At 66.6% G+C, this 54512-nt stretch carries 54 protein-coding genes and 1 pseudogene (1 of these 55 running past the window's edge); 39 read left to right on the plus strand and 16 right to left on the minus strand.

The window, feature by feature from the left end; all coding sequences use genetic code 11:
• Nucleotides 1-112, plus strand: a pseudogene (locus CDO44_RS04340) (IS5/IS1182 family transposase); the annotation flags it as partial.
• Between the two features lie 12 nt (nucleotides 113-124).
• Here the strand turns inward: CDO44_RS04340 and CDO44_RS04345 are convergent.
• The 5 genes from CDO44_RS04345 to CDO44_RS04365 form a co-directional block, all read right to left on the minus strand.
• Nucleotides 125-928, minus strand: coding sequence for an alpha/beta fold hydrolase (locus CDO44_RS04345; RefSeq protein ID WP_087779223.1), 804 nt, complete (start codon nucleotides 926-928; stop codon nucleotides 125-127).
• Between the two features lie 26 nt (nucleotides 929-954).
• Nucleotides 955-1917: a tripartite tricarboxylate transporter substrate binding protein gene (locus CDO44_RS04350; RefSeq protein ID WP_087779224.1), complete on the minus strand. Its 963-nt coding sequence runs from the start codon at nucleotides 1915-1917 to the stop codon at nucleotides 955-957.
• 20 nt (nucleotides 1918-1937) lie between these two features.
• On the minus strand, nucleotides 1938-3398 hold the full coding sequence (locus tag CDO44_RS04355) for a UbiD family decarboxylase (protein ID WP_087779225.1): 1461 nt from the start codon (nucleotides 3396-3398) through the stop codon (nucleotides 1938-1940).
• A 39-nt stretch (nucleotides 3399-3437) separates the two neighbouring features.
• Nucleotides 3438-4400 carry a tripartite tricarboxylate transporter substrate binding protein gene (locus CDO44_RS04360; RefSeq protein ID WP_158213201.1) on the minus strand — a complete coding sequence of 321 codons (963 nt, stop codon included), beginning with the start codon at nucleotides 4398-4400 and terminating at the stop codon, nucleotides 3438-3440.
• Nucleotides 4401-4576: 176 nt separating this feature from the next.
• A complete protein-coding gene (locus CDO44_RS04365; protein WP_087779227.1) occupies nucleotides 4577-4828 on the minus strand; it encodes a hypothetical protein in 252 nt (83 codons plus the stop codon).
• Nucleotides 4829-4923: 95 nt separating this feature from the next.
• On the opposite strand from CDO44_RS04365, the gene CDO44_RS04370 reads away from it, so the two are divergent.
• Both CDO44_RS04370 and CDO44_RS04375 read left to right on the plus strand, forming a co-directional pair.
• Complete coding sequence (locus CDO44_RS04370; protein ID WP_087779228.1) at nucleotides 4924-5703, plus strand: helix-turn-helix transcriptional regulator; 780 nt, start codon at nucleotides 4924-4926, stop codon at nucleotides 5701-5703.
• 86 nt (nucleotides 5704-5789) lie between these two features.
• Nucleotides 5790-6428, plus strand: a complete 639-nt coding sequence (locus tag CDO44_RS04375; protein ID WP_087779229.1) for a UdgX family uracil-DNA binding protein — start codon at nucleotides 5790-5792, stop codon at nucleotides 6426-6428.
• Nucleotides 6429-6436: 8 nt separating this feature from the next.
• Here CDO44_RS04375 and CDO44_RS04380 read toward each other — a convergent pair whose 3' ends face one another.
• Nucleotides 6437-6961: a ferritin-like domain-containing protein gene (locus CDO44_RS04380; RefSeq protein WP_233146041.1), complete on the minus strand. Its 525-nt coding sequence runs from the start codon at nucleotides 6959-6961 to the stop codon at nucleotides 6437-6439.
• A gap of 148 nt (nucleotides 6962-7109) precedes the next feature.
• Between CDO44_RS04380 and CDO44_RS04385 the strand changes: the two genes are divergently transcribed.
• Complete coding sequence (locus CDO44_RS04385) at nucleotides 7110-7319, plus strand: hypothetical protein (protein WP_087779230.1); 210 nt, start codon at nucleotides 7110-7112, stop codon at nucleotides 7317-7319.
• Between the two features lie 27 nt (nucleotides 7320-7346).
• Here CDO44_RS04385 and CDO44_RS04390 read toward each other — a convergent pair whose 3' ends face one another.
• Nucleotides 7347-8354 (minus strand): SDR family oxidoreductase, encoded by a 1008-nt coding sequence (locus CDO44_RS04390; RefSeq protein WP_087779231.1) that lies wholly within the window; start codon nucleotides 8352-8354, stop codon nucleotides 7347-7349.
• Nucleotides 8355-8500: 146 nt separating this feature from the next.
• Between CDO44_RS04390 and CDO44_RS04395 the strand changes: the two genes are divergently transcribed.
• The 18 genes from CDO44_RS04395 (at nucleotide 8501) to CDO44_RS04480 (ending at nucleotide 27251) form a co-directional block, all read left to right on the plus strand.
• Nucleotides 8501-9388, plus strand: a complete 888-nt coding sequence (locus CDO44_RS04395) for an NAD(P)-dependent oxidoreductase (protein ID WP_158213202.1) — start codon at nucleotides 8501-8503, stop codon at nucleotides 9386-9388.
• Nucleotides 9389-9546: 158 nt separating this feature from the next.
• Nucleotides 9547-11211 carry a methyl-accepting chemotaxis protein gene (locus CDO44_RS28290; protein ID WP_087779233.1) on the plus strand — a complete coding sequence of 555 codons (1665 nt, stop codon included), beginning with the start codon at nucleotides 9547-9549 and terminating at the stop codon, nucleotides 11209-11211.
• A gap of 367 nt (nucleotides 11212-11578) precedes the next feature.
• Nucleotides 11579-11938 (plus strand): NADH-quinone oxidoreductase subunit A, encoded by a 360-nt coding sequence (gene ndhC, locus CDO44_RS04405; protein WP_087779234.1) that lies wholly within the window; start codon nucleotides 11579-11581, stop codon nucleotides 11936-11938.
• A gap of 35 nt (nucleotides 11939-11973) precedes the next feature.
• The gene (locus CDO44_RS04410; protein WP_087779235.1) at nucleotides 11974-12450 is read left to right on the plus strand and encodes an NADH-quinone oxidoreductase subunit B family protein; all 477 of its coding nucleotides are present in this window, start codon (nucleotides 11974-11976) and stop codon (nucleotides 12448-12450) included.
• Nucleotides 12451-12540: 90 nt separating this feature from the next.
• On the plus strand, nucleotides 12541-13134 hold the full coding sequence (locus tag CDO44_RS04415; protein ID WP_087779236.1) for an NADH-quinone oxidoreductase subunit C: 594 nt from the start codon (nucleotides 12541-12543) through the stop codon (nucleotides 13132-13134).
• A 2-nt stretch (nucleotides 13135-13136) separates the two neighbouring features.
• Nucleotides 13137-14390 (plus strand): NADH-quinone oxidoreductase subunit D, encoded by a 1254-nt coding sequence (locus tag CDO44_RS04420; protein ID WP_087779237.1) that lies wholly within the window; start codon nucleotides 13137-13139, stop codon nucleotides 14388-14390.
• A 31-nt stretch (nucleotides 14391-14421) separates the two neighbouring features.
• Nucleotides 14422-14925 (plus strand): NADH-quinone oxidoreductase subunit NuoE, encoded by a 504-nt coding sequence (gene nuoE / locus CDO44_RS04425; RefSeq protein ID WP_087779275.1) that lies wholly within the window; start codon nucleotides 14422-14424, stop codon nucleotides 14923-14925.
• Complete coding sequence (nuoF, locus tag CDO44_RS04430; protein WP_087779238.1) at nucleotides 14922-16241, plus strand: NADH-quinone oxidoreductase subunit NuoF; 1320 nt, start codon at nucleotides 14922-14924, stop codon at nucleotides 16239-16241. The genes nuoE and nuoF overlap by 4 nt, the downstream gene beginning before the upstream one ends.
• A gap of 79 nt (nucleotides 16242-16320) precedes the next feature.
• Nucleotides 16321-18648: an NADH-quinone oxidoreductase subunit NuoG gene (gene nuoG, locus CDO44_RS04435; protein ID WP_087779239.1), complete on the plus strand. Its 2328-nt coding sequence runs from the start codon at nucleotides 16321-16323 to the stop codon at nucleotides 18646-18648.
• Nucleotides 18648-19721, plus strand: coding sequence for an NADH-quinone oxidoreductase subunit NuoH (nuoH, locus tag CDO44_RS04440; RefSeq protein WP_087779240.1), 1074 nt, complete (start codon nucleotides 18648-18650; stop codon nucleotides 19719-19721). The genes nuoG and nuoH overlap by 1 nt, the downstream gene beginning before the upstream one ends.
• Nucleotides 19722-19763: 42 nt before the next feature.
• Nucleotides 19764-20252, plus strand: a complete 489-nt coding sequence (nuoI, locus tag CDO44_RS04445; protein ID WP_087779241.1) for an NADH-quinone oxidoreductase subunit NuoI — start codon at nucleotides 19764-19766, stop codon at nucleotides 20250-20252.
• A 9-nt stretch (nucleotides 20253-20261) separates the two neighbouring features.
• Nucleotides 20262-20909: an NADH-quinone oxidoreductase subunit J gene (locus CDO44_RS04450; RefSeq protein WP_087779242.1), complete on the plus strand. Its 648-nt coding sequence runs from the start codon at nucleotides 20262-20264 to the stop codon at nucleotides 20907-20909.
• The gene (gene nuoK, locus CDO44_RS04455; protein ID WP_087779243.1) at nucleotides 20906-21214 is read left to right on the plus strand and encodes an NADH-quinone oxidoreductase subunit NuoK; all 309 of its coding nucleotides are present in this window, start codon (nucleotides 20906-20908) and stop codon (nucleotides 21212-21214) included. The genes CDO44_RS04450 and nuoK overlap by 4 nt, the downstream gene beginning before the upstream one ends.
• A gap of 27 nt (nucleotides 21215-21241) precedes the next feature.
• Nucleotides 21242-23278 (plus strand): NADH-quinone oxidoreductase subunit L, encoded by a 2037-nt coding sequence (nuoL, locus tag CDO44_RS04460; RefSeq protein ID WP_087779244.1) that lies wholly within the window; start codon nucleotides 21242-21244, stop codon nucleotides 23276-23278.
• Between the two features lie 11 nt (nucleotides 23279-23289).
• Entirely contained in the window at nucleotides 23290-24777 is a 1488-nt protein-coding gene (locus tag CDO44_RS04465) for an NADH-quinone oxidoreductase subunit M (RefSeq protein WP_198951299.1), read from the plus strand.
• An 18-nt stretch (nucleotides 24778-24795) separates the two neighbouring features.
• Nucleotides 24796-26277, plus strand: a complete 1482-nt coding sequence (gene nuoN / locus CDO44_RS04470) for an NADH-quinone oxidoreductase subunit NuoN (protein ID WP_087779246.1) — start codon at nucleotides 24796-24798, stop codon at nucleotides 26275-26277.
• A 75-nt stretch (nucleotides 26278-26352) separates the two neighbouring features.
• Nucleotides 26353-26673 carry a DUF2818 family protein gene (locus tag CDO44_RS04475; RefSeq protein ID WP_087779247.1) on the plus strand — a complete coding sequence of 107 codons (321 nt, stop codon included), beginning with the start codon at nucleotides 26353-26355 and terminating at the stop codon, nucleotides 26671-26673.
• A complete protein-coding gene (locus tag CDO44_RS04480; RefSeq protein WP_087779248.1) occupies nucleotides 26670-27251 on the plus strand; it encodes an NUDIX domain-containing protein in 582 nt (193 codons plus the stop codon). Before CDO44_RS04475 ends, CDO44_RS04480 begins: the two co-directional genes overlap by 4 nt.
• A 24-nt stretch (nucleotides 27252-27275) precedes the next feature.
• Here the strand turns inward: CDO44_RS04480 and CDO44_RS04485 are convergent, their stop codons facing one another.
• Entirely contained in the window at nucleotides 27276-28250 is a 975-nt protein-coding gene (locus tag CDO44_RS04485; protein ID WP_087779249.1) for a 2-dehydropantoate 2-reductase, read from the minus strand.
• Nucleotides 28251-28333: 83 nt separating this feature from the next.
• Nucleotides 28334-29359, minus strand: a complete 1026-nt coding sequence (locus CDO44_RS04490; RefSeq protein ID WP_087779250.1) for a tripartite tricarboxylate transporter substrate binding protein — start codon at nucleotides 29357-29359, stop codon at nucleotides 28334-28336.
• A gap of 124 nt (nucleotides 29360-29483) precedes the next feature.
• Here CDO44_RS04490 and CDO44_RS04495 point away from each other — a divergent pair, with 124 nt between their 5' ends.
• Nucleotides 29484-30125 (plus strand): peroxiredoxin-like family protein, encoded by a 642-nt coding sequence (locus CDO44_RS04495; protein ID WP_087779276.1) that lies wholly within the window; start codon nucleotides 29484-29486, stop codon nucleotides 30123-30125.
• 284 nt (nucleotides 30126-30409) lie between these two features.
• Here the strand turns inward: CDO44_RS04495 and CDO44_RS04500 are convergent, their stop codons facing one another.
• Nucleotides 30410-32587 carry a malate synthase G gene (locus CDO44_RS04500; protein ID WP_087779251.1) on the minus strand — a complete coding sequence of 726 codons (2178 nt, stop codon included), beginning with the start codon at nucleotides 32585-32587 and terminating at the stop codon, nucleotides 30410-30412.
• Between the two features lie 237 nt (nucleotides 32588-32824).
• Here CDO44_RS04500 and CDO44_RS04505 point away from each other — a divergent pair, with 237 nt between their 5' ends.
• The 4 genes from CDO44_RS04505 to CDO44_RS04520 are packed head-to-tail and all read left to right on the plus strand — an operon-like array spanning nucleotide 32825 to nucleotide 36274.
• On the plus strand, nucleotides 32825-33439 hold the full coding sequence (locus CDO44_RS04505; RefSeq protein WP_087779252.1) for a biliverdin-producing heme oxygenase: 615 nt from the start codon (nucleotides 32825-32827) through the stop codon (nucleotides 33437-33439).
• Nucleotides 33440-33447: 8 nt separating this feature from the next.
• The gene (locus CDO44_RS04510) at nucleotides 33448-34350 is read left to right on the plus strand and encodes a hemin ABC transporter substrate-binding protein (protein WP_158213203.1); all 903 of its coding nucleotides are present in this window, start codon (nucleotides 33448-33450) and stop codon (nucleotides 34348-34350) included.
• Nucleotides 34347-35453, plus strand: coding sequence for an iron ABC transporter permease (locus CDO44_RS04515; RefSeq protein ID WP_087779254.1), 1107 nt, complete (start codon nucleotides 34347-34349; stop codon nucleotides 35451-35453). Before CDO44_RS04510 ends, CDO44_RS04515 begins: the two co-directional genes overlap by 4 nt.
• A gap of 5 nt (nucleotides 35454-35458) precedes the next feature.
• The gene (locus tag CDO44_RS04520; protein ID WP_087779277.1) at nucleotides 35459-36274 is read left to right on the plus strand and encodes a heme ABC transporter ATP-binding protein; all 816 of its coding nucleotides are present in this window, start codon (nucleotides 35459-35461) and stop codon (nucleotides 36272-36274) included.
• An 89-nt stretch (nucleotides 36275-36363) separates the two neighbouring features.
• Here the strand turns inward: CDO44_RS04520 and CDO44_RS04525 are convergent, their stop codons facing one another.
• Nucleotides 36364-37992, minus strand: coding sequence for an electron transfer flavoprotein-ubiquinone oxidoreductase (locus CDO44_RS04525; RefSeq protein ID WP_087779278.1), 1629 nt, complete (start codon nucleotides 37990-37992; stop codon nucleotides 36364-36366).
• A gap of 162 nt (nucleotides 37993-38154) precedes the next feature.
• On the opposite strand from CDO44_RS04525, the gene CDO44_RS04530 reads away from it, so the two are divergent.
• The 7 genes from CDO44_RS04530 (at nucleotide 38155) to ftsB (ending at nucleotide 45020) form a co-directional block, all read left to right on the plus strand.
• Nucleotides 38155-38847, plus strand: a complete 693-nt coding sequence (locus CDO44_RS04530; protein ID WP_087779255.1) for a CoA transferase subunit A — start codon at nucleotides 38155-38157, stop codon at nucleotides 38845-38847.
• A 142-nt stretch (nucleotides 38848-38989) separates the two neighbouring features.
• Nucleotides 38990-39652, plus strand: a complete 663-nt coding sequence (locus tag CDO44_RS04535; RefSeq protein ID WP_087779256.1) for a CoA transferase subunit B — start codon at nucleotides 38990-38992, stop codon at nucleotides 39650-39652.
• Nucleotides 39636-40310, plus strand: a complete 675-nt coding sequence (locus tag CDO44_RS04540; protein WP_144389473.1) for a hypothetical protein — start codon at nucleotides 39636-39638, stop codon at nucleotides 40308-40310. The genes CDO44_RS04535 and CDO44_RS04540 overlap by 17 nt, the downstream gene beginning before the upstream one ends.
• A 435-nt stretch (nucleotides 40311-40745) precedes the next feature.
• Nucleotides 40746-42404: a CTP synthase gene (locus tag CDO44_RS04545; protein ID WP_087779258.1), complete on the plus strand. Its 1659-nt coding sequence runs from the start codon at nucleotides 40746-40748 to the stop codon at nucleotides 42402-42404.
• 15 nt (nucleotides 42405-42419) lie between these two features.
• Nucleotides 42420-43307: a 3-deoxy-8-phosphooctulonate synthase gene (gene kdsA, locus CDO44_RS04550; protein ID WP_087779259.1), complete on the plus strand. Its 888-nt coding sequence runs from the start codon at nucleotides 42420-42422 to the stop codon at nucleotides 43305-43307.
• Between the two features lie 20 nt (nucleotides 43308-43327).
• Nucleotides 43328-44611, plus strand: coding sequence for a phosphopyruvate hydratase (gene eno / locus CDO44_RS04555; protein ID WP_087779260.1), 1284 nt, complete (start codon nucleotides 43328-43330; stop codon nucleotides 44609-44611).
• A 61-nt stretch (nucleotides 44612-44672) separates the two neighbouring features.
• Nucleotides 44673-45020 carry a cell division protein FtsB gene (gene ftsB, locus CDO44_RS04560; RefSeq protein WP_087779261.1) on the plus strand — a complete coding sequence of 116 codons (348 nt, stop codon included), beginning with the start codon at nucleotides 44673-44675 and terminating at the stop codon, nucleotides 45018-45020.
• A 20-nt stretch (nucleotides 45021-45040) separates the two neighbouring features.
• Here ftsB and CDO44_RS04565 read toward each other — a convergent pair whose 3' ends face one another.
• Entirely contained in the window at nucleotides 45041-45934 is an 894-nt protein-coding gene (locus CDO44_RS04565; protein WP_087779262.1) for an SDR family oxidoreductase, read from the minus strand.
• A gap of 99 nt (nucleotides 45935-46033) precedes the next feature.
• Between CDO44_RS04565 and CDO44_RS04570 the strand changes: the two genes are divergently transcribed.
• Complete coding sequence (locus CDO44_RS04570) at nucleotides 46034-46888, plus strand: helix-turn-helix transcriptional regulator (protein ID WP_198951300.1); 855 nt, start codon at nucleotides 46034-46036, stop codon at nucleotides 46886-46888.
• 13 nt (nucleotides 46889-46901) lie between these two features.
• Here CDO44_RS04570 and CDO44_RS04575 read toward each other — a convergent pair whose 3' ends face one another.
• The gene (locus CDO44_RS04575) at nucleotides 46902-47579 is read right to left on the minus strand and encodes a TadE/TadG family type IV pilus assembly protein (RefSeq protein WP_158213204.1); all 678 of its coding nucleotides are present in this window, start codon (nucleotides 47577-47579) and stop codon (nucleotides 46902-46904) included.
• Between the two features lie 490 nt (nucleotides 47580-48069).
• Nucleotides 48070-48999 (minus strand): Hsp33 family molecular chaperone HslO, encoded by a 930-nt coding sequence (gene hslO, locus CDO44_RS04580; RefSeq protein ID WP_087779265.1) that lies wholly within the window; start codon nucleotides 48997-48999, stop codon nucleotides 48070-48072.
• Nucleotides 49000-49049: 50 nt separating this feature from the next.
• On the opposite strand from hslO, the gene CDO44_RS04585 reads away from it, so the two are divergent.
• Nucleotides 49050-49877, plus strand: a complete 828-nt coding sequence (locus CDO44_RS04585) for a ferritin-like domain-containing protein (protein ID WP_087779266.1) — start codon at nucleotides 49050-49052, stop codon at nucleotides 49875-49877.
• Here the strand turns inward: CDO44_RS04585 and CDO44_RS04590 are convergent.
• Nucleotides 49807-51564: an acyl-CoA synthetase gene (locus CDO44_RS04590; RefSeq protein ID WP_087779267.1), complete on the minus strand. Its 1758-nt coding sequence runs from the start codon at nucleotides 51562-51564 to the stop codon at nucleotides 49807-49809. The two genes, CDO44_RS04585 and CDO44_RS04590, sit on opposite strands and share 71 nt — an antisense overlap.
• A 194-nt stretch (nucleotides 51565-51758) precedes the next feature.
• Between CDO44_RS04590 and CDO44_RS04595 the strand changes: the two genes are divergently transcribed.
• The 3 genes from CDO44_RS04595 to greB are packed head-to-tail and all read left to right on the plus strand — an operon-like array spanning nucleotide 51759 to nucleotide 54088.
• Nucleotides 51759-52667 (plus strand): alpha/beta fold hydrolase, encoded by a 909-nt coding sequence (locus CDO44_RS04595; protein ID WP_087779268.1) that lies wholly within the window; start codon nucleotides 51759-51761, stop codon nucleotides 52665-52667.
• 2 nt (nucleotides 52668-52669) lie between these two features.
• Nucleotides 52670-53512: a 3',5'-nucleoside bisphosphate phosphatase gene (locus CDO44_RS04600; RefSeq protein WP_087779269.1), complete on the plus strand. Its 843-nt coding sequence runs from the start codon at nucleotides 52670-52672 to the stop codon at nucleotides 53510-53512.
• 12 nt (nucleotides 53513-53524) lie between these two features.
• Nucleotides 53525-54088, plus strand: a complete 564-nt coding sequence (gene greB, locus CDO44_RS04605) for a transcription elongation factor GreB (RefSeq protein ID WP_087779270.1) — start codon at nucleotides 53525-53527, stop codon at nucleotides 54086-54088.
• Between the two features lie 51 nt (nucleotides 54089-54139).
• Here the strand turns inward: greB and CDO44_RS04610 are convergent, their stop codons facing one another.
• Nucleotides 54140-54512 carry the final stretch of a bifunctional (p)ppGpp synthetase/guanosine-3',5'-bis(diphosphate) 3'-pyrophosphohydrolase gene (locus CDO44_RS04610; RefSeq protein WP_087779271.1) on the minus strand. It continues 1892 nt past the right edge of the window, so only the last 373 of its 2265 coding nucleotides appear in the window; the start codon falls outside the window, past its right edge; it ends in the stop codon at nucleotides 54140-54142.

Raw genomic sequence — 54512 nt, forward strand, 5'->3', positions numbered from 1 at the left:
ACTGTTCCGGCGCCTCAAAGGCTTCCGGCGCATATTCTCGCGATTCGACAAGCTGGATGTGATGTTCATTGCCTTCATCAATTTCGCGCTCATCGTTGATGGGCTTAGATAGTGTGAACACGCCCTAGGCCAGGGCCAGCAGGCTGTCGGCCACTTCGCGTGGATATTCGAGCGGAGACAGGTGCCGCGCGCGAGGCAGGATGCACAGCGTCGAGCCGGAAATGGCGTCGGCAAGCGCCTGCGCCATGGCCACGGGAGTGGCGTAGTCTTCTTCGCCGACCAGGATGCGGGTGGGGGCTTCGATGCGGGAGAGGTCCGCACGCTGGTCCATGTTGCCCAGCATGCGGCAGGTTTCCAGGTAGGCGGGCATGTCGTTGGCAAGGAATATCCGCTTGCAGTGTTCGACCACGTCGGGATGGTCGCGGCGGAAGTCGTCGGTGAACCAGCGCGTTTCCTGGAATGCGATCAGGCTCGCGAGTCCGTCCTGTACAGCTTTCCGGCCGCGTCCTTCCCAGTCGGCAGGCGCGGTGGCGCCATACCATGCGGTCGTGTCGAACAGCCCAAGGCCTGCGGTTCGGCGTGGATGGCGGATGCCGAAGGCCAGGGCGACGCTGCCGCCCATCGAGGCTCCGCCGACCACGGCGCGCTCCCACCCCAGTGCGTCGAGCACGCTGGCGACGTCATCGGCGAAGGTCTCGATGCGGTAGGGACCTGCCGGTTTGTCCGAGCGGCCGTGTCCGCGCGCGTCCAACGCCGCGACCGCCGCGTCGGGCCCAAGTTCGGCCGCGACCGTGTCCCAGAAGCTGTGGTCCATGGCCAGGGAGTGGACCAGGGCGAAGCGGCGCTTCGCGCCGGCTTGGCCATGCAGGGCATAGGCGATGCGGGTGCCGTCCGCGGAAGAGGCGTAGTGCAATGGCGTTTCGGGCATCTCGATCTCTGCTCTTTCTGCTCGGATTAGTCGACCTTGCCGATGCGTTGCACGGCCTGGATTTGTCCTTCCGCGTCTTCCTTCCAGAATTTGGCGAAGTCCGCGGTGTTCAGATATTTGATGGGCAGGCCGGCGCCTTCCTCGATGACTTTTTGCACGCGGGCGTCTTCAACGGCGAATTTGACCGCTTCGCCCAGCTTTTCGAGCACCGGGGACGGGGTGCCGGCGGGGGCGAACAGGCCGCTCCACTGATAGAACTCGACGTTGTAGCCCAGCGATTTCAGGCTGGGTAGCTTGGGGAAGGCTTCGACGGGTTCGCTGCCCCAATGGGCCAGCAGCCGTACCGCGCCGCTGTCCACGTGCTGCTTGACCGATCCGGGCGAGACGGCCAGAGCCTGGATCTGCTTGCCCATCAGGGCCATCATGGCCGGGCCGGCCCCGCCGTAGGGAACGTGCAGGGTCTTCATGCCGGCCGCGTTGGCCAGCGACGCCATGTACATGTGCAGCGTGCCGTAGACGCCCGACGATCCATAGGTGATCTGTTCTTTGCGGGCATGGTCGATGAACTCCTGCGCCGTTTTCCACGGGCTGTCGCTGCGGACCGCGAGCACGGCAGGATCCGCCGTGATGCGGGCGATCGGGGCGAACTGGTCGACCTGGTACATCGGCTGGCGGCCGATCAGCTTGTCGGCCGTCGGCATGCTCGAGATTGCCGGCAGCGACATCAGGATGGTGTAGCCGTCCGGCTTGGCACGTGCGGTATGGGCGATTCCCACTGCGCCTCCCGAGCCCACCTTGTTTTCCACGATCACGGGTTGGCCCAGCTTGCGCGCCATGGCCTCGGCCACCGGACGCGCCACCGCGTCGGTCACGCCCCCGGGGGCAAAGGGCACGATCATGGTGATGGGGCGGGCGGGCCACTCCTGGGCCTGGGCGGTGCCTGCCGCGAGGGTGGCGGCGATCGCCGCGGCGACGACGTACTGGTTCATGTCTGCTCCTTGGTTCTTGGTCATTCGTCGAGAACGTGGCTCCATTTCTGGCGGGTTGCGGCCTGCAGCGACTTGCTGGCCTCGGCTACGCCGGGAAACCGGGCCAGGTAGTCGTACGGCCGGCACGCGTCGATGACGGCCTTGGAGTTGAACGGCGTGTCGGTGCCGAAAGTGACGAACAGCGGATCGTTCTTCGATCCCATGCCGCGCCGGACGATGTCGATGTCGCGCTCGGGGTCGGAGCGCGTGGCCACCGCCCACATCACCTCCTGCAGATTGGCCGGGTCGATGTCTTCGTCCACCACCACCGCCCAGCGCGACATGTAGGCCCCCACGCCGCAGTTGAGCAGCAGGTGGCCGGCCTGCCTCGCATGGCCCGGATAACGCTGCTTGATCGATACCACGTTGAACATGCGAGCGCCGCCGATCTCGTGCGCCCATACCGCCTGGACGTCGGGTACGCCCGCGGCCTGCAGGGCGTCCATCAGCAGCGCCGAACGCATCACGGCCTTCGAGTACGAATAGTCGTTGGGCGGCTTGGCGGGCGGGCTGCCCAGCAGAATGGGCCGTGAGCGATGGTAGATGTGTTCGATCGTGACTACGGGCGATACGCCTTGCTTGCCGGGGTAGTAGCCATGGAACTCGCCGAACGGGCCTTCCTCTTTCATGTCGCCGGGGTGGGCCCAGCCTTCGATCACGATCTCGGCGGCGGACGGGAAGGGCAGGCCGGTGGCCTGGCCGCGCACGACCTCCACCGGCTGCCCGAGGATGGCGCCGATGTAGTTGTACTCGCACATGCCGTAGGGCACTTCGATGCCCGAGATGGTGTAGCCCAGCGGGTCGCAGCCCAGCACGATGGCCACGGGAAAGGGCTTGCCGGCGGCCACGTGCTTGTCGTACTGGATGGCGCCGTGCTTGCCGGGGATCATGTCCAGGCCGACGTGGTTGCGGTCATGGATCATGACGCGGTAGGTGCCGACGTTGACCCAGTCCGAGTCGAGGTCCTTCGTGACCACCATGCAGCCGGTGCCGATGTAGCGGCCGCCATCCTTTTCGTGCCAGAGCGGCGCGGGGAAGGCGGACACGTCCACGTCCCTGCCCGAGACCACATGTTCGAACACGGCGCCGTTTCCAACTTGCACAGGGTCGTATTCCGCGGCGCGGCTCTTCCAGGCATTGGGCCGGCCGCGCAGCTTGCCGACCAGATCCTGGTGGCCCGAGACATCGCCCAGCCGCAGGATACTGGCCAGGCGCACCGCATTCGAGGTGGTGCAGGTGAGTACGCGGTGGCCGGATGGGTAGCCGGGAATGTCGTCGAACAGCAGTGCCTTGGGGTCGGCCTTCTTGACGTTCAGCTCGGCGATCGCGCCCAGTTCCAGGTTCCAGTCCGCGCCCGAGACGCGCTTGAGCTGCTTGTCGGCGTCGATGTCGGCAAGCCACTGCCGCAAGTCCAATCCGTGTGCCTTGGTGTGTGTCGTCATTCAGGATCCGTGGTGGTCGTGCCGCGCCGCTTGCGGCGTTCAGGGTTCGATCCTGGCGCGCTCGATCACGCCGCGGACGTTCTTCAGGTCGAACTCGATGCGTTGCTTGAATTCGGCCGGCGGCATGCCGCCCACGGTGGCGCCGTTCTCGGCGAAGCGCTGGATCACGTCGGGAGCCGCGAGGGTCTTGGCCACTTCGCGGTGCAGGATCTCGATAATGGTGTCGGGCGTGCCCTTGGGCGCGAACATCCCCACCCAGTTCGAGGCGTCCACACGCGGCACGCCCGCGCCCTGGGCGGTCTTCCATTCGGGGTGGTCGGCCATGCCGCGGCGGGTCAGCAGGCCCACCACATGCACGCGCCCGCTCTTCACGTGGGGCAGCACGGCCGGCACGGCCACCACGCCCAGCGGCACTTCACCGCCGGCAACCGCCGCCATGGCCGGCGCGCCGCCCTTGTAGGGAACGTGCATGAGTCTGATGCCGGACTCCAGCGCGAACCATTCGCCGCCCAGGTGGTTGTAGCTGCCCGCGCCGGGGGACGAGAACGCGAGCGAATCAGGCTTGGCCTTGGCCGCCTTGATTACGTCGTCGAAGGTCTTGTAGGGCGTGGCGGCATTGGCCACCAGCAGCAGCGGCGTGTCGCTGACCAGGGTGATGGGCTTGAAGTCGCGATCGAGATCGTAGGGAACGTGCTTGAAAAGCGCCGGGTTCACCGAGAATTCGCCGGTATGCGCCATCAGCAGCGTGTAGCCGTCGGCGGGCGCCTGGGCCACGTTGCTCACCGCGATAAAGCCATTGCCACCGGGCTTGTTCTCGACGATGACATTCCAACCCAGGCGCTCGGTCAACTTCTGGGCCAGCAAGCGGGCCGTGACGTCGACCACGCCGCCCGCGGCAAAAGGCACGACCATGCGGATCGGCCGGCTGGGATAGTCCTGGGCGTGGGCTGCGCCCACGGCTGCGAGCATGAGCGCCGCAAGCAATGTCTTCGATGTTCTCACTGGTGTCTCCGCCTGGGGGGGCCGGATCGGTGTCCGGCTTGTCATCGGTCCGGCGAATTGTGCCGACGCCGGCGGAGTGCGCCAAATGAAATGTCCTAATGACAGGCATGAGCCGTTTTATTGACCGCGCGGAGGGCTTCTCGCGCGATCGCGGTCGTCGGGTCGAACCATGGCGTTCAGTGTGCCTCGACCAGGTCTCGCAGCGCCGCGTCGCGGATGGCCAGCACTTCGAACAGACCGAGGGCCCGCAGCGCCGGCAAGGCATCGAGGATGTCGCGCTCGGCGCGCATGCGGGCGCCGGGATCCGAGGCCGGGTCGCACCATGTCCGGGCGTTGGCCAGGAAGGCGCCGACGCTGCCTTTGCGGATGACCACGCCGTTGCGTTCGACGGTGTCGAGATGGTCGGGAAGAATGTCCTGGGCTTGCATATCGTTTCCTCATGGCTGGGCGGAATCCAGGATAGGACAGGCGGGATGGCCTGGATACGCTATAAAGGACATTCGATAGCTTGTTCAGGCCAATCATGCCAATATCCTGGATTTCCTCCGTGGACGCCTCGGCGGACGATGGGCCACCGGTCCTGGCCGTGTCGCGGCGGACGGGGGCCGTGCGCCTGACCCGCCGCCACCGGCATGGGCGGGGCCAGTTGCTCGGCGCCATGCAAGGCCTGCTGTCGGTCGAAGCCGGCGGCAGCCGGTGGGTGGTGCCGGCCACCCACGCGGTATGGATACCGCCCGGCGTGCCGCACGGCGCGCGCTCGCATGGTCCGTTCGCGGGGTGGAGCGTCTATGTCGTTCCATCGGCGTGCCGGGATCTGCCGCGCCAGCCTTGTCTGCTGGCCGTATCCGGCTTGTTGCGCGAGGCGGCGGCACGCGCATCCTCGTGGACGGCCGGCGCACCGCTGGATGCGGCGCAATTGCGCGTGGCGGGCGTGATCCTCGACGAAATCCGCAGTTCGCCCCACGAGACCTTGGGGCTGCCCATGCCGCGGGACGAACGTCTGTTGAAAATCGCCAGGGCGCTGTCCGACCGTCCGGACGACGATCGCCGCCTGGAGGAATGGGCGGCATGGGCGGCTGTCGCGCCACGCACGCTTACGCGGCGTTTTCGCGTCGAGACCGGATTCAGTTTCACCGCATGGCGCCAGCGCGTGCGGCTCTTGCGCGCGATGGAGATGCTGGCCGCGGGGAAGGCGGTGACCACCGTGGCGCTGGATCTCGGCTACGACAACGTGAGCGCGTTCATTGCGCTGTTCCGCCGGACGTTCGGCGTGACGCCGGGGCGCTATCTCGCCTCGGGTTGAGTCCGGCTCGCTTGCCGACGCGAAGGCCCGCATGCGGCAGGCATGAACCTTGCCGGCTGGCCGAGGCTTACCGCCTGGAGCTATCGATGAGCATGCATATCGAAACCGCGCCGCCCGACGTGGTCGTGGTGCCGGATCAGGAGCCCGCTTCGCTGGACACGTGCCGGCGTTGCCGGCTGTGGCACGACGCCACGCAGGGGGTGGCGGGCGAAGGGCCGAAGCGCGCGCCGATCATGATGGTGGGAGAGCAGCCCGGCGACAAGGAAGACCTGGCCGGCAGGCCTTTCGTGGGGCCGGCCGGCGCATTGCTGGACTCGGCGCTGGCCGATGCCGGCGTGGACCGCGACGAGGTCTTCGTCACCAACGCGGTCAAGCATTTCAAATGGTCGCTGCGCGGCAAGCGCCGCATGCACAAGACCCCGGGCCAGCGCGAGATCGAGGCCTGCCGGTACTGGCTGGAAAAAGAGTATGCCGCGGTCGATCCCCTCATCGTGGTGGCGCTGGGAGCGACGGCGCTGAAGTCGGTCCTGCACGACTACCGCGCCGGCTTGCGCGACAAGCTGGGCGAGGTGCTGCCTTGCGGCGGGCGGCTCGTCGTGCCGACCTATCATCCGTCCTACGCCCTACGCGCGCCGGATGCGGCCGCGCGCCAGGAAGCCTACGACACCATCGTCGCGGCCTTGAAGCGCGCCGGCGAGCTCGCGCACGAGCGCGCCGGCAGGTGAGCCACGCGTCAGCGCTTGGCTTGCGCATGCGGTATGCGCGCCAGTTCCAGGTATCGCGAGGCAATGTCGTCCTGGTGGTCCTCCAGCCACTTGGCCATGGCTTCTTCCTCGGCAAGAATGCGTTCGCACACCTGCTGCGTCTGGGTGTCTCCCACGGTTCGGGCGGCACCGATGAGGTTGCGGTACGCCGCGATCTCCAGATGCTCGAAGGCATAGCTGAACATGGCGCCCTTGACGACTTCGTCGGTGGCGAACATGCCGGAAATGCCCTGGGCCATCGCCATGGCCTTGCCAGCCAGATCCTTCAAGGTAGAGTTGTCGCCGCCACGCCGCTCTATGCAGGTGACCAGCAATTGAGCCTGGTTCCTGGTTTCTTCCAGATGCTGCTCGATACGTTGCTTCAGGTCCGGGTAGTTTTCCAGGCGGCCGGCCATCGAATTCAGCATGGTTTCCGCCTGTTTCTCCATGGCATGGGCATCACGCAGCCAATCCATGAAGTGGTGGGCGGCGACGTCATCCGTACGTTGGTCCATGTTCGCTCTCCATTGAGTGTCGAAAGGGCGCAAGCCATGCGCGATGGCCCGCCGCTTCCGGCTCCGCAGATTTCGTACCCGGCGGGGCGTTCAAGACGCGAGCGGGGCACGGCGCTTGCTGCGGTTTCCTTCGTGCATGGAGGACGACATGATGAAACCACAGAACACCGGCGCGCCGGACCGCGAACCCCATCCCGAGGCCGATCCGCAGGTCGTGCGCACGCCTCGCCGCAGCGCGCAGGCGCCGGCCGAAGGGCCTGACGACTGGGGGAGGGACGGCGCCGTCGGCCGAGATGACGGCGCCGTCGGCAAGACTCAGCCTGCGCCGTCGGGCCGGGACCCCGGCGCCGCGTCCTGAAGCGGCGCCCTTCCTGTACTAGGCGTACTAGGGACGGCGGGCGGCATGGGCCGCGCCTAGCGCCGCGCCCACCAGCAGGACCGCGCACGCCGCCGCCAGCAGCGGTCCGCGGCCGCGTGTCGCCATGTGCGTATAGGCGCTGTGGCGATGGACCCGCCCCTGGCTTACCGGGGCTTCGCCGTCGCCCGGGGTCTCTAGTCCATCGTGGCGTTCGCGCGCGGGAATGCCGGTGCGCTGGTGCTTGACGAGCCAGTTCGCCATTCTGTCGGCCAGCCGCGGCATGCGCTGGCCGAAGTGACCGATGGCCTTCGCCGCGCCGCCCACGTAGATGTCGCGGCGAGGATGCTCGGCGGCATACAGGATGGCCCGGGCCGCGACCTCGGGCGCATAGACGGGCGGCGGCAGGCGCGGCTCCACGTCCATGTAATTGCGCGCATTGGCCGTGAACCGTGTGGCAATGGATGCCGGCTTGACCAGGGTGACCGACACGGGCACGCCTTCGGTTTCCAGTTCCATGCGCAGGGCATCGGTGAACCCCTTCACGGCATGCTTGGACGCCGAGTAGGCGCCTTGCAGCGGCACCGCGCGGTCCGACACTTCGCTGCCGACGTTGATGAGGGCGCCGCCGTGCTTGCGCAGATGCGCCACCGAGACGATCGAGCCGTAGACGACGCCCCAATAGTTGGTGTCGAAGAGCTTGCGCTGGTCTTCCAGCGGCACGTCCTCGATGCGCCCATAGATCGAGACTCCGGCATTGTTGATCCAGGTGTCCACTGCGCCGTAGGTGTCGAGGGCGGTCTGCAGCAGCCGCTCGTGATCCTCGCGGCGACCCACGTCCGCCTGGACGGCGGTGGCCTGGCCGCCCGCCGCCCGCAGTTCCTCGGCCACCGCGTCCAGCCGTTCCTTGTCGCGGCAGGCGAGCACGAGCCGCGCCCCCTGGCGGGCGGCCTCGCGGGCGGTCGCCAGCCCTATGCCGCTGCTGGCTCCGGTGATGACGATGACCTGGTCGGCAAGTCGTTTCAGGCGGTATTTCATATCGGCTCTCCTGTCAGACGGGCAGGACGACGACTGACGCAGGGAGCGTGCCCGCCGCGCTACGGCCGAGCCCCCGCGGGCGTCGTGGCGAGGCGAGCGCTATGATGCGCACGCGGTTCGCCAGCCGCCAACCGGAGCATCGTGACATGCATACTTCCCCGCATTTCGGTTTCATCGGACTCGGCAACATGGGCCTGCCCATGGCGCGCCGCCTGCTCGCCGCCGGCCGCGGGACTACCGTCTGGAACCGCAGCGCCGGCAGATCGGCCGGACTTGGCGCGGCCGGCGCGCGGGTAGCGCGCACGCCGGCCGACGTGCTGCGCGCCGCCGACGTCGTCGGCATCTGCGTAAAGGACGGGCCAGCGGTCGAAGAAGTGGTCTTCGGACCCGACGGCCTTGCCAGCGCCGGTCGTTTCGCGACGAAGAAAATCGTGGTGGATTTTTCGACGATCGCGCCCGAACAGGCGCGGGACTTCGGCCGCCGCCTGTACGAGCGGACCGGGGCGTCGTGGCTGGATGCGCCCGTGTCGGGCGGCGTGCCGGGTGCGGAGCGCGGGACGCTGATCTGCTTTGTCGGCGGGGACGAGGCGGACCTGGAAGCGGCGCGGCCGTTCCTGGCCGCGCTGACGTCGCGCGTCACCCACATGGGGCCTGCGGGCGCCGGCCAGACCACCAAGATCTGCAATCAGATGATCGTGGCGGTGAACGTGCTCACCATTGCCGAGACCTATGGCCTGGCGCGCCGCGCCGGGGTGAACGTCGCCAGCCTCGCGAAGGCGCTGGCGGGCGGATTCGCCGATTCCCAGCCGCTGCAGATCTTCGGCCCGGCCATGGCGGCGGGCAGTTTCCAGCCGACCCGCACCGCGGTCGAACTGATGGCCAAGGACATCGGGATTTCGCAGGACATGGCGGCGGATCTCCAGGCCGACACGCCGGTGTCGGCCTTTTGCGCCGCGCTGTACCAGCGCATCCGGGAGCAGGATCCGGCCTTGTTCGCTGGCGACGTCTCCGGCCTGGTCCGGCGCTACGGCTGAGCCCGCGCGGGCGGGTACGCGTGTCATCGTATTTTCATTGATGTAACGGCGCTCAAGTGCGCTCCTTGCAGAGCCGATAAGGCGAGTGACACGCAACGGCGGGGTTCTCCGGAATCCCGCCGTTGCCGTTTGTGGGCCAGGGGTTTCATTAGGACGTCATGAAAATACGCAGCAAATTGTTCGCGTTGGGCACGGCCGGCATCGTCGCGCTGGCGGTGGTGGCCGGTTGTTCCGTGGTGGGACTGTTGCGCCTGAGCGCGGCGGTCGATGGTTTTGCGCGCCACCGGGTGCCGGCGCTGGTGGCGCTGGGCGCGCTCCGCGAGGGGCAGGTGCAGGTCGCGCGCCATAACCTCGAGCCGCTGCAATGGGTAGGCGAGTACTCCATCGAGGCCCGCAATGAATGGGAACGCATGCTGCAATCGAAGGCGCGTACCTGGGCAGCCATGGACGAGGCGCGCGCGGCGTTGGGCGACGGCGGCGTCTCGGAAGATGAAGAAAAAGCGCTGCAGGCCTTCGACGCGGCCTTTCATGCTTGGGCAGAAAAGGAACGGCCGCTTACCGATCTGCTCAAGCAACTGGTGGAGGTGGATTCGGAAGAGCGCCAGCGGTTTCTTTTCCTCAAGTACTTGGCCGCCTATTCGGCCCAGGAGTCCTATTACGTGCAGGCCCAGCAGGCCATGCAGGCCCTCGCCGGGACGGGGGCGCAGGCGGCGGCCGAGCGGGCGGCGGAGCTGCGGCAGGCGAGCCTGCGCCTGGCCTGGCTGATTGCCGGCGTCGGGATGGGGGCGATCCTGGCCATGCTGCTCGGCGCCTGGCGTGCGGGCAGCACGATCGTCGGCGCCATCGACGGCATGCGGGGGCGGCTGGCCTCGATCGCCGGCGACCTGGATTTCCGGCCGCGGGCGATGGTGCGGGGCAACGACGAAGTGGCCGACATGGCGCGGGCGCTCGATCAACTGGTGGGGCGCATGCGGTCATCGCTGGCCACGGTCCAGGGCCTCTCGGGGGCGATGAACGCGGCCGGCGACGAAGTATCGGCCGGCGCTGCGGGCGTGGCCGGCGGCGCGGCGCGGCAGAGCGAGGCGGCCGGGCGCATGGCCCAGTCCATGCAGGAGGTGGCCGCGAGCATGGACCAGGTGGCGGCATCGGTGGAAGAGGCGGTGGGACTGTCGCGGGCGGCATGCGAGCTGGCCGCCCGGGGTGGCGAATTGATAGGGACCGCGGGCGGCAGGATGGACGCCATCGCCGGACGCATGGCGGATGCTTCGCGCGCGCTGGAGGCGCTCGGCCGGCACGGCGCCTCCATCAGGGAAGTGGCCCGCCTGATTTCCGATATCGCCGCCCAGACCAAGCTCCTGTCGCTCAACGCCGCGATAGAGGCTGCGCGCGCGGGCGAGGAAGGCAGGGGATTCGCCGTGGTGGCCGAGCAGGTGAGGGTGCTGGCCGAGAAAAGCGCCGCTTCCAGCCATCAGATCGGCCTGACCGTGGAACGCATCGCCGACGAGACCATGGTGGCCGCCGAGCTGATGCGGGAAGTGGTGGAGGCCGTCGCGGTGGGGCAGTCGAGCGCCGGCGAGGCAGGGCGTTTCATGGGCGAACTGCATGCCGGATCGGCACGGGCCGCCGGCGTGGTGGCCGACATCGGGAACGCCTTGCGCGAACAGGCGGCCCTCAACGAGGGAGTGGTGCGGCACGTCGAAGAAGTGGCCGGCATGGCCGAGCACTACCGCGAGGCGGCGGGCGCGATGGCGGCCCAGGTCGCGGGCCTGCGGGAAACCGTCCGCAAGGTCGACGAAACCGTGAATTCGTTCAGGGTGTCGTAAGCCTTGGCCGACGCGGCTTTCCCCGGGGGCGGAAGGGGGGCGAGCGTTTCGGCTGACTCAGGGTTTGCGCTATACTTTCTGTCGGACCGGCATGGGTATGAAACATGCGTGTCCGACAGTTACCGGTAAGACAGTTTTGTTTGGCGCCGACTCGCAAGGTTTGAAGACGCAGCAGTCCGCGCAAAAACATACATCCTTGCATGTAAGTGTGGACTAGCGGTTTAGAATTGCGCCGGCCCCGGCCGGGGCCCAGCAGGCGGCATCTCTGGCCGTCCGTCGCAAGGAAGTCTGTCCGCTCCTGCCAATTTTTTGCCAATGACGCCTCGGGCAGCCTCATGCCTGTGGCGTTACTCGAACAGGTTGCCTGATGAATATCGAGAGTTACCTTCCTGTCCTGCTGTTCATCATCGTGGGCAGCGTCATCGGATTCGCGCTGATGTTCCTCGGCTCCGTGATCGGCCCTAGCCGGCCCGACAGCGAAAAGCTCTCGCCGTACGAATGCGGCTTCGAGGCGTTCGAGGATGCCCGCATGAAGTTCGACGTGCGGTACTACCTCGTGGCCATCCTGTTCATTCTCTTCGATCTCGAGATCGCGTTCCTGTTCCCATGGGCCATGGCCAACGAGCAGGTGGGCCTGCTGGGCTTCGGCACCGTGGCGGTATTTCTGGCCGTTCTCGTGGTCGGTTTCGTTTACGAATGGAAAAAGGGCGCGCTCGACTGGGAGTGATCCCAGGGCATGCCGAAGGACACCGGGTTTCATCAATGGCTATCGACGGAATTCTCAACGAAGGCTTCATCACCACGACGGCGGACAAGGTCATCAACTGGGCGAAGACCGGCTCGCTGTGGCCCATGACGTTCGGCTTGGCCTGCTGTGCGGTCGAGATGATGCATGCGGGCGCGGCGCGTTACGACCTCGACCGCTTCGGCATCATCTTCCGGCCGAGTCCGCGCCAGTCCGATCTGATGATCGTCGCGGGCACGCTCTGCAACAAGATGGCCCCGGCTTTGCGCAAGGTCTACGACCAGATGCCGGAGCCGCGGTGGGTGGTGTCCATGGGGTCGTGCGCCAACGGCGGCGGCTACTACCACTATTCCTACTCGGTGGTGCGCGGCTGCGATCGCATCGTCCCGGTCGACGTCTACGTCCCGGGCTGCCCGCCCACGGCCGAAGCGCTGGTGTACGGCTTGCTGCAGCTGCAGAACAAGATCCGGCGCACCAATACGATCGCGCGCTGACATCGATGCCGGTGCGCCTTCCCTTTCTCCTCATCATCCTGCCCGGACAGGCCGCCGCCTGCCCGGTGTCGTCTTTTGATCCGAGCGCTCATGACCAAGCTTGAAACCCTGCGCCAGAATCTGCTTCGCGCCTTGGGCGAAGACATCCGTCTCACGCTCGCCCTGGGCGAGCTGACGCTCGAGGTTCCGGTCGAACGATATATCGAGGTGTGCCGGACGCTGCGCGACGACGCCGGGCTGCGCTTCGAGAGCTGCATCGACCTGTGCGGCGTCGACTACTCGACCTACGGCAACGAGGTGCGCGAGACCGCGCGCTTTGCGGTGGTGCTGCACCTGACCTCGATCACCCACAACTGGCGCCTGCGCGTGCGTACGTACGCGCCCGACGACGACATGCCCGTCGTGCCTTCGCTGGTCGATGTCTGGCCCGGCGTCAACTGGTACGAGCGCGAAGCCTTCGACTTCTACGGAGTGCTGTTCGAAGGCCATCCGGACCTGCGCCGCATCCTTACCGATTACGGCTTCATCGGCCATCCGTTCCGCAAGGACTTCCCCCTGTCGGGCAACGTCGAGATGCGTTTCGACCCCGAGCAGAAACGGGTCATCTACCAGCCCGTCACCATCGAGCCGCGCGAGATCATTCCTCGAGTCATTCGCGAAGACGGTTACGGAGCAGGGCGTTAATCATGGCAGAGATCAAGAACTACACCCTCAACTTCGGTCCGCAGCACCCGGCCGCGCACGGCGTGCTGCGCCTGGTGCTGGAGCTGGACGGCGAGGTCATCCAGCGCGCCGATCCCCACATCGGCCTGCTGCACCGCGCCACCGAGAAGCTGGCCGAGCACAAGACCTTCCTGCAGGCCTTGCCCTACATGGACCGCCTCGACTACGTGTCCATGATGTGCAACGAGCACGCCTACGTCATGGCGATCGAGAAGCTGCTGGGCATCGAGGTGCCGCTGCGGGCGCAGTACATCCGCGTCATGTTCGACGAGATCACCCGCATCCTGAACCACCTGATGTCGCTGGGCTCGCATGCGCTCGACGTCGGCGCGATGGCGGTGTTCCTCTATGCCTTCCGCGAGCGCGAGGACCTGATGGACTGCTACGAGGCGGTCTCGGGCGCCCGAATGCACGCGGCCTACTACCGTCCGGGCGGCGTCTATCGCGACCTGCCGGACCGCATGCCGCAGTATCGTCCGAGCAAGCTGCGCAGCGAAAGGGAAATGAAGGCGCTGAACGAGGACCGCTCCGGTTCCCTGCTGGATTTCATCGAGTCCTTCACCAACCGCTTCCCCGGCTACGTCGACGAATACGAGACGCTGCTGACCGACAACCGCATCTGGAAGCAGCGCCTGGTCGACGTCGGCATCGTCAGCCCCGAGCGCGCGAAGGCGCTGGGCTTCACCGGCCCCATGCTGCGCGGCTCGGGCGTCGAGTGGGACCTGCGCAAGATGCAGCCCTACGAGGTCTATGACCTGGTCCAGTTCGACGTGCCGGTGGGCGTCAACGGCGACTGCTACGACCGCTACCTGGTGCGGATCGAGGAAATGCGCCAGAGCAACCGCATCATCAAGCAGTGCGTAGAGTGGCTGCGCAACAATCCCGGCCCGGTCATGACGAGCAACCACAAGGTCGCCCCGCCCAGCCGCGCCGAGATGAAGACCGGCATGGAAGAGCTGATCCACCACTTCAAGCTCTTCACCGAAGGTTTTCACGTGCCGCCGGGCGAGGCGTACTCGGCCGTCGAGCACCCCAAGGGCGAATTCGGCATCTACCTGGTGTCCGACGGCGCCAACAAGCCGTATCGCCTGAAGATACGGGCTCCGGGCTTTGCCCACTTGCAATCGCTGGACGAGATGGCGCGCGGCCACATGATCGCCGACGCCGTCACGATTATCGGCACGCAGGACATCGTGTTCGGCGAGATCGACCGCTGAAGCCATGACCGCGTCCCAACCGGATACCACCATGCTGCTTTCCGAACAGGCCCTCAAGAAGATCGACCGCGAAGTCTCCAAGTACCCGGCCGACCAGAAACAGTCCGCCGTGATGGCGGCGCTGGCCATCGCGCAGGACGAGAAGGGCTGGCTGTCGCAAGAGGTGATGGAAGAAGTGGCGAAGGTCCTCGACATGGCGCCCATCGCCGTGCAGGAAGTCGCCACCTTCTACAACATGTACAACCTCAAGCCGCTGGGCAAGTACAAGATCTCTGTCTGCACCAATCTGCCCTGTGCGCTTCGCGACGGCGAGAAGGCCGGCCACTACCTCAAGCAGAAGCTGGGCGTCGGCTACAAGGAAACCACCGCCGACGGCCTGTTCACGCTGGTCGAGGGCGAGTGCATGGGGGCCTGCGGCGACGCGCCGGTCCTGCTGGTGAACAACAAGCGTATGTGCATTCAGATGTCCGAGGCCAAGCTCGACGCCCTCGTCGATGAGTTGAAGGCCGAGGCGAATGCCGGAGGTGCAAAATGAGCGTGGCCGAACCGGTCATCAGCACGGCGTTCCACAACCGCCACATCGACCCGCAGATCATGGCGGGCCTGGACGGCAGCAACTGGCGCCTGAACGATTACGTTGCGCGCGGCGGCTACGAGGCCCTGCGCAAGATCCTGTCCACGGGCATGACGCCCGAGCAGGTCATTGCCGAAGTCAAGTCCTCCGGGTTGCGCGGCCGCGGCGGCGCGGGCTTTCCCACCGGCCTGAAGTGGAGCTTCATGCCGCGCACGTTCCCGGGCCAGAAGTACCTGGTCTGCAACTCCGACGAGGGCGAGCCGGGCACGTTCAAGGACCGCGACATCCTGCGCTACAACCCGCACATCGTGATCGAGGGCATGGCCATCGCCGCCTACGCGATGGGCATCACTGTGGGCTACAACTACATCCACGGCGAGATCTTCGAGGTGTACGAGCGTTTCGAGGAAGCGCTGGAAGAGGCGCGGGCCGCCGGCTTCCTGGGCAACAACATCCTCGGTTCGAACTTCAGCTTCCAGCTGCACGCCCACCATGGCTACGGCGCCTACATCTGCGGCGAGGAAACCGCGCTGCTCGAGTCGCTGGAAGGCAAGAAGGGCCAGCCGCGCTTCAAGCCGCCGTTCCCGGCCAGCTTCGGCCTGTACGGCAAGCCGACCACCATCAACAACACCGAGACCTTCGCCGCTGTGCCCTGGATCATCCGCAACGGCGGCGACGCCTACCTGCAGGTGGGCAAGCCCAACAACGGCGGCACCAAGCTGTTCTCGGTCTCGGGCGACGTCGAGTATCCCGGCAATTTCGAAGTGCCGATGGGCACGCCGTTCTCCAAGCTGCTGGAACTGGCCGGCGGCGTGCGCGGCGGCCGCAAGCTTAAGGCCGTGATCCCGGGCGGCTCCAGCGCCCCCGTGGTGCCCGCCGACATCATGATGGACTGCACGATGGACTACGACTCGATCGCCAAGGCCGGGTCGATGCTGGGGTCGGGCGCGGTCATCGTGATGGACGAGACGCGCTGCATGGTGAAGTCGCTGCTGCGCCTGTCCTACTTCTATTTCGAGGAAAGCTGCGGTCAGTGCACGCCGTGCCGCGAAGGCACGGGCTGGCTGTACCGCGTGGTCCATCGCATCGAGAGCGGCAAGGGCCGCCCGGAAGACCTGGACCTGCTCGATTCGGTGGCTGGCAACATCATGGGCCGCACCATCTGCGCGCTGGGCGATGCCGCGGCGATGCCGGTGCGGGGCTTCCTGAAGCACTATCGCGACGAGTTCATGTACCACATCGAGCACAAGCACTGCCTGGTGCCGGAGTACCTGTAGCCGCCGCGGCCCGCCCCGCAACGAAAGACTTTACCGAAACGCACACGCCCCGCCCGACGACGGGGCAAACGGAAATAAGATGGTTGAAATTACGATCGACGGCAAGACAGTGGAGGTGGCCGAGGGCAGCATGATCATGCATGCCGCCCAGAAGGTCGGCCTCTACGTGCCGCATTTCTGCTATCACAAGAAGCTGTCGATCGCGGCCAATTGCCGCATGTGTCTGGTCGACGTGGAAAAGGCCCCCAAGCCGCTGCCCGCCTGTGCTACTCCGGTCAGCAACGGCATGGTGGTCCACACCGCTTCCGAGAAGGCCATCAACGCCCAGAAGGGCGTGATGGAGTTCCTGCTGATCAACCACCCGCTCGATTGCCCTATCTGCGACCAGGGCGGCGAGTGCCAGCTGCAGGACCTGGCGGTTGGCTACGGCGGCTCGTCCTCGCGCTACGCCGAGGAAAAGCGTGTGGTGTTCCACAAGAACCTCGGCCCGCTGGTGTCGGCCGAGGAAATGACCCGCTGCATCCACTGCACCCGCTGCGTGCGCTTCGGCCAGGAAATCGCCGGCGTCATGGAGCTGGGCATGCTCAACCGCGGCGAGCATTCCGAGATCACCACCTTCGTGGGCCGCGCGGTCGAGTCCGAGCTGTCGGGCAACATGATCGACCTGTGCCCGGTCGGCGCGCTGACCTCCAAGCCGTTCCGCTACAGCGCCCGTACCTGGGAGCTGGCTCGCCGCAAGTCCATCAGCCCGCATGACAGCATCGGCGCCAACCTGATCGTCCAGGTCAAGAATGACCGCGTGATGCGGGTCGTGCCGTTCGAGAACGAGGCCGTCAACGAGTGCTGGATCAGCGACCGCGACCGCTTCTCGTACGAAGGACTGAACAGCGAGGACCGCCTGACCGCGCCGATGGTGCGCGGCACCGACGGCCAGTGGAAAGAGGTGGAATGGGCCGAGGCGCTCGACTTCGTCGCCGCCGGCCTGCAGTCGGTCAAGAACAGCTACGGCGCCGGCCAGATCGGCGCCTTGGCGGCCCAGTACGCGACCACCGAGGAATTCGCCCTGTTGGCGCGGCTGGTGCGCGCGCTCGGTTCCGACAACATCGATTTCCGGCTGCGCCAGACCGACGCCGGCTTCGATGCGGCCCGCAGCGGCGCGCCGTGGCTGGGTATGGCGCTGGCCGACATCGGCACGCTCGACCGCGTGCTGGTGGTCGGCTCGTTCCTGCGCAAGGATCATCCGCTCCTGGCCCAGCGCCTGCGCCAGGCCGCCAAGGCCGGCACGCAGGTCGTCCTGGTCGACGTGGCGGCCGACGATCCGCTGATGCCCGTTGCCGAGCGCGTCACGGTCGCGCCGGCGGCGTTGCCGTCGGTGCTGGCCGAGATCGCCGTGGCGCTCGCGCGGGCCAAGGAAGTGGCCGTCGCCCCCGAGTTGGCCGACGTGCAGCCGGGCGAGGCGGCCACCCGCATCGCCGCGCTGCTGGCCTCCGGTGAAAACGCGGCCGTGCTGCTCGGCAACCTGGCCGTGCAACATCCCCAGGCCAGCACGCTGGCCGCCAATGCGCAGCTGATCGCCCAAGCCGCGGGCGCCCGCCTGGGCTTCACGACCGAGGGCGGCAACACCGTCGGCGGCTACCTGGCCGAAGCGGTGCCCATGCGCGGCGGCAAGACCGCGGCCCAGATGTTCGCCGAGCCCCTCAAGGCCTATATCGTGGTGCATGCCGAGCCGGCGCTGGACGCCGACAATGGCGTGGCCGCCGTGCGGGCGCTGCGGTCGGCGCAGTTCAACGTGGCGCTGACCCCGTACCGGTCGGCCGCCCAGGACTGGGCCCACGTCATGCTGCCGATCGCGCCCTTTACCGAGACCTCGGGCACGTTCGTCAACGCCGAGGGCAGGGCGCAGAGCTTCAAGGGCACCGTGCGCCCGCTGGGCCAGACCCGCCCGGGCTGGAAGGTGCTGCGCGTGCTGGGCAATGCGCTGGAACTGCCAGGCTTCGACGACGAGACCTCGGAGTCGGTGCGCGACGCGGTACTGGCTGGCGAGATCGCTCCCCGCCTGTCCAATGCCATCGGCGCCAAGCCGGGCGTGGGCCAGCCGGCCCAGGGCCTGCAGCGCGTGGCCGACGTGCCGGTGTATTTCAGCGATGCCATCGTGCGCCGCGCGGAGTCGCTGCAGGCTGCGCCGGCCGCCGACGCACCGGAGGCGCGCGCCAACGCGGCCACCCTGGCCGGCCTCGGCCTGGCCGACGGCGACCGGGTGCGCGTGAAGTCCGCCACCGGTTCGGTCGAACTCTTTCTTTCCCTGGATGACACGGTGCCTGCCGGCGCCGTGCGTGTTGCCGCCGCCCATGCCTCGACCTTCGCACTGGGCAGCGCGTTCGAACAACTCAGCGTGGAGCGTGCCTGATGCAGTGGATCGACGTCCTTCAGGCTCATGGAACGGAGCTGATCGGCCCGGTGGCCTGGTCGGTGGTGTGGAACATCGTCAAGATCGTCTGCATCGCGGTGCCCATCATCCTGTGCGTGGCTTACCTCACGTACTGGGAACGCAAGATGATCGGCTGGATGCACATCCGCCTCGGCCCCAACCGCGTCGGTCCCAAGGGGCTGCTGCAGCCGTTCGCCGACGTGCTCAAGCTGCTGACCAAGGAAGTGATCGTTCCCAGCAACGCCAACAAGGTGCTGTACATCGTGGCGCCCGCCGTGGTGCTGATGCCGGCGCTGGCCGCCTGGGCAGTGGTGCCGTTCGGCCCCGAGGTCGTGCTGGCCAACGTCAACGCCGGCCTGCTCTACATCATGGCGATCACCTCGCTGGGCGTCTACGGCGTGATCATCGCCGGCTGGGCGTCGAACTCGAAGTACGCCTTCCTGGGTGCGCTGCGCGCTTCGGCGCAGATGGTGTCCTATGAACTGGCCATCGGCTTCGTGCTGGTGACGGTGCTGCTGGTGTCCGGCAGCCTGAACATGAGCGAGATCGTCCTGAAGCAGGCAGACGGCCGCTTCGCCGGCATGGGCCTGTCGTTCCTGTCCTGGAACTGGCTGCCGCTGTTGCCGCTGTTCGTGATCTACGTGATCTCCGCCGTGGCGGAAACCAACCGCCACCCGTTCGACGTGGTCGAAGGCGAGTCGGAGATCGTGGCGGGCCACATGGTGGAATATTCGGGCATGACCTTCGCCCTGTTCTTCCTGGGCGAATACGCCAACATGATCCTGTTGTCCGCGCTGGCTTCGATCATGTTCCTGGGCGGCTGGCTGCCTCCCATCGACGTGGCGCCCTTCACCTGGGTGCCGGGCTGGATATGGCTGGCGCTCAAGACGTTCGTCGTGGTCTCGATGTTCATCTGGTTCCGTGCGTCTTTCCCGCGCTACCGCTATGACCAGATCATGCGCCTGGGCTGGAAGATCTTCATCCCGCTGACGCTGGTCTGGCTGCTCGTGGTGGCGGTCTGGATGCAGACGCCCTGGAACATCTGGAAGTAAACGCCCGCCGCGTGCGAGCCAAAGAATAGGCAGGACTGAAACATGCAAGCGATCAAGGAATTCTTCGGCAGCCTGATGCTGACCGAGCTCCTCAAGGGATTGCGCCTGACGGGGCGGTACATGTTCGCCCGCAAGATCACGGTGCAGTATCCCGAGGAGAAGACCCCGATGTCTCCGCGCTTTCGCGGCCTGCACGCCTTGCGCCGCTATCCCAACGGGGAAGAGCGCTGCATCGCCTGCAAGCTGTGCGAGGCGGTCTGCCCGGCGGTGGCCATCACGATCGAGTCGGAAGTGCGCGAGGACGGTACCCGCCGCACCAACCGCTACGACATCGACCTGACCAAGTGCATTTTCTGTGGTTTCTGCGAGGAAAGCTGCCCGGTCGACTCCATCGTCGAGACGCACATCCACGAGTACCACGGCGAACAGCGGGGCGACCTGTATTTCACCAAGGAAATGCTGCTGGCGGTCGGCGACCGCTACGAAGCCGAAATCGCGCAGAACCGCGCGCAGGATGCGAAATACCGGTAACCGAAAACCATGACCGCCATACTGTTCTATATCTTTGCCGCGATCCTCGTCGTGGCCGCCTGCCGGGTCATCGTCGCGCGCAGCCCCGTCACCGCCGTCATGCACCTGGTGCTGTCGTTCTTCACCGCCTCCATGATCTGGATGCTGCTGAAGGCCGAGTTCCTCGCCATCCTGCTGGTGCTGGTCTACGTGGGCGCGGTGATGGTGCTGTTCCTGTTCGTGGTGATGATGCTGGACATCGATAGCGCCAAACTGCGCGAAGGGTTCCGGACCTACCTGCCCATGGGCATCGTGGTGGGCGCCATCATGGTGGGGGAAATGGCCTTCGTGCTGGCCAATGCCTATTGGGATCCCAGCGTGCCCCAGGCGCCGGCCGACTTCAACAATACGCGCGCCATCGGCGTGGCGATGTACACCGAATACATCTACGCCGTGGAGATCGCCGCCGTCATCCTGCTGGTGGGCATGGTGGCCGCCATCGCGCTGACGCTGCGCCGCCGGTCCGACGTCAAGGTGACGCGGCCGTCCGAACAGATCCGCGTGCGCCGCCAGGATCGCGTGCGCCTGGTAACGATTCCGTCGCAAACCGAAAATTCCCAGCAGGGCGAGGGCGCCGCCGCGCCTGCCGCCTCCGACTCCAAGGGAAGCCAACCATGACCCTGACTCTCGGCCATTTCCTCGTGCTGGGGGCGATCCTGTTCGCCATCAGCATCGTCGGCATATTCCTCAACCGCAAGAACATCATCGTCCTCCTGATGGCGATCGAACTGATGCTGCTTGCGGTGAACATGAATTTCGTCGCCTTTTCGAGCTGGATGGGCGATCTGAGCGGGCAGGTGTTCGTGTTCTTCATCCTGACCGTGGCGGCCGCCGAGTCCGCCATCGGCCTGGCCATCCTGGTTGTATTGTTCCGCAACCTGAACACGATCAACGTTGACGAACTTGACCGGCTGAAGGGCTGACGGTCCGGGCTACGAGAAAATCAAGACATGTCGGTACCTAAGCTCTATCTCCTCATCGCTTTCGCCCCGCTGGTCGGGTCCATCATCGCAGGCTTGTTCGGCACCGGTTTCCTCGGGCGCTGGGTAGGCCGGGCCGGCGCCCACTGGGTGACCATCCTGGGCGTGCTGGTCTCGGCCATCGGTTCGGTCTTCGTGCTGAACGACGTGCTGGCGGGCAATACCTTCAACGGCGCGCTCTACACCTGGAGCGCGATCGGCGGCATCAAGCTGGAAATCGGCTTCATGATCGACTCCCTGTCGGCCATGATGATGGTGGTGGTCACCTCGGTGTCGCTGATGGTGCACATCTACACCATCGGCTACATGAAGGACGATCCCGGGTACCAGCGCTTCTTCGCGTACATCTCGCTGTTCACGTTCTCGATGCTGATGCTGGTCATGTCCAACAACATGCTCCAGCTCTTCTTCGGCTGGGAAGCCGTGGGCCTGGTCTCCTACCTGCTGATCGGCTTCTGGTACACCCGTCCCACCGCCATCTTCGCCAACATGAAGGCCTTCCTGGTGAACCGGGTAGGGGACTTCGGCTTCGTGCTGGGTATCGGCCTGCTGTTCGCCTATGCCGGCTCCATGAACTACACCGAGGTGTTCTCGCAGTCGGACAAGCTGGCGGGCATGCTTTTCCCCGGCACCGACTGGATGCTGCTGACCGTGGCCTGCATCGCCTTGTTCGTGGGCGCGATGGGCAAGTCGGCGCAGTTCCCTCTGCACGTGTGGCTCCCCGACTCGATGGAAGGCCCGACCCCGATCTCCGCGCTGATCCACGCCGCGACCATGGTCACGGCGGGCATCTTCATGGTGGCGCGCTTCTCGCCGCTGTACGAGCTGTCGACCACGGCGCTGTCCTTCATCATCGTCATCGGTGCGATCACCGCGCTGTTCATGGGCTTCCTGGGCATCATCCAGAACGACATCAAGCGCGTGGTGGCCTACTCGACGCTGTCGCAGCTGGGCTACATGACCGTGGCCCTGGGCGCCTCGGCCTACTCGGTGGCGATCTTCCACCTGATGACCCACGCCTTCTTCAAGGCGCTGCTGTTCCTGGCTGCGGGCTCGGTCATCATCGGCATGCACCACGACCAGGACATCCGCAACATGGGCGGCCTGCGCAAGTACATGCCCATCACCTGGATCACCTTCCTGCTGGGCTCGCTGGCCCTGATCGGCACGCCGTTCTTCGCCGGCTTCTACTCGAAGGAAAACATCATCGAGGCGGCCAAGCTCTCCCACGTCTGGGGATCCGGGTTTGCCTATTTCGCCACGCTGGCCGGCGTGTTCGTGACGGCGTTCTACTCCTTCCGCCTGTACTTCATGGTGTTCCACGGCAAGGAGCGGTTCGACACCTCGGGCGCGCACGGGCATGGCCATGACGACCATGCGCAGGGACACGGCGACCATGGCCACGACGATCACGGCCATCATGGCGGCGTGCCGCACGAGTCGCCCGCGGTGGTGACGGTGCCGCTGATGCTGCTGGCGATCCCGTCGGTCGTCATCGGCGCCATCGCCATCGGGCCCATGCTGTTCGGCGATTTCTTCAAGGGCGTGATCTTCAATTCGCCCGAGCATCCCGTCATGGATCACCTGGCCGAGCATTTCCACGGCTGGGTGGCCTACGGCCTGCATGCCTTCGGCACCGCGCCTTTCTGGCTGATGCTGGCCGGCGTGGTCGTGGCCTGGTACTTCTACATGGTCAACCCGGCCATTCCCGCTGCCATCAAGGCCCGCGCAGGCTGGCTGTACAACCTGCTCGACAACAAGTACTACATGGACAAGATCAATGAAGCCGTCTTCGCGCGCGGCGCCCGCGTGCTGGGCGGCGGCCTGTGGAAGGTGGGCGACCGGTCGCTGATCGACGGCCTGCTGGTCAACGGCAGTGCCCGCCTGGTGGGCTGGTTCGCGGGGGTGGTGCGCCACCTGCAGTCCGGCTACATCTATCACTACGCCTTCGCCATGATCGTCGGCATCATGGCCCTGGTTACCTTCTTCGTCCTGCTGAACAATTGATGGCAAGCGATATGGCTCAAACTTCTTTTCCGTGGCTCTCGCTTGCGATCTTCACCCCGATCGTGTTTGGCGCGCTGGTGCTGGCGGTGGGCCGCGACAGCAACCCCACGGTGGCGCGGGTCCTGTCCCTCATCGGCGCGATCGCAGGCTTCCTGGTGACGCTGCCGCTCTATACCGGCTTCGATTCCTCGACGGCCCAAATGCAGTTCGTCGAGAAAACCTCCTGGATTGCCCAGTACGGCGTTTCCTACTACCTGGGCGTGGACGGCATCTCGCTCTGGTTCGTGCTGCTGACCGCGTTCATCACCATCATCGTGGTGCTGGCGGGCTGGGAAGTGATCACCAGCCGCGTCGCGCAGTACATGGGCGCGTTCCTGATACTGTCGGGCCTCATGATCGGCGTGTTCGCCGCGCTGGACGGCCTGCTGTTCTACGTGTTCTTCGAGGCGACGCTGATCCCGATGTACGTCATCATCGGCGTGTGGGGCGGCCCGAACCGGGTCTATGCGGCGTTCAAGTTCTTCCTGTATACGTTGCTGGGTTCGCTGCTGACGCTGGTGGCTTTCATCTACCTGTGGTACTCGGCCGGCGGTTCGTTCGACATCCTGGCATGGCACAAGCTGCCGCTGGGGCACACCGAGCAGATCCTGATCTTCCTGGCGTTCCTGATGGCTTTCGCGGTCAAGGTGCCGATGTGGCCGGTGCACACCTGGCTGCCCGATGCCCACGTGGAGGCGCCCACCGGCGGTTCCGTGGTGCTGGCTGCCATCATGCTGAAGCTGGGCGCCTACGGTTTCCTGCGGCTGTCCCTGCCGATCGTGCCCGATGCCGCGCATAGCCTGTCCGGCCTGATGATTGCGCTGTCGCTGATCGCCGTCATCTACATCGGCCTGGTTGCCCTGGTGCAGGACGACATGAAGAAGCTGGTGGCCTATTCGTCGGTGGCCCACATGGGCTTCGTCACGCTGGGCTTCTTCATCTTCAATACCGCCGGCGTCGAGGGCGCCATCGTGCAGATGGTGTCGCACGGTTTCGTGTCGGGCGCGATGTTCCTGTGCATAGGCGTGCTGTACGACCGGGTGCACTCGCGCCGCATCGCCGATTACGGCGGCGTGGTCAACACCATGCCCAAGTTCGCGACCTTCTTCGTGCTGTTCTCGATGGCCAACAGCGGCCTGCCGGCCACCAGCGGCTTCGTGGGCGAGTTCTTCGTCATCATGGGCTCGGTCGAGTACAACTTCTGGATCGGCCTTTTGGCCGCCACCGCCCTGATCCTGGGCGCGGCGTATTCCCTGTGGATGGTCAAGCGCGTCGTGTTCGGCGAGATCACCCACCAGCACGTGCGCGAGCTGGCCGACGTCAACAGCCGCGAGTTCTTCATCCTGGGCGTGATGGCCATCGCCGTGCTGTACATGGGCGTCCATCCCGCACCCTTTACCGACGTGATGCACGTCTCGGTCGATGCGCTGCTCAAGCACGTCGCCATTTCGAAACTGTAAGACGCCGGACGTTAAGCAATGGAATTTGCCAATCTGAACCTGTCCCTCGTCGCACCGGAGATCACGCTGCTGGTGCTGACGTCCGCCATCTTGCTGATCGACCTGTTCGTCAAGGACGAAGGCCGCGCGCTGACGCACATCCTGTCGCTGCTGGCGCTGGTGGTGCTGAGCTGGATGAGCCTGTCGGACCTGGCCTCGGGCGTGCAGGGCTCCGCCTTCGACGGCATGTACCTGGCCGACGGCCTCTCCCATGTGCTCAAGGTGTGCTCGTACATCGCGGTCGGCGTGACGCTGATCTACGGCAAGTCCTACGCCAAGGACCGCGGCATGCTTCGCGGCGGCGAATTCTACGTGCTGTCGCTGCTCGCGCTGCTGGGCCAGATGGTCATGATCTCGGCCGGCAACATGCTGACCATCTACCTCGGCCTGGAGCTGATGTCGCTGTCGTTCTACGCGCTGGTGGCGCTGCGCCGCGAGCACACGGTTTCCACCGAAGCGGCGATGAAGTATTTCGTGCTCGGCGCGCTGGCTTCCGGCCTGCTGCTGTACGGCATGTCCATGATCTACGGCGCGACCGGCACCTTGAACCTGGCTGACATCGCCCTGGCCACGGCCGATGCCGGCCAGAACCACATGATCCTGGTCTTCGGCCTGGTGTTCCTGGTGGCCGGCCTGGCATTCAAGCTGGGCGTGGTGCCGTTCCACATGTGGGTACCCGACGTCTACCAGGGTGCGCCTACGGCCGTGACGCTGCTGCTGGGCGGGGCCCCCAAGCTCGCTGCCTTCGCCATCGTGCTGCGCCTGCTGGTGGACGGCCTGTTCGGCCTGGCCGCCGACTGGCAGCCCATGCTGGCGATCATGGCAGTGCTGTCGCTGGCCATCGGCAACCTGGCCGCCATCATGCAGACCAACATCAAGCGCATGCTGGCCTATTCGACCATTTCCCATATGGGCTTCGTGCTGCTGGGCCTGATGTCGGGCGTGGTCGAGGGCAGCGCGTTCAACGCGCAGAACGCCTACACATCGGCCATGTTCTACGTGATCGTCTACGTGCTGACCACCCTCAGCTCGTTCGGCGTACTGATGCTGCTGTCGCGCTCGGGCTTCGAATGCGAGAACGTCGATGACCTCAAGGGCCTGAACCGCCGCAACCCCTGGTTCGCCGGCGTGATGCTGGTGCAGATGTTCTCGCTCACCGGCATTCCCCCCACGGTCGGGTTCTATTCCAAGCTGGCGGTGCTGCAATCGCTGGTGCAGGCCAACCATATCGTGCTGGCGGTCGTGGCGGTGCTGTTCTCGCTGATCGGCGCGTTCTACTACCTGCGAGTGGTCAAGGTCGTGTACTTCGACGATCCCGTCGACCAGGCGCCGCTGGAGGGCTCGGCCGGTTTCCGCACGGTGCTGTCCGTCAACGGCGCGCTGCTGCTGATACTGGGCGTCTTCCCCGCGCCGCTGGTCGCCCTGTGCGCCCAGGCGATCGCCAACTCGCTCGCCCTCTGACCTTCCGGCGGTAGCAGCCGCGGCCGGTGTGCCGCGGCTGCCCCGGAACAGATTCGTCGTGCCAGGAATACCGCCTTGAAACAGACCCTCGCCATCTACGTCCTTATCCTGCTGGCATTGGTGACCGCCAACCTGCCGTTCCTGACGGAACGCGTCTTCGGCGCGATCGCTTTCCGCCGCGCAGGCGTGCCGGCGAGCAAGCCGTTCTGGCTGCGGCTGGCCGAGGTGCTAGTGCTGTATCTCGTGGTCGGCGCCATCGGCATCGGGTTCGAGGCCAGCCTGGGCAACGTCTTTCCCCAGGGCTGGCAGTTCTACGCCATCACGCTTACGCTGTACCTGGTGCTGGCTTATCCCGGTTTCGTCTATCGTTATCTCTTTAAGCGGAGCTCGGGATGAGTCGTGACCGAGCCTTGGAAGAACTGGCGCAGAGCTCGCAACGGCTGCGCGAAGAGCCCCTGACGAGCGAATCCGTGTTCAGGGGCAAGCTGCTCGACGTGCGCCGCGACACCGTCAAGCTGCCCGGTGGCGCCACCGCCACGCGCGAGTACATCATGCACCCCGGCGCATCGATGATCGTGCCGCTGCTTCCCGACGGGCAAGTCGTGCTGGTGCGCCAGTACCGCTATCCCATGCACCGCGCCTTCGTCGAATTCCCGGCCGGCAAGATCGACGCCGGCGAAGCCCCGTTGGCCACTGCGCAGCGTGAGCTGCTCGAGGAAACCGGCTATCGCGCCCGCAAGTGGACCGAACTGACTACCATCCACAACGCCATCGCCTACGCCAACGAACGCATCATCCTGTTCCTGGCCGAAGACCTCGAGCGCGGCGAACAGAAGCTGGACGAGAATGAATTCCTCGAGATATTCACCGCGCCCCTCGATGACCTGATGACGTGGATCGCCAAGGGCGAGGTCACCGACGTCAAGACGGTGATCGGCGCGTTCTTCGTGAAAGAAGCCCTCGCCAAGCGCTGACCCGGACAGTAGGGGGCACCGCCATCAATACAACCCGCGGACCCGCCCAAATAGCCGGGCAAGCCCGAAAAGCGCATCGATATTGGGCGTAGGCACGCCCACCTTCTGCCCCAACTCCCGAACCGCCGCCACGATCCCGTCGAGCTCGATTGCCCGCCCGGCCTCCACGTCCTGCAGCATCGAGCTCTTGAACGCTCCCAGCTTCTCCGTCACCGCGTGGCGATCCTCGGCGCTCTGTTCGATGGCGCAACCCAGTTCGCGCCCGATGCGCGCCGCCTCGTCCATCGCATCCGAGCAGAACCTGCGCACCAGCGGATCCGCCAGGACGAGATCGATCGTGGCCCCGGTCATCGCCGAGACCGGATTCATCGTCAAATTGCCCCAGAGCTTGTACCAGATCTCCTGCCGTATGTTCTGCGAGGCCTTGACCTCGAAACCCGCCTCGGCAAGCAGCGCAACCGCACGCTCGACCCGGCTGGACGGCGCGGCGTCCGGTTCCCCAACGATGAGGCCGCACCCCATGTGATGCTGCACCAGGCCAGGTTCGGGCGTAGCCGTGCTCGCATGGACGACACAGCCGATGACGCGCGCCAGCGGAATGGCCCGGGCGATGGCGCCATCCGGATCCACGCAGGCCAGCGCAGCCGACTCCGGCGGAAAGACGCCATGGGCGAACCACCACGGCACGCCGTTCATCGCGGGCATCACCGCCGTGTCCGGGCCGAGCAACGGTCCAAGCCTGCTCGCCACTTCCGCCAGGGCCGGACCCTTCACGGCGATCACGACGAGGTCCTGAGCGCCCAGCTCTTCCGGTCGGTCGCTGGCCCGGGCAGGCGCCTGGACGAGTTCGCCGTCCTGCCGCAGGCGCCAGCCGTGGGATTGCAGCGCCCGCAGCGTGGCGCCGCGCGCCAGGGCGCTGACCTCGCATTGGCCGGCGGCGGCCAGCCGCGCGCCGATGAAACCGCCGATGGCGCCGGCGCCGACGATGCAAACCTTCATGATTGTTCCTCGTGCATCTGGTCCACGGCAGACCGCCTACAGGCGCGTGCCGGCTGCAAACGGTCGAGCCTTGCTGTCGCTTCCTATTCCAGCGTCACGTTGGCCTTCTGGATCAGCTTCTGGTAGGTCCGGGACTTGGCCGAGACCTGGCGGTGGATTTCCTCCGGCGACCAGCTGATGGTCTGGAAGGCGAAGGTATCCAGGCGCTTCTTGATTTCGGGATCGGCCACGATCTTGGCCACGTCGGCGTTGATCTTGTCGCGGATGGCGGGCGGGATGCCCTTGGGCGCGAGCAGGACGACGAAGGAATTGACGTCGAGGCTGGCGGGGCCGCCGCTTTCGGCCACGGTGGGCACTTCGGGCATCTGCGGAATGCGCTTGGGCGCCGCGACCGCGATGTAGCGCAGCTTGCCGGCCTGGTAGGGCCCCTGGCTGGAGGCGATCGTCGCCATGCTCCAGTTCACTTCCTGGTTGCTGACGGCGGCGTACAGCTGGCCCACTTCCTTGTAGGGCACGTGTTGCATCGAGAGGTTGGCCTCGCTTTCGAGCGCGATGCCGCCGAGGTGGCCGGGGCTGCCTATGCCCCAGGATCCGTAGGTGACCTGGCCGGGCTTGGCCTTGGCCGCGGCGACGAGGTCGGAGACGGATTTCCACGGCGACTGGGCGGAAACCGAGACCAGGAAGGGGGTGATGAAGAGGGTGGCGACCGGATCGAAGATCTTGTCCGGATCGTAGTTGCGGCTCTTGTACAGGTGCGGCAGCGCGGCCAGTTGTTCGCTGTCGAGCTGCAGCAGGGAATAGCCGTCGGGCGCCGAGCGCTTGAACGCGTCGATGGCGATGAAGCCGGCGCCGCCCGGGCGGTTCTCGACCACGACGCGCTGGCCCCAGGCCTTGCCCAGCCGGTCGGCGACCAGGCGCAGCACCGTATCCGGGCCGCTGCCGACCGAGAACGAGGTGACCAGCGTGACGGGTCTGGACGGATAGGCGTCGGCGGCCTGGGCCGCGGGCAGGACGGCCGCGCCGGATAGGGCGGCGGCGACGGCAAGCCGCACGAGGAAATCGCGGCGCGCGGACGGGGTTTGGGTGCGGCGGGCCGGGCGGATGGGCATGGTCTGTCTCCTGATGAGTTCGCTTTTGCCCGCTAAGAATAGTGGGCGTGCCGCATCGCGTCAAAGCCGCGTGGGCACGGCGCTTGCCGCGTACCCCGGAGCGTTTTTATCCGGAGAGCACATCATGACTGTGAAGCTGGAAGCGGGGCAGGTTTTCCCCGATTACGTCCTGCCGGACCATACGAAGACGGCCCGCGCGTTGTCGGCGCTGCAGGGCGATGATCCTTTGCTGCTGGTGCTGATCCGCGGTTTTTTCTGCCCCAAGGACCGCGAGCAGCTCAAGGCGTTGACGAGGTTTCATCCGCAACTGGTTGTGGGCAATTGCCGGCTGGTGGTCATCACCACGGACGACTGGCACACGACCAATAATCTGCGGCAGCAGCTGGGGGCGCATTATCCTTTTCTATATGATGAAGCGAGACGGGTTCGGGACGAGCTCGGCATCCTGGAATACACGGATCCGCAGCATCAGCCGATGATTCCGCATACGTTGCTGCTGGCGCCGGGGCTGCGCATCCATAAGGTCTGGAATGGCTATTACTACTGGGGGCGTCCGTCGGTGGCGGAATTGCATGGGGAGTTGCGCGAGCTTACGCGGGAGATCCGGCCGGATTGGGACCTTCGGGATCCGGAGGTGAGGCGCCGTTGGGAGCAGGGGGATAAGAAGGCGTTCTATCCGTACGGGACGAAGTCGATGGAGCAGGTGCTCAAGGAAATGGCGGGGGCGGTGGATCAGTATGCGGGGGAGGCGGGGAAGGGTTCTTGAGTCGGTCGTGTCCGGTGCGCGGTGGGAGCGGCCGGCCCGGTAGGGCGCAGCGACACCGGTCCCGGCTTTGCCGGGACTTCCCGGTTTCGGCATGGCCGGCGGGGCGGGCGCAGAACTCGCGCGGGGACAGTCCCCCGGACTGTCCCTACTGCCGCGCTCGAACAGCTGCGCCCTTGCTTCCCCGCCGACCATGCCGAAACCGGCGGCGCCGAATGCGCCCCACCGGGCCGGCCGCCCCCACCGCGCACCGGACACGACCTGCGGCGGGGGGGCGGGGTGTGGGGTTAGCGGGCTTGCGCTTTTGTCTTGGCGCGGTACGCGTGCAGCAGCGGTTCGGTATAGCCGTTGGGCTGGCTGCGGCCCTCGAAGATCAAGGCCGAAGCGGCCTGGAAGGCCAGCGACTTTTCCTCGTTGCCGGACATGGGCTGGTAGTGCGGGTCGCCGGCGTTCTGCTGGTCTACCACCTTGGCCATGCGCTTGAGTACTTCGCGCACCTGCGATTCGTTGGTGATGCCGTGGCGCAGCCAGTTGGCGATGTGCTGGCTCGAGATGCGCAGCGTGGCGCGGTCTTCCATCAGGCCGATGTTATGGATGTCGGGTACCTTGGAGCAGCCGACGCCCTGGTCGATCCAGCGCACGACGTAGCCGAGGATGCCCTGGGCGTTGTTCTCCAGTTCCTGCTGGATATCGGCCGGAGACCAGGCGGACGGGTCGCCGACGGGCACGGTCAGCAGGCCCTGCAGCAGTTCCTCGCCGACGGCGCTCAGTCGGGTCTTCTCCAGTTCCTGCTGGACGGCCTGCACGTCCACCTGATGGTAGTGCAGCGCATGCAGGGTGGCCGCGGTGGGCGAGGGGACCCAGGCGGTGTTGGCGCCGGCCTTGGGATGGGCGATCTTCTGCTCCAGCATGGCGGCCATCATGTCGGGCATGGCCCACATGCCCTTGCCGATCTGAGCGCGGCCGCGCAGGCCGGCGTCCAGGCCAATCAGTACGTTGCTGCGTTCATAGGCGGCGATCCAGGCCGAGGATTTCATGTCGCCCTTGCGCAGCATGGGGCCGGCTTCCATGGCGGTATGGATTTCGTCGCCGGTGCGGTCCAGGAAGCCGGTGTTGATGAAGGCCACGCGGGCGCTGGCCGCGGCGATGCAGGCCTTGAGGTTGACGCTGGTGCGGCGTTCCTCGTCCATGATGCCCATCTTGAGCGAATGGCGCGGCAGCTTGAGCAGGTCTTCCACGCGGTCGAACAGCTCGTTGGCGAAGGCGACTTCGGCCGGGCCATGCATCTTCGGCTTGACGATGTAGAACGACCCTTTGCGGGAGTTGCGCCTGAGCTTCCGGTCGGGCAACGACACCAGCGTGGCGACGACGGCGTCCAGGATGCCTTCCGGGATTTCGTTACCGTCCCGGTCGAGCACGGCCGGGTTGGTCATGAGGTGGCCGACATGGCGCACGAACATCAGCGAGCGGCCGTGCAGCGTAAGCGACGATCCGTCGGCGGCGGTGTATTGACGGTCGGCGTTCAGGCGGCGGGTGAAGGTCTTGCCATTCTTGGTGACTTCCTCGGTCAGGTCCCCCTTGTTCAGGCCGAACCAGTTGCGGTAGATCTTGACCTTGTCCTCGGTGTCGACCGCGGCGACCGAGTCTTCGCAGTCCATGATGGTGGTGATCGCCGATTCCAGGACCACGTCCTTCACGCCGGCCGCGTCGGTGGCGCCGATCTGGCTGGCGCGGTCGATCTGGATCTCGAAATGCAGGCCGTTGTTCTTGAGCAGGATGGCCGAGGGCGCCTGCGGCTGGCCCTGGTAACCGATGAACTGTTCGGGCCGGCGCAGCCCGGTTTCGCCTTGCTTGCCGGCCACCACGAGCTTGCCGTCGCGCACCGAGTAGGCGGTGGCGTCCGCGTGCGATCCCTGGGCCAGCGGAGCGGCCTGGTCGAGGAAGGCGCGCGCGCGGGCGATGACCGCGCGTCCCCGGACCGGGTTGTAGCCGGTGCCGCGCTCGGCGCCGTCGCTCTCGGGCAGGGCGTCGGTGCCGTAAAGGGCGTCGTACAGGCTGCCCCAGCGGGCGTTGGCGGCGTTCAGCGCGTAACGCTGGTTGGAGACCGGCACCACGAGCTGCGGGCCGGCCTGTTCCGCGATCTCGGTATCGACGTTGTCGGTGGCGACGCGGACTTGTTCGGGCTGCGGCAGCAGGTAGCCGATGCGTTCGAGGAAGGCGCGATAGGCGGCCTGGTCGCGGATGGGGCCCGGATGGGCGCGATGCCAGGCGTCGATCTCGGCCTGCAGGCGGTCGCGTTCGGCCAGCAGTGCGCGGTTCTTGGGGGCGAGGTCGTGCACGATCCGCGAGAAGCCCTCCCAGAAGCCGTCGCTGTCCAGGCCGGAGCCGGGCAGCGCTTCTTCTTCGATGAAGCGGTCAAGCTGGTTCGCCACTTGCAGGCCGTGGCGGTTGGTGCGTTCCGTCATGAGGTTCTCCTGGCAATGCCCGATGGTGCTGGCGGCCTCGCGGACCGCCCAATGGAATGTATCGATGATAAACGTGGAACCCTGGCGCCGGACGGCTGGATACCGTGTGCCGGAGTCACAATTGCTTTGCGCGGGAGGAGAGAATGCGCGGCGCGAGACAGATGCCGGCCGACAAGGCATAATTCGATCTAATTGAGATTGAGTCTTTTTTGCATTTCCATCCAAGGCGCCATCCCCATGACGATTCAAAGTCCCTCCCAGCCCTCGCTGGCGCTTCGTTTGAAGGCCGAAACCGCACCGCTGCACGAGAAGCTCGACAGGCTCGTGATGTCGGTCGATCCGTTCGGCAATCGCGGCAACTATGGCCGCTTCGTCACCGCCCAGTACCTTTTCCAGCGCGACATCGAATCGCTCTACGGCGGCGAGGCCTATGCGGCATTGATTCCCGACCTCGCCACGCGCCCCCGCCTGGCCGCGGCCGAGGCGGATTTGCGGGACCTGGGCGTGCCCGTGCCGGTGGCCGAGGGCGCGCCGCTGGGCGAGGGCCTCGCGCTGCCCGAGGGCCTGGGCTGGCTGTACGTGTCGGAAGGCTCCAAGCTGGGCGCGGCGTTCCTGTTCAAGGAAGCCGGCCAGAGGCTTGGGCTGGACGAGAACTTCGGCGCCCGCAACCTGGCGGCGCCGGCCGACGGACGCGGCGCGGCATGGAAGCGTTTCGTGCAGGCGCTGGACGGCAGCGGCCTGTCGCCGGCGGAGCAGGACCGGACCGTGGCCGGGGCCGCCGCGGCGTTCGAGCGTTTCGCGGTGCTGCTTGCGCGCAGCTATGATCTGAAGGGCGAGCCTTCGCTCGCATGAGGGGCAAGATGTCGATGTCGAAGATGCGGGGCGATGCGCATGCGGCACGCCGCCGGACCTTGCTGGCGGCGCCGGCGGGCTTGCTGCTGGGCGCGCTGGCGCCGCTGGCGCGAGCCGACCACGGGCCGCGCGTGGTGTCCGTGGGAGCCGGCGTGACGGAAATCGTCTACGCGCTCGGTGCCCAGTCGCAATTGCTGGCGGTCGATACCAGTAGCCTCTATCCTCCCGAAGCGCAGGCGCTGGCCAAGATCGGCTACCAGCGGACGCTGTCGGCCGAAGGCGTGCTCGCCCTCGGCCCGCAGGTGCTGCTGGCTGGCCAGGAGGCGGGGCCGCCGGCCGTGCTACGGCAGATCGAGTCGGCAGGCGTGAAAGTCGTGCACGTGGACGGCGACTACACCTTCGATGGCGTGCTGGAACGGATCCGGACGGTGGCGGCGGCCCTCGACCGTACGTCCGCGGGCCGGGCGCTGGCCGATACGCTGTCGGCCCGCTGGCAGGCATTGCAGGCCCGCATGGCGTCGGCGCCGCTGCGCGGCCCGGGCGGCCGGCCGCTGCGCGTGGCGTGCCTGATGCGGCACGGCGCCAACACCATGGCCGCCGGCCGGGATACCGGCGCCGATGCGATGCTCAGGCTCATCGGCGCCGTCAATGTCTTCGGCGGCGACTTCGCCAACTACAAGCCGCTGTCGGCCGAATCGCTCGCCCACGCGGCGCCCGATGCCGTGGTGGGCACCTTCGATGGCACGCAGGAACCGGATGCGCGCGCCCGGCTGCTCGCCACGCCGGGCCTGTCCATGACCCCCGCCGGCAAGAACCAGCGCGCGGTCCTGTTCGACATCGTCCTGCTGCTGGGATTCGGTCCCCGCCTGCCGCAGGCGGTCGAGGACCTGTACGACGCGCTAAGGACATGAGCGTGTCCGCAGGCGCCGCTTCGCCCGCCGCGTCGGCCTGGGCCCGCGTGCGGGCCGGGCGCATGCCGGCCGCCCCGCTGTTCGCGGCATTGGCCGCGCTGCTGGCGATATTGGTCGTGGTGGCAGCCGGGCGCGGCGCCTACCCCATTTCCGCGTCCAACGTGGTCGCCATCCTGCTGCACAAGGCCGGGCTGGCCCAGGGCGGTTTCGAGCCGCAGCAGATGGGCGTGCTGTGGACCATCCGCCTGCCGCGCGTAGTGCTGGGGGTGGGGGTGGGCGCGTTGCTGGGCATGGCGGGGGCGACGCTGCAGGGCCTGTTCCGCAACCCGCTGGCCGATCCGGGCCTGATCGGCGTTTCCAGCGGCGCCGCGCTCACGGTGGCGCTGACCATTGTCTTCGGCAACCTGTGGTGGCCGGATCTGTCCCGCATGCTCGGCCTGGCGCTGCTTCCGGTGGCTGCCTTCACCGGAGGCGTGCTGACCACGCTGCTGGTCTACCGCATCGGCCGCACGTCCTTCGGCGTGTCCGTGGCCGCCATGCTGCTGGCCGGGATCGCCATGAACGCCATTGCGCTCGCCCTCATCGGGCTGGCCAGCTATATGGCCACCGACGAACAATTGCGCAATCTCACCTTCTGGAACCTGGGCAGCCTGGCGCCCGCGACCTGGCCTGTCGTGGCCGTGGTATTCGCGGTAGGCGCGGTGGCGCTGGCGGGAATGTGGCGCCTGCGCGGCGGGCTCAATGCCATGGCGCTGGGCGAGTCCGAGGCCCGGCACCTGGGCGTCGCGGTCGAGCGCCTGAAGGCGCTGGCCATCGTGTTCAGTGCGCTGGCGGTCGGCATGGCGGTGGCTTTCTGCGGCATCATCGGCTTCCTGGGCCTGGTGGCGCCGCATTGCATCCGCCTGATGGCGGGGCCGGACGCCAGGGTGGTCTTGCCCGGCGCGGCGCTGCTGGGTGCGGCGCTCACCGTCGGGGCCGACCTGGTGGCGCGTACCGCCATCGCGCCGGCCGAAATGCCCATCGGCGTCCTGACCGCGCTGATCGGTGCGCCGTTCTTCCTGTTCCTGCTGCTGCGGGCCAAGGGCCGGATGTTCGAGGGATGACCGCCATGCTGGAAGTTCGTTCGCTGAAAGTCGCGCGCCGCCAGGCCGGGCAGCCGCAGCCGCGCGTGGTGCTGGACGGCATCGATTGCGCAGTCGAGGCAGGTGAGATCGTGATGCTGATCGGTCCCAACGGCGCGGGCAAGTCGACCCTGCTGGCGACGATGGCGGGGGACCTCGCGCCAGCCGCGGGGCAGGTGCGGTTCAAGGGCAAGCCATTGCAGGACTGGGCCGCGGGCGAGCTGGCACGGCAGCGCGCGGTGCTGCCCCAGCGTGCCGGCCTGAGCCTGCCTTTCACCGTGGACGAAGTGGTGCATCTCGGATGCCTGGCGCGCGCCGAATCGCGCCGGCAGCTCGGTGACATCGTCCGGGCGGCGCTCGAGACAGCGGGGGTGTCGCACCTGGCCCAGCGGTCCATGCCTGCGCTGTCGGGCGGCGAGCAGGCCCGCGTGCACCTGGCGCGGGTGCTGGCGCAGATCTGGCCTGCAGGTACCGGGGACGATGCCGGCGGCAAGCTGCTGTTGCTGGACGAGCCGTGCGCCAGCCTCGATCCCCACCACCAGCACTCCGTCTGCACCGCCATCCGGGAGTTTGCCCATCGCACGGGCGCGGCGGTGATCGTGACCATGCACGACATGAATCTCGCGGCCCAATACGCCGACCGCATCGTGGCCTTGTGGGAAGGAAAGCTGATCGCGGATGGCACGCCGCAGGCCGTACTCACGCGGGAGTTCGTGCGCCGGTGCTTTGCCGTGGACGCGGCGCATTGGCAGGCCGGGGAGGACTTCCTGGTCGCCACCAGGCCGCTGCCAGAGCATGCCTGACGCCTGCGGGGCACTGGCCATGCCGGCGTATCCTGCGCGCGGGCCGAGATTTGACGTGAACAGGCCGTCGGCGCCACGGCCGCCCGCCGTCACATCTCGTTGTAGACGGGCCCTTCGCCTCCTTGCGGCGTGACCCACACGATGTTCTGCGTGGGATCCTTGATGTCGCAGGTCTTGCAGTGCACGCAGTTCTGCGCATTGATCTGCAGGCGGTCGGCGCCGTCGTCGTCCTTGACGAACTCGTATACGCCGGCGGGGCAGTAGCGGCTCTCCGGGCCGGCGTAGCGGGCCAGGTTGACGTCGACGGGGACCGTGGGATCCTTGAGGGTCAAGTGGACGGGCTCGTTTTCCTCATGATTGGTGTTCGAGATGAACACCGAACCCAGCCGGTCGAAGGTGAGCTTGCCGTCCGGCTTGGGGTACTCGATGCGGGGGCACTCCGAAGCCGGTTTCAGGTAGACGTGGTCGGGCTTGTCGCGATGGATGGTCCACGGGAAGTTTCCGCGCAGCAGCCATTGCTCGATGCCGGTCATCAGGGTGCCCACGGTGCGCCCCTTCTTGAACCACTGCTTGAAGTTGCGCGACTTGTTCAGTTCCTCGTGCAGCCAGGACGATTCGAAAGCCCGGGGGTAGCTTGCGAGTTCATCGTGGCTGCGGCCCGCCTCGAGCGCCTCGAACGCCGCCTCGGCCGCCAGCATGCCGCTCTTGATGGCGGCATGGCTGCCCTTGATGCGCGAGGCGTTCAGGAAACCGGCCTCGCAGCCCACCAGCGCGCCGCCCGGGAACACCAGCCTGGGCAGCGACAGCAGCCCGCCCGCGGTGATCGAGCGCGCGCCGTAGGCGATGCGCTTGCCGCCTTCCAGGAAGCCGCGGATGGACGGGTGGGTCTTGAACCGCTGGAACTCCTCGAATGGCGACAGCCACGGGTTGCTGTAGTCCAGTCCCACGATCAGCCCGATGGCGACCTTGTTGTCTTCCAGGTGGTAGAGAAAGGAGCCGCCATAGGTATCGGCATCCAGCGGCCACCCCGCGGTGTGGATGACGAGGCCGGGCTGGTGCTTGGCGGGATCGATCTCCCACAGTTCCTTGATGCCGATGCCGTAGCTTTGCGGATCCTTGCCGGCGTTCAGCTTGAGTTTCTCGTTCAGCTGGCGTCCCAGGTGACCGCGCGAGCCTTCGGCGAAGATGGTGTAGCGCGCATGCAGCTCCATGCCCGGCTGGTATTGCTCGGTGGGCTGGCCGTCGCGGCCCACGCCCATGTCGCCGGTGGCCACGCCCTTGACCGAGCCGTCCTCGTTATAGAGGATCTCGGCCGCGGCAAAGCCGGGGAACAGGTCCACGCCCAGGGCCTCGGCCTGCTCGCCCAGCCAGCGGGTGACCTTGCCCAGGCTGACCACGTAGTTGCCTTCGTTGTGGAAACAGGGCGGCAGCAGCCAGGCTGGCGTGGCGCGGGCGCCGGTCTCGGACAGGAACAGGAAGCGGTCCTCGGTGACCGGCGTGTTCAGCGGCGCGCCTTTCTCCTTCCAGTCGGGGATCAGCTCGGTCAGCGCGCGCGGGTCCATGACCGCCCCCGAAAGGATGTGGGCGCCGATCTCGCTGCCTTTCTCCAGTATGCAGACTCCGATTTCGCGGCCTTTCTCGGCAGCAAGCTGCTTGAGGCGGATCGCGGTGGCCAGGCCGGCGGGGCCTCCCCCGACGATCACCACGTCATATTCCATCGACTCGCGTTCGTTGCCTTGCATGTACAGGGTTCCTCCGGGGTGGGGTGGGGGTTCGGAACCGGCGGTTTCGCCGCTACGCTAAGATAGTTCGAAGTATCATCCCGGATTGTATTTCAAGCGGTCACGGCCGTCGGCCAACACGTTTAGCGAGGAAGACAAATGAACAAGGTCTATGCCAGCGCCCGGGAAGCGCTAGCGGACATCGTACGGGACGGGCAGACCCTGGCGGTCGGCGGTTTCGGCCTGTGCGGCATTCCGGAAGCCCTGATTGCCGCGCTGCGCGACACCGGGGTCAAGAACCTGACCTGCATCAGCAACAACGCGGGCATCGACGGCGCAGGCCTCGGGCAGTTGCTCGAAACGCGGCAGATCCGCAAGATGATTTCCTCCTACGTGGGCGAGAACAAGGAGTTCGAGCGCCAGTACCTGGCCGGCGAACTGGAAGTGGAATTCACCCCCCAGGGCACGCTGGCCGAGAAGCTGCGCGCCGGCGGCGCCGGCATTCCGGCCTTCTTCACGCCTACCGGCGTCGGCACCCAGGTGGCCGAAGGCAAGGAGATCCGGGAGTTCGACGGCAAGAAATACGTGATGGAACGCGCGCTGGTGCCCGACGTGGCGCTGGTCAAGGCCATGGTGGCCGACAAGAGCGGCAACCTGATCTTCAACAAGACCGCCCGCAACTTCAACCCCAACGCCGCGATGGCTGGCAAGATCACGGTGGCCGAGGTCGAGCGCATCGTCGAAAACGGCGAGCTGGATCCCGACCAGATCCACTTGCCGGGCATCTTCGTACACCGCCTCGTGTTGAACGCCAATCCCGAAAAGCGCATCGAGCAGCGAACGACGAGATAACCCCCTGCGCGCTTGCGTGCGCCCGCATGGTGGGCTCCCGGCGCGCTGCTTGCGGACCGGCGGAGCCGGATCCGCGGCGCCCGGGTCGGGGCCGTTAGTGGGGGGCGGGGTGTAACGGTTATGGATATTGAGGAGAGATGAGATGGCATGGACTCGCGATGAAATGGCGGCGCGGGCGGCGCGTGAGTTGCAGGATGGGTTTTACGTCAACCTGGGGATCGGGTTGCCGACGCTGGTGGCCAATCATGTGCCGGCGGGGCTGGAGGTCTGGCTGCAATCCGAGAACGGGTTGCTGGGCATCGGGCCGTTTCCCACCGAGGACGAGGTCGATCCGGACCTGATCAACGCCGGCAAGCAGACGGTGACGACGCTGCCGGGTTCGTCCATTTTCTCGTCGGCGGATTCTTTCGGCATGATCCGCGGCGGCAAGATCAATCTCGCCATCCTCGGCGCGATGCAGGTGTCCGAGAAGGGGGACCTGGCCAACTGGATGATCCCGGGCAAGATGATCAAGGGCATGGGCGGCGCGATGGACCTGGTGGCCGGCGTGGGGCGCGTGGTGATCCTGATGGAGCACGTCGCCCGCAAGAAGGACGGCACCGTGGACCTGAAGATCCTGCCCGAATGCACCCTGCCGCTGACCGGCGTGGGCGTGGTGGACCGCATCATCACCGACCTGGCGGTGATCGACGTCACCCCGCAAGGACTCAAGCTGGCCGAACTCGCCCCCGGCGTGTCGGTGCAGGAAGTGGTCGACAAGACCGGCGTCAAGCTGGACACCTCCGCCGTTGCCGCTGCGGTGTAAGCGGGGAAGGGCGGTCCTGCGGACCGCCCTGGCTGGCGTGCTGGCGATATTCGCCGGATCCGCGCATGGCGAGGCCGGCGGCCCCTACATACCGGCAGCCCTGGCCATTCCGGCCGTTGCGTCCCGGGCCGAAGCGTTCGTCCCCGACGGTTTTTCGCTCGAGCGCGAAGTCGAGGGGGACCTGGGCGGCGACGGGCCCGGCGTGGCGCAGGTCTACCGGAACGCCCAGGGGCGGCGGGCGCTGCTGCTGGGCACGCGCGGCGCCCAGGGGTTCGAGGCCACGGGCTGGGGCTTCGTCCTGCCCTGCGCGGCCTGCGGCGTGGACCTGCCCGCCGACCGCAACCTCGACCTGGCGATACGCCAGCAGCGCGTCGTGATCATCGACCGCAGCCTTTCCAAGGCCGAGTCCATTTCCACTTCGGCCGAGCTGACCCTCTCTTACGATCGCGCAGCCCGCCGCTGGTGGCTGCAATCGCTGCGCCAGCTCACCGTGTTCGAGCGCACCGGCCGCGCCGAGGAGTCGCGCGTCGACTACGACTCCCGAACCACCCGCGACGCCGTCGGCCGCTACGACGGCCAGGTCTTCTTCGCCGAAAGCGTCCAGCCCGGCCAGCTCGAGGGCGACCGCCCCGCGCTGGATACGCTCGTGCTGTACTGATGAGGGGGGGCTAAGACCCCCCTACGCGCTTACGCGCGCCCCTCAGGGGGCGGCGCTGGCGGACCGGAAGGTAAGCCCACCCCGCGCGGCTCACGCCGCACCCCTCCGAGGGGCAGCGCTGGCGGACCGGCAAAGCCGGATCCGCGGCGCCCTTGATCTGGTACGAGTTTCTTGGGTCGCAGCACCGTTGCTACCGCTGGCAGCCAGCTAAGCATAGGCGCCACATTCCAAGAAAGCGGCACTAGACCCAGGATGCGGTGGATCCGGCTCCGCCGGTCCACCCGCATCGCCCCCTGGGGGGCGCGCGGCAGCGCGTAGGGGGGAGCTTGTCTTTTTGTCGCCAAAGGTTACGCCGCCTGGATCGCGGGCTTTCAGAACACCCGCTATAATTCCAATTTCCCGCAAGCGCTCGGCAAAAACCGGGCGCCATTGGCAATGACCAAGTACGTATTCGTTACCGGTGGCGTGGTGTCTTCCCTGGGGAAAGGCATTGCCGCCGCGTCTCTGGCCGCTATCCTCGAATCGCGCGGCCTCAAAGTCACCCTCCTCAAGCTCGATCCCTACATCAACGTCGATCCCGGCACGATGAGCCCGTTCCAGCACGGCGAGGTCTTCGTCACGGAAGATGGCGCCGAGACCGACCTGGACCTGGGCCACTACGAACGCTTCATCTCGGCGCGCATGCGCAAGGTGAACAACTTCACCACCGGCCAGATCTACGAATCGGTGCTGCGCAAGGAACGCCGGGGCGACTACCTCGGCAAGACCGTGCAGGTCATCCCGCACATCACCAACGAGATCCAGGACTTCATCGCGCGCGGCGCGTCCGCGGCCTGGGATGGCGAGACCGACGTCGCCATCGTCGAGATCGGCGGCACGGTGGGGGACATCGAATCGCTGCCGTTCCTGGAAGCCGCCCGCCAGATGAGCCTGCGCCTGGGGCGCGGCGGCGCGGCCTTCGTGCACCTGACGCTGGTGCCGTTCATCGCCTCGGCAGGCGAGCTCAAGACCAAGCCCACGCAGCACTCGGTGCAGAAGCTGCGCGAGATCGGCATCTATCCGCACGCGCTGCTGTGCCGTGCCGACCGTCCGATCCCCGACGACGAGCGCGCCAAGATCTCGATGTTCTCGAATGTGCCGCTCGACGCGGTCATCTCCGTCTGGGACGTCGACTCCATCTACAAGATTCCCGCCATGCTGCACAAGCAAGGCCTGGACGAGCTCGTCTGCGAAACGCTGGGCCTGCAAGCCCCGCCGGCGGACCTCTCCATGTGGGACAGCCTGGTCCACGCGCGCGAGAACCCCGAAGGCGAGGTGCACATCGCGATGGTCGGCAAGTACGTGGACCTGACCGAGTCGTACAAGTCGCTGACGGAAGCGCTGGTGCACGCCGGCATCCATACCCGCTGCAAGGTGGTGGTCGACTACATCGATTCCGAAGAGATCGAAAGCGAGGGCGTGGGCAAGCTGAGCAAGTTCGACGCCATCCTGGTGCCGGGCGGTTTCGGCAAGCGCGGTACCGAGGGCAAGATCCAGGCGATCCGCTATGCCCGCGAGAACGGCGTGCCCTACCTCGGCATCTGCCTCGGCATGCAACTGGCCGTGATCGAGTTCGCCCGCCATGTGGCCGGCCTGGTCGGCGCCAACAGTACCGAATTCGATCCGGACGCGCTGCATCCGGTGGTTGCGCTGATCACTGAGTGGATGGACCGCGAAGGCCGCATCGAGCGCCGCTCCAGCACTTCCGACCTGGGCGGTACCATGCGCAAGGGCGCGCAGCGCTGCCCGGTCAAGCCCGGCACGCTGGCGCACGACATCTATGGCGACGAGGTGAACGAGCGCCATCGCCATCGCTACGAAGTGAACAACGTGTACGTGCCCAAGCTGGAAGAGGCCGGCATGGTCATCAGCGCCCGTACGCCCACCGAAAACCTGCCGGAAATGATGGAGTTGCCCAACCACCCGTGGTTCATGGGCGTGCAGTTCCACCCGGAGTTCACGTCCACGCCGCGCGACGGCCACCCATTGTTCTCGGCCTACATCCGCGCGGCGTGCAAGCACAAGCTGCAACGCGTGGCTGCGGAGCAGGGCTGAAGCCCGGAGGTCACCATGAGCCAAGATCCACACGTCTCGACCCGCAGCTATCCGATCTGCGGCTTCGAGATCGGCCTTGCCAAGCCGTTCTTCCTGATCGCCGGGCCGTGCGTGATCGAGTCGCTGCAACTGGCGCTCGATACCGCCGGCACGCTCAAGGAACTGACCGGCAAGCTGGGCATTCCGTTCGTCTACAAGAGTTCCTTCGACAAGGCCAACCGCAGCTCGAGCAAGTCCTTCCGCGGCATGGGGATGGATTTCGGGCTGAAGGTGCTGTCGGAGGTGAAGGCGCAGATCGGCGTGCCGGTGCTGACCGACGTGCACGAAACCGAACAGGCGCAGCCGGTGGCCGACGTGGTCGACATGCTGCAGACGCCGGCCTTCCTGTGCCGCCAGACCGATTTCATCCGCGCCTGCGCCGCCACGCTCAAACCCGTCAATATCAAGAAGGGCCAGTTCCTGGCGCCGCACGACATGGTCAACGTGGTGGCCAAGGCACGCGAGGCCGCGATCGAGGCGGGCGGCGACGGCGGCAACATCCTCGTGTGCGAGCGCGGTGCATCGTTTGGCTACAACAATCTCGTGTCGGACATGCGTTCGCTCGCTATCATGCGCGAAACGGATTGTCCCGTGGTCTTCGACGCCACCCACTCGGTGCAATTGCCAGGCGGACAGGGCGCGACCTCGGGCGGGCAGCGCGAATTCGTGCCGGTGCTGGCGCGCGCGGCCGTGGCCGTCGGCGTGTCGGGGCTGTTCATGGAAACGCATCCGGATCCGGCCCATGCCAAATCGGACGGGCCCAACGCCGTGCCGCTGGGGCGCATGGGCGACCTGCTGGCTTCGCTGATAGAACTCGACCGCGTGACCAAACGTCACGGGTTCCTCGAAAACGATTTCCAATAACTTCTTGAGACTGGATACCTATGAGCGCAATCGTAGACATCATCGGGCGCGAAATCATTGATTCCCGGGGCAATCCCACCGTGGAATGCGACGTCCTGCTGGAATCCGGCGCGATGGGCCGCGCGGCCGTTCCCTCGGGCGCGTCCACAGGCGCGCGCGAGGCCATCGAACTGCGCGACGGCGACAAGTCGCGCTACCTCGGCAAGGGCGTGCTGAAGGCCGTCGAGAACGTCAACACCGAGATCGCCGAAGCGCTGATGGGCCTCGATGCGCAGGAGCAGGCCTTCCTGGACCGCACCCTGATCGACCTCGACGGCACCGAGAACAAGGAGCGCCTGGGCGCCAACGCGATGCTGGCGGTCAGCATGGCCGTGGCCAAGGCGGCCGCCGAGGAATGCAGCCTGCCGCTGTACCGTTACTTCGGCGGCAGCGGCGCGATGAGCATGCCCGTGCCGATGATGAACGTGATCAACGGTGGCGCGCATGCCAACAACAACCTGGACATGCAGGAATTCATGATCCTGCCCGTGGGCGCCAGCAGCTTCCGCGAGTCCCTGCGCATGGGCGCCGAGGTGTTCCATGCCCTGAAGAAGCTGATCCACGACCAGGGCATGTCCACCGCCGTGGGCGACGAGGGCGGCTTCGCGCCCAACGTGGCGAACCACGAGGCGGCCATCCAGCTCGTGCTGCAGGCCATCGAGAAGGCCGGCTACGAGCCGGGCAGCCAGGTCGCGCTGGGCCTCGATTGCGCCAGTTCCGAATTCTTCCGCGACGGCAAGTACCACCTGGAAGGCGAGGGCGTGACCCTGAGCCCCCAGGAGCTGACCCACATGCTGGCCACCTGGTGCGACAAGTACCCCATCGTCTCCATCGAGGACGGCATGGCCGAGAACGACTGGGACGGCTGGAAATACCTGACCGAGCAGCTGGGCAGGAAGGTGCAACTGGTGGGCGACGACCTGTTCGTCACCAACACCAGCATCCTCAAGCGCGGCATCGACCAGGGCATCGCCAACTCCATCCTGATCAAAATCAACCAGATCGGCACGCTGACGGAAACCTTCGCCGCCATCGAGATGGCCAAGCGCGCCGGCTATACCGCCGTGGTGTCGCACCGCTCGGGCGAGACCGAGGACACGACCATCGCCGACATCGCGGTGGCCACCAACGCGCTGCAGATCAAGACGGGCTCGATGTCTCGCTCGGACCGCATGGCCAAGTACAACCAGTTGCTGCGCATCGAGGAAGACCTGGGCGACGTTGCCCATTATCCCGGCCGCGAGGCTTTCTACAACCTGCGTTGATGCAACCGGCGCCGCGGCCGCCTTCGGGCGGCGTGGCGCCGCCAGCTAGGAGACGGGCTGCATGCGTCTGCTCACTCTGATAATCGCCTTGCTGCTGGTGCTGATCCAGTATCCGTTATGGCTGGGCAAGGGCGGGTGGCTACGCACCTGGGAACTCGAGCGCCACCTCGAGGCCCAGCGCCAGACCAACGACGAACTGCGTACGCGCAACGTGGCGCTCGATGCCGAGGTGCGCGACCTCAAGAGCGGCACCGCGGCCATCGAAGAGCGGGCCCGCTACGAACTCGGCATGCTGAAGCAGGGCGAGGCGTTCGTGCAGATCGTTGATAATCCTCCCGCCGGCACCGCCCCGGTCAACGCCGCCGGCCAGGCCGCTCCGCGCGCGCCTTCCACGCCGGCCGACCGCTAGATTCCCTGTCCCGGTGGCCTTCAGGCCTCGAAGTAGCCTGGCCCATCCATATCGGCTATCAATCCAGCCCGTCTTGGCTCCCAACCCAGCATTGCCCGCGTTCGTTCGCTCGAGGCCGCCGCATCCATGCCGGTGAACATGGCGAACCAGCCGAAATGCCCGGCGGCTTCTTCCGGCGCCAGGGCCACGACCGGCAGGTGAAGGCGGCGGCCGATCACCTCCGCGATATTTTTGAACGACACGCCTTCCTCGCCGGCCGCATGGTACCGCTCGCCGGCGGCGCCGCGCTCCAGCGCCAGCCGGTAGAGCCGGGCGGCATCGAGCCGATGGACGGCGGACCAGCGGTTGCGTCCTTCGCCCACATAGGCGGCCACGCCTTTCTGGCGGGCCAGGCCGATGAGATGGGGGACGAATCCGTGATCGCCCTCGCCATGGACCGAGGGCGGCAGGCGGACCACCGATGCGTACACGCCGCATTCCGCCACGGCGGCGGCAGCGGCTTCCGAGGCGCGCGGAAACCTCGGAGAAGGAGGCGGCGGCATGTCGTCTTCGATCGCCAAGCGCCCTTGTGCCAGATGGGCCATTCCCGAAGTCACGATCAAAGGACGGCGCGATCCCGCGAGTGCGGCGCCCAGTGCTTCGATCGCATGCCGGTCCAGTTCGCAGTTGTCGGCAAATCTGGAAAAGTCGTGGTTGAACGCGGTATGGACCACGCCATCGGCGGCCGCGGCGCCGCTGCGTAGACTGTCGAGGTCTTCCAGCGAGCCGTGATGGACTTCGGCTCCGGCCGCGGCGAGTTGCGCCGCGCCGGCCTCCGAACGGGTCAGGCCGAGCACCTGGTGTCCCGCGGCTAGCAATTCCTGGACGACGGCCGAACCGACGAAGCCGGTCGCTCCGGTAACAAAGACGCGCATAGAGAGTCTCCTGGTCGAGAAGGGCCCCCACTATGGCGCTCTGTGCTTATCCAGGTAAAGTAGTGATCTTATACAGGTATAAGCACCAACAGGATTCGCATGCCGGCTTCCCACGACAAGCTCCTCGGCGCCTTTCTCAAGGACCGACGCGCAAGGCTCGACCCGGCTGCCTTCGGGATCGCGCTCAATCGCCGGCGCACGCCCGGATTGCGCCGGGAAGAGGTCGCCCAGCGCGCCCACATCAGCACGACCTGGTATACCTGGCTCGAACAGGGGCGCGGCGGCGCACCCTCCGCCGAGGTGCTCGAGCGGATTGCCCGCGCCCTCATGCTGACCGACGCCGAGCGCGAACACCTCTTCCTGCTCGGACTGGGCCGCCCGCCCGAGGTCCGCTACCAGGAGGCGGACGGCGTCACGCCGCGGCTCCAGCGCGTGCTCGACGCGCTGGAACTCAGCCCAGCCCTGGTGAAGACCGCCACCTGGGACGTCGTCGCCTGGAACCGCGCCGCCGCCGTGGTGCTGACCGACTACGGAAGCCTCGCGCCCGAGCAGCGCAATATCCTTCGCCTCGTCTTCTGCGACCCGAAGGTGCGCGCCGCGCAGTTCGATTGGGAACAAGTGGCCCGGTTCGTGGTGGCCGCGTTCCGGGCCGATGCAGCGCGTGCCGGCGCCGCGGCGCGTGTAGAGGCGTTGGTGGACGAACTGTGCCGCCTGAGTCCTGAATTCGAGACCATGTGGCGCGACCATGATGTCCGCAGCTACGGCGAAGGCGTCAAGCGGCTTCGGCATCTCACCGCCGGGTCCATTGCGTTCGAATATTCCGCCTTCGCGGTGGATGGCCGTCCCGACCTGGGCATGGTGGTCTACAACCCGGCGACGCCGGAGGATGCCGAGCGGATTAAGACACTGATCGACGCACAGGCTGCCACCTTGCCGATGCCGTCGTCGAGCTGATGATCGATTTGCGCTACGGCGCCAGAAGATCCCGGGTCTTGCCGTGTTCGCGCGCCGCCGATTGCATGGGCATCGCGATCTCGCGGCGAATCACCAGCAGGCCCGCGGCGCGCGCTTGGCGCACGTAGTCGTCCCGCTCCGAAGGGCTGGACAATTGGCGCAGCAGCGCGCGTATTCCGGGCAGGTAAGGGGCGTGCAGATAGGTCAGCCGCAGCACCAGCGTATTGGCTTCGAACAGCGTCTGGCCCGAGCGCGGCCCCATGCCGTTGCGGTAGCGGGAAAGATAGACGGTGTCGTGATGCAGGCGCTGGTAGTCGTAGTCAAGTTCGCGTGTGCCGGCCCGGCGGGCGTCGTCTGCCGAAAAATCGTCGAAGCTGGCCGGACGCGGGCTTAGCTGCTCGATGCGCGCCATGCGGATTCCATGGGTAGTGGCCCATCTGGCCATTCTCGCGCGGACGGCCGAAGCGAGGGCGGCCGGATCCGCCGCGCCGCCGATGCCCAGGGCCGGCGCCAATCCCCGTTCGAAAGCCTGGGCCATGGCCGCCGGTTCAGCTCCGGACACGGTCCCCGCCCGCGCGGCTTCGAACAGCGCGTAGCCCGCGGCCTGGCGCATCAGCAACCACCGGCCGGTCTCGAACGCACCGAAGCCGGCCAGCAGCAGGGGAAGGGCCACGACGACGAATTCGGCCATGGCGGCACCGCGGTGGAAGGAACGGGCACGCATGCTTCAACGAAGTGAAAGACGCCCAGCATGGGGGCCGAATGAGGATATGTCGATTGTGGGAACTACGCCGGAATGCGCCGAGGCACTTGTGAAGGGCGGCTGTCGACGCCTCTGTGATGAATTTTTCATGACAACCGCCGACTTGTCGCGCGCGCGTTCGTCCTATTCGTAGGCTACTGCGGCTGCCGGCACCACATCGCACGCAAGTCTGCGCTTCGCGGTTACAGCGATTGTTTGCGCTCTGCATATCCCGTTGATCTGGCTTGTCATCCACGTGGCGGGAAGACGGGCTGAACAAGCCGTTGTACCGGAGGACCCGAGAGCTTGAACGCAAGTGCGGGGCGATCGGATCAACGCCGATGCGCGATGCCGAGCGGCAGTGCTACATGGGAATCGGAGCTTGACCGGCATCTGCCGGCCATAGGCATCGACGCCACGACGGCGTCTTCCCCTCGGTTCAGTGCCGCGACCCGCTGTGATGCCGAACCATGGCCGAGTCGTTGGCGAACAACTCCGCACAATCCACCGCGTCGAACTCGAAGCTCTTGACGCAATAGTCGCAATTGATCTGCACACGTCCTTGTTCGGCCAGGATGTCGTCGACTTCTTCCTTGCCGATGCGCAGCAGCACGTCCGCGACTTTCTCTCGGGAGCAGGTGCAGCGGTAGGTGACCGTGGCAGGGTCGAAGGTGCGCAGGGTTTCCTGCCAGTAAAGGCGCCGGATCAGCGCGTCGGGCGTGAGCGTGAGCAGTTCGTCGGACTTGAGCGTATCGGCCAGGATCTGCGCGCGTTCCCAGGTGTCCTCGGTAACCGCCGCAGGGTCTTGCGACTGCGTCTTTCCGCCGTGCTTGGGCAATTGTTGCAGCAGCACGCCGGCCGCGCATTCGGCGTTGGCGGCGAGCCAGATGCGTGTCTGGAGCTGCTCGGAGGCGAGCATGTAGTGCTCGAGCGCCTGGGCGACCGAATCGCCTTGCAGCGCCACGATACCCTGGTAGGGCTGCTGGCCGGGCTGGCGGTCTTGGGGGTCGAGCAGCACCGAGAAGCGGCCTCCTCCCTGGCTATTGAGCAGGCTCTGGAAGGTGCCGTCGTCGGGCACGTCGTGGCCTTCGCGCAGCTTGACGGTGGCCCGCATGCCGAGGTCGGCGTGGCATTCGACGACGATCAGGCCGATCGGTCCGTCGCCCTGCAATTGCATGACTACGGTACCGTTGAACTTGATATTGGCGGCCAGGAGCGCGCTTGCCGCGACCAGTTCCCCCAGCAGCCGCTGCACGGCGGGCGGATAGTCGTGGCGGGCCTGGATTTCCTTCCAGGTGTTGCGTATGGAGGTGACTTCAGCCCGGACGGTCTGGTCCTCGAACAGGTATTTCTTGAGCTGGTCGGACAAAAAACTTCCTCGAAAGCGCGTGGGGGTGAGCCATTCTACAATGCACGCCTATGACAGCCGAACCCGAACTGCGGCAGGCGGCGCGCCTGCTGCTCACGCTGCGCGATCCGGCCGAGAAGGCCGCTCGCACGCGCGAACTGGGCGCCATGCAGATATATGTGGATGCTGCCCGCGATTTGCAAGAGCCCGAGGGCACGCCTGGGCGGCCGGCGCGGCCGCCGCTGGTGTCGCCTCGGGAAGTGCCCGGCCGTGGCGTGGCCACGGTCGAGGCCCGGGCGGCGCTGCTGCATGCGCTGGCGCACATAGAATTCAATGCCATCAATCTGGCGCTGGATGCGGTCTGGCGTTTTGCCGGCATGCCGCACGCGTACTACCTGGACTGGCTCAAGGTGGCCAGCGAGGAAGCCTTGCATTTCACGTTGCTGGCGGAGCACTTGCGGGTCCTGGGCCATGCCTACGGCGATTTCCCCGCCCATGACGGGCTCTGGCAGATGGCCGAGCGGACCCGGCTCGATCCGCTGGCGCGCATGGCGCTGGTGCCGCGCACGCTGGAGGCGCGGGGCCTGGACGTGAGCCCCGCCATCCGGGCGAAACTGGCCGGGGCGGGCGACATGGCGGCCGCCGGCATCCTCGATATCATCCTGCGCGACGAGATCGGCCACGTCGCCATCGGCAACCGCTGGTACCGCTATCTGTGCGAGCGCGAGGGCGTGGACCCGGTGGAACACTATGCGGTCCTGGCCCGGCGCTATGAGGCGCCGGGCCAGTTCGGGCCGTTCAATCTTCCCGCCCGGCGCGCGGCGGGCTTTACGGAAGCGGAGCTGCGTTCGCTGGAGCAGGCGGCCATTTCCGGACGCGATCGTCCTCGATCTGCCTGAGCGCCTGGCGCCTGACCTTGCCAGAGGGGGTCAGCGGCAAGGCCTCGACGAACTCGATGTCCTTCGGCGCTTCGTCCGGCCCGAGCTGGGCGGCCGCATACGACAGCAGCATGTCGCGCAGGGCGGATTCGCGCCCGGCCTTGCCTTGGGCCGGCGAGGGAGCGGTTCCCGGTCCCGAATGGGCGGGTTCCGCCGCTGGAGGGGCTTGAACGGCCACGGGCGACGCGGGCTGGGCGACGACATAGGCCTTGATGCCCGTGCCGTCCGGCATGGGCACGGCCACCGCTTCCGCCACCTCGGGATGCCGTGTCAGGCAGTCTTCGATCGGTCCTGGCGCCACGAGGCGGTTGCCGAGCTGGAACATCTCGTCCAGCCGCCCCACGTACCAGAGGTAGCCGTCTTCGTCGAGGCGGGCGAGGTCGCCCGTGCGGTGCCACGTCCCGCTGACCGGTCGCCCGGTTTCCTCGCCCCGCCAGTAGCCGGCGAAGAAGGACGGATCCGGATGGCCGTGGATGTCGTAGCGGTTGACGGCGATCTCGCCATGTTCGCCAGCGGCGACCGGACGGCCGAGCGCATCGACGATGGCGATCTGGTGTCCGGGATAGGGACGGCCCATGCTGCCGGGTCGGGCTGGCCATTTCTGGCTGCTCTGGCCGATGACCGTGCCGATCTCGACCTGGCTGAAGGTTTCGTTGGGCTCCGTGCCCAGGGCGGTCTTGCATTGTTCGAACAGGGCCGCCCCGAGGGAAGTGTCGGTTGCCGTGATCGCCCGCAGCGCCAGCCGGTAGCGTTCCGCCGGCCGCGGCACCGCCTTGAGCAGGCGGCGCAAGTCGCGCGTGGTCAAGGCCAGGTTGGTGACGCGGTAGCGTTCGAGCAGGGCGAACGTGGCCTCCGGGCCGGGCGGTTGGCGCACGCCGACCAGCGGCTGGCCGAAATACAGGCTGGGCAGCATCGCGCCGAACAGGCCGTGCGGACTGCCCCATTCGGAGGCCGTCCACAGCACGTCCGCGGGTTGCGGGAACCAGTTCTGGGCCGCGACGAAGCCCGGCAGGTTGCCGATCAGGGTGGCATGGGGCAGCACCACCCCCTTGGGCACGCTGCCCGCCCCGGCGGTGTAGAGCAGCAGGGCGGGATCGGAGGCCGAGGTGGGATGCATGTCGAAGGCACTTTCCTGGCGGGCGAGCAGCGTGCGCCAGGAAAGGACCCGCTCGTCGTCCAGGTCGATGCCGACGGTCTGGCGTAGCAGCGGACAATGCTCGGTGGCCGGCAGGAGGGCCGGCGCGGCGGTTCCGTCGACGATGGCGATGCGGGCCTCGCTGTCGCGCAGCCTTTGCTCGTAGGTCTGGGCGTTCAGCGCGACCGACAGCGGGACGGTGATGGCGCCGAGTTGGTAGACGGCGATGTGGGCGACGACGGCTTCGGGGCGCTGGGGCAGGGCGATGGCGACGCGGTCGCCGCGCTGCACGCCCATGCGGCGCAGGCCATTGGAAAAGCGGTTGGCGTATTCGTGCAGGCGGCCGTATGTCCAGACTTCGCGCCGGCCTTCGGCGTCTTCGGCGTAGATGGCGATGCGCCGGGCGTCGGCGCTGGTGACGGTCCAGCGGCGGCAACAGACATCGGCGATGTTCAGGCGTTGCGGAACCCACCAACGGAACGTGGTGTAGAGTGCCTGGTACTGGTCTTCCATAACCCTCCGCTGGATTCAGGATCTGGGTCCGGCCAGGACGGCGGACGGCGTGTGCTGCGTGATATAGCAATCATTACTGACCTGACCGGTAACCGCAATAACTTTGGTGCGATGCGTACGGCACGGAGAGCCTGACCGGCCTGGCCGTTCTGTCGCCTTTTCCTCTAATTTCCGTCAATTTTCGATAAGTCGCCATGTACAAGCCGCTTGTGCCGTCCCGATCCGACTACCTGGAAATACGGGGTTTACGTCACCATTTTCGTCATTGGGGCGACACGGACGCGCCCATGGTGCTGGCGCTGCACGGCTGGATGGATTCCTCGGCCTCTTTCCAGTTCATCGCCGATCACCTGGGAAGCGGTTTCCATCTGGTGGCGCCGGACTGGCGCGGCTTCGGGCGCACGGCGTGGGGCGGCAGCGATTCTTACGAAGTCGGCGAATACCTCGGCGATCTGGACGCGTTCTGCCGGCATTTTTCGCCATCGGCCCCGCTTGCCGTGCTGGGCCACAGCATGGGCGGCAATATTGCCATGCTGTACGCGGGAGTACGCCCGGAGCGGGTGGACGCTGTGGTCAACCTTGAAGGGCTGGGACTGCCCGCGGTATCCCCTGAAGCGGTTCCGGGCCGGCTGCGCCAGTGGCTGGATCAGATTGCCGCGGGGGCCAGGCTGGGAGACTACGCCGACGCACAGGCGTATGCCCAGCGGCTGGTGCGGGACAATCCGCGCCTGGATCCCGCACGGGCGGCCTTCCTGGCGGAAGAAAACGGCCAGCAGGCCGAGGGGCGCTGGCGGCTGCGGGCCGATCCTGCGCACAAGATCATCAATCGCGTCGCCTATCGCGTGGAAGAGGTGTTGGCGTGCTGGCGCGAAATCGCTGCGCCGGTGCTGTGGGTGGAGGCGGCCGACAGCCCCATGCGCGCCAAGATGCTGGCCGAACCGGGCTACGAAGACCGGCTGCGGTGCGTTGCATCGCTGCAACGGGTGCTCGTGGAAGAGGCCGGCCACATGCTGCATCAGGAACGTCCGGCCGAGGTGGCGCAACTTGTCGCAGATTTCCTGGGCCGGGTGACGACGCAGCGGGGTGCCCGTCCTACAATGTGACCATGGATTCCCCACAGAACGTCGATCTGCATTGCCATTCCAATGTCTCGGACGGCATGCTCGCGCCCGCGGAGCTGGTGGCGCGCGCCCACCGCAACGGCGTCGACGTGCTGGCGCTGACCGACCATGACGAAATCGGCGGCCTGCTCCAGGCTGCCGACGCGGCGCGGGGCCTAGGCATGCATTTCGTACCCGGCGTGGAGATTTCGGTCACCTGGGCCGGCGAGACCATCCATATCGTCGGCCTGCGCATCGACCCGCACGACGCCACCCTCGCCGAGGGCCTGCGCGACACCCGGTCGGGCCGCGAACGTCGTGGCAGGGAAATGGCCGAGCAACTGGCGGCGGTCGGCATCCCGGGCGCCTTCGAGGGGGCGCTGCGCCACGTCGGCAATCCGCAACTCATCAGCCGCACGCATTTCGCCCGCTTCCTGGTCGAGCAAGGCGTCTGCCGGGATGTGAGCGAGGTTTTCCAGAATTACCTGGTGGAAGGCAAGCCCGGATACGTGCCCATGCGCTGGGCCACGCTGCCCGATGCGGTGCGCTGGATACTCGGCGCCGGCGGCGTGGCCGTCATCGCGCACCCGGGCCGCTATCACTACACGCCGCTGCAGTTCCAGGCGCTGTACGACGAGTTCCTGCAACTGGGCGGGTCCGGCATCGAAGTCGTCACCGGCAGCCATATCCCCGAGCAGTACCGCGAGTATGCCGAGGTGGCCCGGCATTACGGCTTTCTTGCTTCGCGCGGCTCCGATTTCCACGCCCCCTCCGAAAGCCGGATCGATCTCGGGCGCCTGCCGCAGCTACCCGCGCACCTGACGCCGATCTGGCGCGACTGGTTTTAGTGTTTTAGTGTCATGAACAAGGCTTTTGTCAAAGAATCCGAGGGCCAGGAAGACGACGACCTGCCCGAGCACCTGGCCCTGCCCGCCGGCGTACGCAACTACATGACGCCTGAGGGCTATGCGCGCCTGCGCGGGGAACTGGTCCACCTGATGAACGTGGAGCGGCCCGCGGTGGTGCAGGTCGTGTCCTGGGCCGCTTCCAACGGCGATCGTTCCGAGAACGGCGATTACCTGTACGGCAAGAAGCGCCTGCGCGAGATCGATCGCCGCATGCGCTTCCTGACCCGCCGGCTGGACATCGCCGAGGTGGTCGACGCCTCGGCGCAGCCGAACCGGGACCAGGTTTTTTTCGGCGCCACCGTCACCTATCTCGACCGCGCGGGCGAGGAACACGTCGTGACCATCGTGGGCGTGGACGAGGCCGAGCCGCTGCAGGGCCGCATCAGCTGGATTTCGCCGGTAGCGCGAGCCCTGATCAAGGCCCGGGAAGGCGAGACGGTAGTGTTGCGCACGCCCGCCGGGGTGGAAGAACTGGAAATTCTGGAAGTGCGCTATCCCGACCCGGCGCCGCAGTAGCGGACCAGAGAGGCACGTCGGCGGTAGGAGGGGGCGCAGGCGGCGCGGAAATCAGCCCTTGACGCGGATGATGCGCTGCACCTGGGGAACGCGCCGCAGGTAGCGTATGACCTGGGCCAGGTGCTGGCGGCTCTCGACCTGGATGGTGAAATGCACCGCCACCGTGGACGAAGCCTCGTCCTGCATCGATACGTGGGTGATGTTGGCGTCGGCCGCGGAAATCTCGGCCGCGACGCGTCCCAGGACGCCACGCTCCTGGCGCAGCACGACGTCGATGCGCACGTTGAAGTGGCGCGAGGTCTGGTCGTCCCAGGCCACGTCCAGCCAGCGCTCGGGCTCCCGCGCCCGCTGGCGCCTGGCGTTGGGACAGTCTTCGGTGTGCACCACGAGCCCGTGCCCCAGCCGCACGTAGGCGACGATCGCG

The organism is Pigmentiphaga sp. NML080357 (assembly GCF_002188465.1).
Taxonomy (GTDB): domain Bacteria; phylum Pseudomonadota; class Gammaproteobacteria; order Burkholderiales; family Burkholderiaceae_B; genus Pigmentiphaga.

What these genes read in the sequence shown, in the direction of transcription:
- CDO44_RS04530 (WP_087779255.1), top strand. Translation starts at nt 38,155, where the DNA reads ATGAACAAGGTCTATGCCAGCGCCCGGGAAGCGCTAGCGGACATCGTA.
- nuoE (WP_087779275.1), top strand. Translation starts at nt 14,422, where the DNA reads ATGCTGCTTTCCGAACAGGCCCTCAAGAAGATCGACCGCGAAGTCTCC.
- CDO44_RS04515 (WP_087779254.1), top strand. Translation starts at nt 34,347, where the DNA reads ATGAGCGTGTCCGCAGGCGCCGCTTCGCCCGCCGCGTCGGCCTGGGCC.
- CDO44_RS04365 (WP_087779227.1), bottom strand. Translation starts at nt 4,828, where the DNA reads ATGCAAGCCCAGGACATTCTTCCCGACCATCTCGACACCGTCGAACGC.
- nuoK (WP_087779243.1), top strand. Translation starts at nt 20,906, where the DNA reads ATGACCCTGACTCTCGGCCATTTCCTCGTGCTGGGGGCGATCCTGTTC.
- greB (WP_087779270.1), top strand. Translation starts at nt 53,525, where the DNA reads ATGAACAAGGCTTTTGTCAAAGAATCCGAGGGCCAGGAAGACGACGAC.
- CDO44_RS04510 (WP_158213203.1), top strand. Translation starts at nt 33,448, where the DNA reads ATGTCGATGTCGAAGATGCGGGGCGATGCGCATGCGGCACGCCGCCGG.
- CDO44_RS04520 (WP_087779277.1), top strand. Translation starts at nt 35,459, where the DNA reads ATGCTGGAAGTTCGTTCGCTGAAAGTCGCGCGCCGCCAGGCCGGGCAG.
- nuoI (WP_087779241.1), top strand. Translation starts at nt 19,764, where the DNA reads ATGCAAGCGATCAAGGAATTCTTCGGCAGCCTGATGCTGACCGAGCTC.
- CDO44_RS04570 (WP_198951300.1), top strand. Translation starts at nt 46,034, where the DNA reads ATGCCGGCTTCCCACGACAAGCTCCTCGGCGCCTTTCTCAAGGACCGA.
- CDO44_RS04525 (WP_087779278.1), bottom strand. Translation starts at nt 37,992, where the DNA reads ATGGAATATGACGTGGTGATCGTCGGGGGAGGCCCCGCCGGCCTGGCC.
- CDO44_RS04495 (WP_087779276.1), top strand. Translation starts at nt 29,484, where the DNA reads ATGACTGTGAAGCTGGAAGCGGGGCAGGTTTTCCCCGATTACGTCCTG.
- CDO44_RS04450 (WP_087779242.1), top strand. Translation starts at nt 20,262, where the DNA reads ATGACCGCCATACTGTTCTATATCTTTGCCGCGATCCTCGTCGTGGCC.
- CDO44_RS04600 (WP_087779269.1), top strand. Translation starts at nt 52,670, where the DNA reads ATGGATTCCCCACAGAACGTCGATCTGCATTGCCATTCCAATGTCTCG.
- eno (WP_087779260.1), top strand. Translation starts at nt 43,328, where the DNA reads ATGAGCGCAATCGTAGACATCATCGGGCGCGAAATCATTGATTCCCGG.
- CDO44_RS04490 (WP_087779250.1), bottom strand. Translation starts at nt 29,359, where the DNA reads ATGCCCATCCGCCCGGCCCGCCGCACCCAAACCCCGTCCGCGCGCCGC.
- CDO44_RS04420 (WP_087779237.1), top strand. Translation starts at nt 13,137, where the DNA reads ATGGCAGAGATCAAGAACTACACCCTCAACTTCGGTCCGCAGCACCCG.
- CDO44_RS04505 (WP_087779252.1), top strand. Translation starts at nt 32,825, where the DNA reads ATGACGATTCAAAGTCCCTCCCAGCCCTCGCTGGCGCTTCGTTTGAAG.
- CDO44_RS04535 (WP_087779256.1), top strand. Translation starts at nt 38,990, where the DNA reads ATGGCATGGACTCGCGATGAAATGGCGGCGCGGGCGGCGCGTGAGTTG.
- CDO44_RS04595 (WP_087779268.1), top strand. Translation starts at nt 51,759, where the DNA reads ATGTACAAGCCGCTTGTGCCGTCCCGATCCGACTACCTGGAAATACGG.
- CDO44_RS04370 (WP_087779228.1), top strand. Translation starts at nt 4,924, where the DNA reads ATGCCAATATCCTGGATTTCCTCCGTGGACGCCTCGGCGGACGATGGG.
- nuoN (WP_087779246.1), top strand. Translation starts at nt 24,796, where the DNA reads ATGGAATTTGCCAATCTGAACCTGTCCCTCGTCGCACCGGAGATCACG.
- CDO44_RS04500 (WP_087779251.1), bottom strand. Translation starts at nt 32,587, where the DNA reads ATGACGGAACGCACCAACCGCCACGGCCTGCAAGTGGCGAACCAGCTT.
- CDO44_RS04410 (WP_087779235.1), top strand. Translation starts at nt 11,974, where the DNA reads ATGGCTATCGACGGAATTCTCAACGAAGGCTTCATCACCACGACGGCG.
- CDO44_RS04575 (WP_158213204.1), bottom strand. Translation starts at nt 47,579, where the DNA reads ATGGCCGAATTCGTCGTCGTGGCCCTTCCCCTGCTGCTGGCCGGCTTC.
- nuoH (WP_087779240.1), top strand. Translation starts at nt 18,648, where the DNA reads ATGCAGTGGATCGACGTCCTTCAGGCTCATGGAACGGAGCTGATCGGC.
- kdsA (WP_087779259.1), top strand. Translation starts at nt 42,420, where the DNA reads ATGAGCCAAGATCCACACGTCTCGACCCGCAGCTATCCGATCTGCGGC.
- CDO44_RS04590 (WP_087779267.1), bottom strand. Translation starts at nt 51,564, where the DNA reads ATGGAAGACCAGTACCAGGCACTCTACACCACGTTCCGTTGGTGGGTT.
- CDO44_RS04415 (WP_087779236.1), top strand. Translation starts at nt 12,541, where the DNA reads ATGACCAAGCTTGAAACCCTGCGCCAGAATCTGCTTCGCGCCTTGGGC.
- CDO44_RS04375 (WP_087779229.1), top strand. Translation starts at nt 5,790, where the DNA reads ATGAGCATGCATATCGAAACCGCGCCGCCCGACGTGGTCGTGGTGCCG.
- ndhC (WP_087779234.1), top strand. Translation starts at nt 11,579, where the DNA reads ATGAATATCGAGAGTTACCTTCCTGTCCTGCTGTTCATCATCGTGGGC.
- CDO44_RS04465 (WP_198951299.1), top strand. Translation starts at nt 23,290, where the DNA reads ATGGCTCAAACTTCTTTTCCGTGGCTCTCGCTTGCGATCTTCACCCCG.
- CDO44_RS04345 (WP_087779223.1), bottom strand. Translation starts at nt 928, where the DNA reads ATGCCCGAAACGCCATTGCACTACGCCTCTTCCGCGGACGGCACCCGC.
- CDO44_RS04485 (WP_087779249.1), bottom strand. Translation starts at nt 28,250, where the DNA reads ATGAAGGTTTGCATCGTCGGCGCCGGCGCCATCGGCGGTTTCATCGGC.
- ftsB (WP_087779261.1), top strand. Translation starts at nt 44,673, where the DNA reads ATGCGTCTGCTCACTCTGATAATCGCCTTGCTGCTGGTGCTGATCCAG.
- CDO44_RS28290 (WP_087779233.1), top strand. Translation starts at nt 9,547, where the DNA reads ATGAAAATACGCAGCAAATTGTTCGCGTTGGGCACGGCCGGCATCGTC.
- CDO44_RS04390 (WP_087779231.1), bottom strand. Translation starts at nt 8,354, where the DNA reads ATGAAATACCGCCTGAAACGACTTGCCGACCAGGTCATCGTCATCACC.
- CDO44_RS04565 (WP_087779262.1), bottom strand. Translation starts at nt 45,934, where the DNA reads ATGCGCGTCTTTGTTACCGGAGCGACCGGCTTCGTCGGTTCGGCCGTC.
- CDO44_RS04585 (WP_087779266.1), top strand. Translation starts at nt 49,050, where the DNA reads ATGACAGCCGAACCCGAACTGCGGCAGGCGGCGCGCCTGCTGCTCACG.
- CDO44_RS04395 (WP_158213202.1), top strand. Translation starts at nt 8,501, where the DNA reads ATGCATACTTCCCCGCATTTCGGTTTCATCGGACTCGGCAACATGGGC.
- CDO44_RS04385 (WP_087779230.1), top strand. Translation starts at nt 7,110, where the DNA reads ATGATGAAACCACAGAACACCGGCGCGCCGGACCGCGAACCCCATCCC.
- CDO44_RS04355 (WP_087779225.1), bottom strand. Translation starts at nt 3,398, where the DNA reads ATGACGACACACACCAAGGCACACGGATTGGACTTGCGGCAGTGGCTT.
- CDO44_RS04545 (WP_087779258.1), top strand. Translation starts at nt 40,746, where the DNA reads ATGACCAAGTACGTATTCGTTACCGGTGGCGTGGTGTCTTCCCTGGGG.
- CDO44_RS04480 (WP_087779248.1), top strand. Translation starts at nt 26,670, where the DNA reads ATGAGTCGTGACCGAGCCTTGGAAGAACTGGCGCAGAGCTCGCAACGG.
- nuoF (WP_087779238.1), top strand. Translation starts at nt 14,922, where the DNA reads ATGAGCGTGGCCGAACCGGTCATCAGCACGGCGTTCCACAACCGCCAC.
- nuoG (WP_087779239.1), top strand. Translation starts at nt 16,321, where the DNA reads ATGGTTGAAATTACGATCGACGGCAAGACAGTGGAGGTGGCCGAGGGC.
- CDO44_RS04350 (WP_087779224.1), bottom strand. Translation starts at nt 1,917, where the DNA reads ATGAACCAGTACGTCGTCGCCGCGGCGATCGCCGCCACCCTCGCGGCA.
- nuoL (WP_087779244.1), top strand. Translation starts at nt 21,242, where the DNA reads ATGTCGGTACCTAAGCTCTATCTCCTCATCGCTTTCGCCCCGCTGGTC.
- CDO44_RS04380 (WP_233146041.1), bottom strand. Translation starts at nt 6,961, where the DNA reads ATGGACCAACGTACGGATGACGTCGCCGCCCACCACTTCATGGATTGG.